Source organism: Solibacillus sp. R5-41 (assembly GCF_002736105.1).
In the GTDB taxonomy this organism is placed as follows: domain Bacteria; phylum Bacillota; class Bacilli; order Bacillales_A; family Planococcaceae; genus Solibacillus.
In genome coordinates this window covers 3,583,493-3,641,163 of sequence record NZ_CP024123.1, presented here as the reverse complement: position 1 = coordinate 3,641,163, position 57,671 = coordinate 3,583,493, and the positions used below count along the sequence as shown (strand labels likewise).

57 protein-coding genes, 1 tRNA gene and 1 riboswitch (2 of these 59 running past the window's edge) are annotated in these 57,671 nt (G+C 37.6%); of the genes, 53 read left to right on the top strand and 5 right to left on the bottom strand.

The window, feature by feature from the left end; all coding sequences use genetic code 11:
• Positions 1-1,226, top strand: partial view of a YhgE/Pip domain-containing protein gene (locus CSE16_RS18000; protein ID WP_099425164.1) — the 3' portion only. The gene continues 964 nt to the left of window position 1, outside the view; 1,226 of the gene's 2,190 nt are visible here — the last part of the coding sequence; its start codon lies beyond the left edge, outside the window; its stop codon occupies positions 1,224-1,226.
• Positions 1,227-1,503: 277 nt separating this feature from the next.
• On the opposite strand, the gene yhfH is transcribed toward CSE16_RS18000, so the two are convergent.
• On the bottom strand, positions 1,504-1,629 hold the full coding sequence (yhfH, locus tag CSE16_RS17995) for a protein YhfH (protein ID WP_099425163.1): 126 nt from the start codon (positions 1,627-1,629) through the stop codon (positions 1,504-1,506).
• Positions 1,630-1,770: 141 nt separating this feature from the next.
• Here yhfH and CSE16_RS17990 point away from each other — a divergent pair, with 141 nt between their 5' ends.
• From CSE16_RS17990 to CSE16_RS17950, 9 genes are all read left to right on the top strand, one after another.
• On the top strand, positions 1,771-2,763 hold the full coding sequence (locus tag CSE16_RS17990; RefSeq protein ID WP_099425162.1) for a lipoate--protein ligase: 993 nt from the start codon (positions 1,771-1,773) through the stop codon (positions 2,761-2,763).
• 228 nt (positions 2,764-2,991) lie between these two features.
• Positions 2,992-3,696 (top strand): response regulator transcription factor, encoded by a 705-nt coding sequence (locus tag CSE16_RS17985; RefSeq protein ID WP_099425161.1) that lies wholly within the window; start codon positions 2,992-2,994, stop codon positions 3,694-3,696.
• Positions 3,696-4,679 carry a sensor histidine kinase gene (locus CSE16_RS17980; protein WP_099425160.1) on the top strand — a complete coding sequence of 328 codons (984 nt, stop codon included), beginning with the start codon at positions 3,696-3,698 and terminating at the stop codon, positions 4,677-4,679. Before CSE16_RS17985 ends, CSE16_RS17980 begins: the two co-directional genes overlap by 1 nt.
• A gap of 11 nt (positions 4,680-4,690) precedes the next feature.
• A complete protein-coding gene (locus CSE16_RS17975; RefSeq protein ID WP_099425159.1) occupies positions 4,691-5,119 on the top strand; it encodes a hypothetical protein in 429 nt (142 codons plus the stop codon).
• A 13-nt stretch (positions 5,120-5,132) separates the two neighbouring features.
• Entirely contained in the window at positions 5,133-5,906 is a 774-nt protein-coding gene (locus CSE16_RS17970; RefSeq protein ID WP_099425158.1) for an ABC transporter ATP-binding protein, read from the top strand.
• Entirely contained in the window at positions 5,878-7,812 is a 1,935-nt protein-coding gene (locus CSE16_RS17965) for an FtsX-like permease family protein (protein WP_099425157.1), read from the top strand. The genes CSE16_RS17970 and CSE16_RS17965 overlap by 29 nt, the downstream gene beginning before the upstream one ends.
• Before the next feature lie 149 nt (positions 7,813-7,961).
• Positions 7,962-9,509: a fatty acid--CoA ligase family protein gene (locus CSE16_RS17960; protein ID WP_099425156.1), complete on the top strand. Its 1,548-nt coding sequence runs from the start codon at positions 7,962-7,964 to the stop codon at positions 9,507-9,509.
• A 186-nt stretch (positions 9,510-9,695) separates the two neighbouring features.
• Positions 9,696-11,669 carry a S9 family peptidase gene (locus CSE16_RS17955; RefSeq protein ID WP_099425155.1) on the top strand — a complete coding sequence of 658 codons (1,974 nt, stop codon included), beginning with the start codon at positions 9,696-9,698 and terminating at the stop codon, positions 11,667-11,669.
• A 251-nt stretch (positions 11,670-11,920) separates the two neighbouring features.
• The gene (locus CSE16_RS17950; RefSeq protein WP_099425154.1) at positions 11,921-12,565 is read left to right on the top strand and encodes a VTT domain-containing protein; all 645 of its coding nucleotides are present in this window, start codon (positions 11,921-11,923) and stop codon (positions 12,563-12,565) included.
• A 253-nt stretch (positions 12,566-12,818) separates the two neighbouring features.
• On the opposite strand, the gene CSE16_RS17945 is transcribed toward CSE16_RS17950, so the two are convergent.
• On the bottom strand, positions 12,819-13,595 hold the full coding sequence (locus tag CSE16_RS17945) for an enoyl-CoA hydratase-related protein (protein WP_099425153.1): 777 nt from the start codon (positions 13,593-13,595) through the stop codon (positions 12,819-12,821).
• A 148-nt stretch (positions 13,596-13,743) separates the two neighbouring features.
• Here CSE16_RS17945 and CSE16_RS17940 point away from each other — a divergent pair, with 148 nt between their 5' ends.
• The 21 genes from CSE16_RS17940 (at position 13,744) to CSE16_RS17840 (ending at position 32,527) form a co-directional block, all read left to right on the top strand.
• Positions 13,744-14,985, top strand: a complete 1,242-nt coding sequence (locus CSE16_RS17940; protein ID WP_099425152.1) for an EAL and HDOD domain-containing protein — start codon at positions 13,744-13,746, stop codon at positions 14,983-14,985.
• 146 nt (positions 14,986-15,131) lie between these two features.
• The gene (locus CSE16_RS17935; RefSeq protein WP_099425151.1) at positions 15,132-15,995 is read left to right on the top strand and encodes a YitT family protein; all 864 of its coding nucleotides are present in this window, start codon (positions 15,132-15,134) and stop codon (positions 15,993-15,995) included.
• A gap of 51 nt (positions 15,996-16,046) precedes the next feature.
• A complete protein-coding gene (locus CSE16_RS17930) occupies positions 16,047-16,364 on the top strand; it encodes a c-type cytochrome (RefSeq protein ID WP_099425150.1) in 318 nt (105 codons plus the stop codon).
• Between the two features lie 134 nt (positions 16,365-16,498).
• On the top strand, positions 16,499-17,437 hold the full coding sequence (gene hprK, locus CSE16_RS17925; protein ID WP_099425149.1) for an HPr(Ser) kinase/phosphatase: 939 nt from the start codon (positions 16,499-16,501) through the stop codon (positions 17,435-17,437).
• A 198-nt stretch (positions 17,438-17,635) separates the two neighbouring features.
• Complete coding sequence (gene lgt, locus CSE16_RS17920; protein ID WP_099425148.1) at positions 17,636-18,457, top strand: prolipoprotein diacylglyceryl transferase; 822 nt, start codon at positions 17,636-17,638, stop codon at positions 18,455-18,457.
• A 59-nt stretch (positions 18,458-18,516) separates the two neighbouring features.
• Positions 18,517-19,158: a pyrophosphatase PpaX gene (gene ppaX, locus CSE16_RS17915; protein ID WP_099425147.1), complete on the top strand. Its 642-nt coding sequence runs from the start codon at positions 18,517-18,519 to the stop codon at positions 19,156-19,158.
• A 2-nt stretch (positions 19,159-19,160) separates the two neighbouring features.
• The gene (locus CSE16_RS17910; RefSeq protein WP_099425146.1) at positions 19,161-19,697 is read left to right on the top strand and encodes an acyltransferase; all 537 of its coding nucleotides are present in this window, start codon (positions 19,161-19,163) and stop codon (positions 19,695-19,697) included.
• Between the two features lie 317 nt (positions 19,698-20,014).
• Positions 20,015-21,181, top strand: a complete 1,167-nt coding sequence (locus CSE16_RS17905) for an ATP phosphoribosyltransferase regulatory subunit (RefSeq protein WP_099425145.1) — start codon at positions 20,015-20,017, stop codon at positions 21,179-21,181.
• Positions 21,178-21,801 (top strand): ATP phosphoribosyltransferase, encoded by a 624-nt coding sequence (hisG, locus tag CSE16_RS17900; protein WP_099425144.1) that lies wholly within the window; start codon positions 21,178-21,180, stop codon positions 21,799-21,801. The genes CSE16_RS17905 and hisG overlap by 4 nt, the downstream gene beginning before the upstream one ends.
• Before the next feature lie 17 nt (positions 21,802-21,818).
• A complete protein-coding gene (gene hisD, locus CSE16_RS17895) occupies positions 21,819-23,096 on the top strand; it encodes a histidinol dehydrogenase (protein ID WP_099425143.1) in 1,278 nt (425 codons plus the stop codon).
• Between the two features lie 3 nt (positions 23,097-23,099).
• Complete coding sequence (hisB, locus tag CSE16_RS17890) at positions 23,100-23,693, top strand: imidazoleglycerol-phosphate dehydratase HisB (protein ID WP_099425142.1); 594 nt, start codon at positions 23,100-23,102, stop codon at positions 23,691-23,693.
• Complete coding sequence (gene hisH / locus CSE16_RS17885) at positions 23,690-24,310, top strand: imidazole glycerol phosphate synthase subunit HisH (RefSeq protein WP_099425141.1); 621 nt, start codon at positions 23,690-23,692, stop codon at positions 24,308-24,310. The genes hisB and hisH overlap by 4 nt, the downstream gene beginning before the upstream one ends.
• A complete protein-coding gene (gene hisF / locus CSE16_RS17880) occupies positions 24,304-25,062 on the top strand; it encodes an imidazole glycerol phosphate synthase subunit HisF (protein ID WP_099425140.1) in 759 nt (252 codons plus the stop codon). The genes hisH and hisF overlap by 7 nt, the downstream gene beginning before the upstream one ends.
• A complete protein-coding gene (hisIE, locus tag CSE16_RS17875; protein WP_099425139.1) occupies positions 25,059-25,679 on the top strand; it encodes a bifunctional phosphoribosyl-AMP cyclohydrolase/phosphoribosyl-ATP diphosphatase HisIE in 621 nt (206 codons plus the stop codon). The genes hisF and hisIE overlap by 4 nt, the downstream gene beginning before the upstream one ends.
• Before the next feature lie 195 nt (positions 25,680-25,874).
• On the top strand, positions 25,875-27,401 hold the full coding sequence (locus CSE16_RS17870; protein WP_099425138.1) for a tetratricopeptide repeat protein: 1,527 nt from the start codon (positions 25,875-25,877) through the stop codon (positions 27,399-27,401).
• 151 nt (positions 27,402-27,552) lie between these two features.
• The gene (gene trxB, locus CSE16_RS17865) at positions 27,553-28,500 is read left to right on the top strand and encodes a thioredoxin-disulfide reductase (RefSeq protein WP_099425137.1); all 948 of its coding nucleotides are present in this window, start codon (positions 27,553-27,555) and stop codon (positions 28,498-28,500) included.
• Between the two features lie 304 nt (positions 28,501-28,804).
• Positions 28,805-29,272: an NUDIX hydrolase gene (locus tag CSE16_RS17860; RefSeq protein ID WP_099425136.1), complete on the top strand. Its 468-nt coding sequence runs from the start codon at positions 28,805-28,807 to the stop codon at positions 29,270-29,272.
• 8 nt (positions 29,273-29,280) lie between these two features.
• The gene (rapZ, locus tag CSE16_RS17855) at positions 29,281-30,174 is read left to right on the top strand and encodes an RNase adapter RapZ (protein ID WP_099425135.1); all 894 of its coding nucleotides are present in this window, start codon (positions 29,281-29,283) and stop codon (positions 30,172-30,174) included.
• Positions 30,175-30,178: 4 nt separating this feature from the next.
• A complete protein-coding gene (yvcK, locus tag CSE16_RS17850) occupies positions 30,179-31,147 on the top strand; it encodes a gluconeogenesis factor YvcK family protein (RefSeq protein WP_099425134.1) in 969 nt (322 codons plus the stop codon).
• A gap of 66 nt (positions 31,148-31,213) precedes the next feature.
• Positions 31,214-32,161 (top strand): DNA-binding protein WhiA, encoded by a 948-nt coding sequence (whiA, locus tag CSE16_RS17845; RefSeq protein ID WP_099425133.1) that lies wholly within the window; start codon positions 31,214-31,216, stop codon positions 32,159-32,161.
• Positions 32,162-32,269: 108 nt separating this feature from the next.
• A complete protein-coding gene (locus CSE16_RS17840) occupies positions 32,270-32,527 on the top strand; it encodes an HPr family phosphocarrier protein (protein WP_099425132.1) in 258 nt (85 codons plus the stop codon).
• A gap of 148 nt (positions 32,528-32,675) precedes the next feature.
• Here the strand turns inward: CSE16_RS17840 and clpP are convergent, their stop codons facing one another.
• Entirely contained in the window at positions 32,676-33,269 is a 594-nt protein-coding gene (clpP, locus tag CSE16_RS17835) for an ATP-dependent Clp endopeptidase proteolytic subunit ClpP (protein ID WP_099425131.1), read from the bottom strand.
• A 259-nt stretch (positions 33,270-33,528) separates the two neighbouring features.
• Here clpP and CSE16_RS17830 point away from each other — a divergent pair.
• The 4 genes from CSE16_RS17830 to CSE16_RS17815 all read left to right on the top strand — a co-directional run bounded on the left by CSE16_RS17830 (position 33,529) and on the right by CSE16_RS17815 (position 36,658).
• Positions 33,529-33,603 (top strand) — tRNA-Arg (locus tag CSE16_RS17830).
• 829 nt (positions 33,604-34,432) lie between these two features.
• The gene (locus CSE16_RS17825) at positions 34,433-35,224 is read left to right on the top strand and encodes a basic amino acid ABC transporter substrate-binding protein (protein ID WP_099425130.1); all 792 of its coding nucleotides are present in this window, start codon (positions 34,433-34,435) and stop codon (positions 35,222-35,224) included.
• Positions 35,225-35,243: 19 nt separating this feature from the next.
• Positions 35,244-35,939, top strand: a complete 696-nt coding sequence (locus CSE16_RS17820) for an amino acid ABC transporter permease (protein ID WP_172954402.1) — start codon at positions 35,244-35,246, stop codon at positions 35,937-35,939.
• A complete protein-coding gene (locus CSE16_RS17815; protein WP_099425128.1) occupies positions 35,936-36,658 on the top strand; it encodes an amino acid ABC transporter ATP-binding protein in 723 nt (240 codons plus the stop codon). Before CSE16_RS17820 ends, CSE16_RS17815 begins: the two co-directional genes overlap by 4 nt.
• A 116-nt stretch (positions 36,659-36,774) precedes the next feature.
• On the opposite strand, the gene CSE16_RS17810 is transcribed toward CSE16_RS17815, so the two are convergent.
• Complete coding sequence (locus tag CSE16_RS17810) at positions 36,775-37,386, bottom strand: spore coat protein (RefSeq protein ID WP_099425127.1); 612 nt, start codon at positions 37,384-37,386, stop codon at positions 36,775-36,777.
• Positions 37,387-37,741: 355 nt separating this feature from the next.
• Between CSE16_RS17810 and CSE16_RS17805 the strand changes: the two genes are divergently transcribed.
• From CSE16_RS17805 to eno, 9 genes are all read left to right on the top strand, one after another.
• Positions 37,742-38,461: a TPM domain-containing protein gene (locus CSE16_RS17805; RefSeq protein ID WP_099425126.1), complete on the top strand. Its 720-nt coding sequence runs from the start codon at positions 37,742-37,744 to the stop codon at positions 38,459-38,461.
• A gap of 114 nt (positions 38,462-38,575) precedes the next feature.
• Positions 38,576-38,767, top strand: a complete 192-nt coding sequence (locus CSE16_RS21480) for a hypothetical protein (RefSeq protein ID WP_157764858.1) — start codon at positions 38,576-38,578, stop codon at positions 38,765-38,767.
• 128 nt (positions 38,768-38,895) lie between these two features.
• Positions 38,896-39,129 carry a glutaredoxin family protein gene (locus CSE16_RS17800; protein ID WP_099425125.1) on the top strand — a complete coding sequence of 78 codons (234 nt, stop codon included), beginning with the start codon at positions 38,896-38,898 and terminating at the stop codon, positions 39,127-39,129.
• Positions 39,130-39,287: 158 nt separating this feature from the next.
• The gene (locus CSE16_RS17795; protein ID WP_253896118.1) at positions 39,288-40,322 is read left to right on the top strand and encodes a sugar-binding transcriptional regulator; all 1,035 of its coding nucleotides are present in this window, start codon (positions 39,288-39,290) and stop codon (positions 40,320-40,322) included.
• Between the two features lie 64 nt (positions 40,323-40,386).
• The gene (gene gap, locus CSE16_RS17790; protein ID WP_099425124.1) at positions 40,387-41,400 is read left to right on the top strand and encodes a type I glyceraldehyde-3-phosphate dehydrogenase; all 1,014 of its coding nucleotides are present in this window, start codon (positions 40,387-40,389) and stop codon (positions 41,398-41,400) included.
• Between the two features lie 489 nt (positions 41,401-41,889).
• On the top strand, positions 41,890-43,074 hold the full coding sequence (gene pgk, locus CSE16_RS17785; RefSeq protein ID WP_099425123.1) for a phosphoglycerate kinase: 1,185 nt from the start codon (positions 41,890-41,892) through the stop codon (positions 43,072-43,074).
• Between the two features lie 303 nt (positions 43,075-43,377).
• A complete protein-coding gene (gene tpiA / locus CSE16_RS17780; RefSeq protein ID WP_099425122.1) occupies positions 43,378-44,139 on the top strand; it encodes a triose-phosphate isomerase in 762 nt (253 codons plus the stop codon).
• Entirely contained in the window at positions 44,132-45,676 is a 1,545-nt protein-coding gene (gene gpmI / locus CSE16_RS17775; RefSeq protein ID WP_099425121.1) for a 2,3-bisphosphoglycerate-independent phosphoglycerate mutase, read from the top strand. Before tpiA ends, gpmI begins: the two co-directional genes overlap by 8 nt.
• Before the next feature lie 80 nt (positions 45,677-45,756).
• Positions 45,757-47,049 (top strand): phosphopyruvate hydratase, encoded by a 1,293-nt coding sequence (eno, locus tag CSE16_RS17770; protein WP_099425120.1) that lies wholly within the window; start codon positions 45,757-45,759, stop codon positions 47,047-47,049.
• Positions 47,050-47,294: 245 nt separating this feature from the next.
• Here eno and CSE16_RS17765 read toward each other — a convergent pair whose 3' ends face one another.
• Positions 47,295-47,948, bottom strand: coding sequence for a response regulator transcription factor (locus tag CSE16_RS17765; protein WP_099425119.1), 654 nt, complete (start codon positions 47,946-47,948; stop codon positions 47,295-47,297).
• 56 nt (positions 47,949-48,004) lie between these two features.
• Positions 48,005-48,088: riboswitch (cyclic di-GMP riboswitch) on the bottom strand.
• Between the two features lie 1,385 nt (positions 48,089-49,473).
• On the opposite strand from CSE16_RS17765, the gene CSE16_RS17760 reads away from it, so the two are divergent.
• From CSE16_RS17760 to rnr, 9 genes are all read left to right on the top strand, one after another.
• On the top strand, positions 49,474-50,088 hold the full coding sequence (locus CSE16_RS17760) for a CalY family protein (protein ID WP_099425118.1): 615 nt from the start codon (positions 49,474-49,476) through the stop codon (positions 50,086-50,088).
• A gap of 334 nt (positions 50,089-50,422) precedes the next feature.
• Positions 50,423-51,256: a hypothetical protein gene (locus CSE16_RS17755; RefSeq protein ID WP_099425117.1), complete on the top strand. Its 834-nt coding sequence runs from the start codon at positions 50,423-50,425 to the stop codon at positions 51,254-51,256.
• A 57-nt stretch (positions 51,257-51,313) separates the two neighbouring features.
• A complete protein-coding gene (gene sipW / locus CSE16_RS17750) occupies positions 51,314-51,925 on the top strand; it encodes a signal peptidase I SipW (RefSeq protein WP_099425116.1) in 612 nt (203 codons plus the stop codon).
• Positions 51,926-51,953: 28 nt separating this feature from the next.
• On the top strand, positions 51,954-52,613 hold the full coding sequence (locus tag CSE16_RS17745; RefSeq protein ID WP_099425115.1) for a M73 family metallopeptidase: 660 nt from the start codon (positions 51,954-51,956) through the stop codon (positions 52,611-52,613).
• Positions 52,614-52,769: 156 nt separating this feature from the next.
• A complete protein-coding gene (locus tag CSE16_RS17740; RefSeq protein WP_253896117.1) occupies positions 52,770-53,354 on the top strand; it encodes a class D sortase in 585 nt (194 codons plus the stop codon).
• A gap of 471 nt (positions 53,355-53,825) precedes the next feature.
• Positions 53,826-54,389: a hypothetical protein gene (locus tag CSE16_RS17735; protein ID WP_099425114.1), complete on the top strand. Its 564-nt coding sequence runs from the start codon at positions 53,826-53,828 to the stop codon at positions 54,387-54,389.
• A gap of 112 nt (positions 54,390-54,501) precedes the next feature.
• Positions 54,502-54,729 carry a preprotein translocase subunit SecG gene (gene secG, locus CSE16_RS17730; RefSeq protein ID WP_057987356.1) on the top strand — a complete coding sequence of 76 codons (228 nt, stop codon included), beginning with the start codon at positions 54,502-54,504 and terminating at the stop codon, positions 54,727-54,729.
• Between the two features lie 168 nt (positions 54,730-54,897).
• Positions 54,898-55,644, top strand: a complete 747-nt coding sequence (locus CSE16_RS17725; protein WP_099425113.1) for an alpha/beta hydrolase — start codon at positions 54,898-54,900, stop codon at positions 55,642-55,644.
• A 39-nt stretch (positions 55,645-55,683) separates the two neighbouring features.
• Positions 55,684-57,671 carry the 5' portion of a ribonuclease R gene (rnr, locus tag CSE16_RS17720; protein ID WP_099425112.1) on the top strand. 421 nt of this gene lie beyond the right edge of the window, so only the first 1,988 of its 2,409 coding nucleotides appear in the window; its start codon is at positions 55,684-55,686; its stop codon lies off the right edge, out of view.

The following is a 57,671-nucleotide window of genomic DNA, read 5'->3' as shown; positions in this document are numbered from 1 at the left end:
GTGGTATTAATCAATTAGAGCAGCAGCTACAAGCGGTTATTCCATCATTACCAGAAGAAAGTCAAGCGGCATTAAAAACGACTTTAGCCCAATTACAAGCAGGTAGTTCGCAAGTGAGTGGTGGATTAAACCAACTTCATACGGGGACAAATGGACTTGATGATAAAATTACAGCACTTAGCGAAGGTGCAGAAAAACTAAATGAGGGTCAAAAGCAACTTGCAGCAGGTGTTGAAGAGCTTACAAACAATTCTTCACAATTGCTTGAAGGGGCAAATTCTTTAGCAGCAGGGAATTCAACTTTAGCGGAAAAATTACAACAGTTAAGCCAAGGTGCTGGCGATGCGTCACAAGGAGCAAATGAACTTGCATCTGGACTTAATACACTCGCAACAGGTTCGAATAAATTAAATGACGGTACATCGTTATTAGTAGAAAAATCGGGCGAATTAGCAGAAGGATCTTCATCTTTAGTGGATGGTACAAAAGATTTAGCAGATGGAACAGCGACGTTAACGGAAAATTTAACAGAAGCAAGTAGTCAGATAGATATTAATCCGACAGAAGATACGTATAATATGGTCGGTTCACCAGTGGAAGTTGAAAAAACAGCGGTTAACCATGTACCAAACTACGGAACAGGGTTTGCTCCTTACTTTATTTCATTGGGTCTATTCGTAGGTGCGCTATTAATCTCAATTGTTTTCCCATTAGTCGAGCCAGCCATTATTCCAAAAAACGGTGCAAGCTGGTTTGTGAGTAAGGTGTCTGTATTAGCGGTCGTAGGGATCATTCAATCAATTATTACGATTGCAATTGTTGTAGGAGTATTAGGTTTAGAAGTTGGAAGCATGCCTCAATTTATTATTACAACGATTTTAACAAGCTTTACGTTTTTAGCTTTAGTTCAAATGCTTGTGTCAATATTGGGGGATCCAGGTCGCTTCATTGCAATCTTAATTTTGATTTTCCAATTAGTAACAAGTGCGGGAACATTCCCACTTGAATTATTGCCAGAGCAACTTCATATTTTCAATACATTTTTACCGATGACGTTCTCAGTTCAAGGCTTTAAATCTGCCATTTCAATGGGTGATAACACATTCTTACAATTTAACTGGGCGATATTAGGTACGTATTTATTAAGTTGTTTAGCAATTACGTTTAGCTACTTTACGTTAATTCATAAAAAGCGTTATTCAAAGCATCAAGTAGAAAGTAAATAATACAAATAGATGGAAATGTCCTGTTGCTATATTGCGGCAGGACGTTTTTTCATTTAAACGGATAGAAAGTCGAAAGTGGCGGTTAGAATTTGAAATTTGATGGATAGAACTACCATACAGGAGATTTATTTTCTGAAATGCTCATGCAGAGTTTCAAAATAAAAAAACCACGAGTTTTGAGCGGGCTCGTGGTTTGAATGTAAGCTGTTATAGGTTCATCTTTATCAAAGATGAAAGTGTTAGCAAATTATAATGTCTAACGATGTATCAACGATTATTAAAGAGAGTTGCATTTTTCACAATTGTTGCTGTAGCACTCGCTTTGTTCTTCAATTTTATCACCGCATTGTACACAAATTTTATCTGGTAAGTTTTTGAAAAATTCGACTACGTTTTCTAACATTGTGGCTCCTCCTTTTTTTAAGTCTGTTATATGACTTGTGTTGATATTAATCATTGTATTATAACAGTTTTATTTCGTCAACACAAAATGCCTAATTTGCGTTAAAATAAATATGGAGAAATTGTGAAGGAGTGAGGAACCATGTATTTTATCGATAACAAAGGAATTACAGATCCACGTATCAACTTAGCAATTGAAGAGTATGTTTTGAAAAATATGGATATTGAAAAAGATGATTACTTATTGTTCTATATTAATCAGCCATCAATCATTATCGGAAAGAATCAAAATACGATTGAAGAGATTAATACAGATTACGTTGAAGCAAATGACGTAATTGTCGTTCGCCGTCTTTCAGGTGGGGGAGCTGTGTACCATGATTTAAATAATTTAAACTTCAGCTTTTTAACAAAAGATGATGGTAACAGCTTTAATAACTATAAAAAGTTTACGCAGCCTGTAGTAGATGCACTTTCAAAATTAGGTGTTAATTCAGAGCTTTCTGGTCGTAACGATATTTTAGCAGAAGGCAAGAAAGTTTCTGGAAATGCACAGTATTCTACGCGTGGTCGTATGTTTAGCCATGGTACATTAATGTTTAATTTAGATATTGATGCGGTAGTAAGCTCATTAAAAGTGAAGCAAGATAAGATTGAATCAAAAGGAATTAAATCCGTTCGTTCTCGAGTTGCGAATATTATTGATTTCCTTCCTGAAAAGATAACAGTGGAACAATTCCGTCTGGAAATTTTAAAATCCATTTTTGATGGTGAAGAAAATATTCAATACTATGAATTAGCAGAAGCAGATTGGGCGGAAATCCATGAAATTTCGAAAAACCGTTATCAGCAATGGGATTGGAACTACGGAAAATCACCACGCTTCAATATTCAAAAATCACAACGTTTCCCGTCAGGCAGCATTGATATCCGATTAGAAGTAAGTAAGGGAATCATTGAAGAAGTAACGATATTCGGAGACTTTTTTGGTGTTGGTGACGTAGAGGAAATCGAACAATTATTAATTGGTACAAAATACGACCGAAATGCAGTTGAAGAAAAACTCGGTAATATCGACATTCCGAACTATTTCGGTGGTATAACAAAAGAGGAATTTTTACAATTAATTTATTAACAAATATCTTCATTCAATGGGTGTACAAACACCCATTGAATGAAGATAAAGTCTCCGACGGATGTCACAGATTTTGAAGGGAGTTAATTGTGCAAGTACAATTCCAAATCTGGACGCAATTTCGCCAAGGCGTAATTGATTAGAAAAAGTACGCTCATGACTTTGAGTGTACTTTTTTTTAGTGTACTATTGAAAGGGAAAGCTTACATTAAAAAGAGAGGTGATTTTATGGAAAAGCACCGAATTTTCGTTGTTGAAGATGATGTGAAAATTGCATCATTATTAGCAGAAACATTAAGGAAATACCAATATGATGTGGCGATTGTGCAAAATTTTGAACAGGTGATTGAAGAATGTTTAGCATTTAATCCACACCTTGTCCTACTCGATATTAATTTACCTACATATGACGGCTATTATTGGTGTCGTAAGTTACGTCAATATACGAAATGCCCGATTTTATTTATTTCAGCCAGGTCTGGAGAAATGGATCAAATTTTCGCACTTGAAAATGGTGGCGATGATTTCATTACAAAGCCGTTCAACTATGAGATTGTACTAGCTAAAATTCGCAGCCACTTACGTCGCACATATGGGGAATACTCAATACGTCAAGAGGAACGGACAATTAAGCAGGGTCAGCTAACACTGTATCTAGAAAGAATGGAATTACAAATAAAAGAGTTAACGGTACCCCTTCAAAAGAAGGAATGTGTTATTTTAGGGCTTTTAATGGGACATGCGCCAAAAGTTGTGAGCCGCGATCAATTATTAGAGGAATTGTGGGATGATCAAGCATTTGTTGATGAAAATACATTAAATGTAAATATGACGCGTGTACGAAAGAAATTATCGGATTACGATATTCTTTCTAGCATTGAAACGGTTCGTGGAGCAGGTTACCGTTTTGTGTTAAATGCGGAGGAAATGTAATGGCAATCAAATTATTTTTGAAAGAACATAGTTCTTACGTATTATTTCAATTATTTATGACGGTTTTTTTAATCTCGTTGTTTTGGCTTGAAGGATTTCGTAGCAAGGAAACCGCAATTTATGCAATTGCTATTAATATGCTGTTAGTTACTTCATTTCTAATTGTGAGATATATGCTAAGACGTCGCTATTTAGCAAAAATTACACAGTTTCCGACAACGGTGGAGGATGCACTTCAAAAAAATGCAAAGACGGCGGAATATGCGTTAACAGAGCGCTATTTACATGAATTATATAAGCTGTATCAGCATGAGGTCCAATCGTTATATGCAACGCAATCGAGACAGTATAAATTTATGAATCAATGGGTGCATCAAATGAAAACGCCTGTATCTGTATTAGAGCTTTTATTGCAACAGGATGAGGAGCTCGATAATAAGAGTGTTCAAGAAGAAGTAGATCGCCTGAAGCGTGGGCTGGAAATGGTATTAATTAATGCGCGATTAGAAAACTTTGAAGAGGATATGCAAATTGTTCAAGTACCTTTAAAGTCGATTGTAACGACGACGATAAATGAAAATAAACGCTTATTTATTGCCAATCGAGTGTTTCCAAATGTCGATGTGGATGAGGATTTATATGTCATGAGTGATTCCAAATGGCTCCGTTTTTTAATTGATCAATTCATTACAAATGCTGTGAAATATACATTTGAACCGAATAAAAAAATTTATATTTCAAGCACGGAGTCGGATCATCAAATTATTTTAACGATTCAAGATGAGGGCATTGGCATACCAAAATCAGATTTATCAAGAGTAACAAAAGCATTCTATACAGGGGAAAATGGTCGTAAAACAGGGGAATCTACTGGAATGGGATTATATATTGCGAAGGAAATTTGCGATAAATTAGGACATCAACTTGTCATTACTTCAGAAGTAGACCAAGGTACAAAAATCGAAGTTGTTTTTAATTCATAGGGGGAAAAGCTATGCAAGGAATTGAAATCAAAAATTGGGTATTAGCGGTTGACGTTGAAAAGACAAAAATGGCATATGAATTTAATAGCTTTCGATGCATGAGCGAAAAATGCCGTAATTTTGTAGCAGCGTGCGGCCACAGTATGGAAGATGTCGTGCTACAATTTGCGGGACAGCTCGGCATTGATTTATCCAAACCAAGTCAGTTAGACAGTCATCTAGTAAATGATAATTCAGCGATTATGTATTGTGGGAAATATCATGTATTAGGAGAAATCAAAATAGGGGAAATGGATGCCTGGGATATTGTGCTGGGAGAACATTGTTTTTCATTGACTGAAGAATTGGAAATGGTGCCAATAACGATGGATGGACCGATAATTGAAATAAGCTTTGAAGTGGTATTGCCCTGGGTACTTACAAACACGAATACACTATAATCGAGGGATGCAAATGTCAATTTTACAAATTAATGAAGTGACGAAAGTGTATGAAGGAAAAGTAACGAAGCGTGCACTCAACCAACTAAGTTTTGAAGTTGAAAAAGGTGAATTTGTCGCAATTATGGGACCATCGGGTAGTGGCAAAACAACATTGCTTAACATGATTTCTATGGTGGATATGCCCACGTCAGGCGAAATTATTTTTGATGGATTGAAACCACAAACGTTTAATAGTGAACAGCTTGCCTATTTTCGTCGCCGGCAGCTTGGTTTTGTCTTTCAAGATTTTAATCTATTGCCGATGCTTTCTGTGGAAGAAAATATCATTTTGCCATTAACACTTGATGAGCAGCCCATTGCAGTGATGGAGGAGCGCTTGCAACGTTTAAGTGAAAAATTGGATTTAAAAGCGATATTGCAAAAACGACCAAATGAAATTTCAGGTGGTCAGGCACAACGAACGGCAATTGCAAGGGCACTAATTCATGAGCCAATGATTATTTTAGCAGATGAGCCGACGGGAAATTTAGATTCAAATGCATCGCGCGAAGTTTTACAGTTGCTAGGAAAAGTAAATAAGGAAAATGAAGCAACTATTTTGATGGTGACACATGACCCGATTGCAGCGAGTTTTTGCGACCGCGTGTTATTTATTAAAGATGGCGAATTTTTCAATGAAATTTATAAAGATGATCGCCAACAAACATTTTTCCAACGGATTTTGAATGTACTGAGTTTATTAGGAGGACACGTCGGTGACTTTTCTTCAATTCGCTTACCGTAACGTTTTCCGTAATTTCCGTAATTACGCGGCATTTTTTATGGCGAGTTTCTTTTCTGTTTTTGTTTTTTTCATTTATTCCATGATTATGTTTCATCCGGAAATTGAAAGAGGTTTTTTAGGGGAAGTTTCCATAGCAGGAATGGTGTTTGCAGAAGTCATATTAGTGTTGTTTTCATGGTTTTTTATTTTCTTCTCGATGCGTGCATTTTTAGAGGCACGTGCAAAGGAATTTGCGATTTTTTTGCATTTAGGCATGAATCGCAATCAGCTGAGTAAATTAATTTTCATTGAAACGATGACGATCGGTATCCTTTCAAGTATTTCAGGGATTCTTTTTGGTTTCGCATTTTCGAAATTCTTTTTCATGATTGTGCGTGAAATATTAAACTTGTCTGAATTGCCATTGTATCTTTCGTGGGAACCGTTTGTGTTAACGTTATTTGTTTATTTAAGTGCATTCACAGTCATTTCAGTCATTAGTATTGTATTCACGCCGAATATTAAAATTATTGATGTGTTAAAAGGACCTAAAAATGACGATTTTTCGGATTCCTATTCAAAAAAACACGCATTATTAGGCGTGTTACTTATTCTGCTTGGCTATTTTTTAGCATTAAATACAACAAAATCATCCATTTTTAGTTACACACTGCTCGTACCAGTTTTTGTAACGGTCGGGACGTATTATTTCTTTACGGATACAACGCTTTACATTATCGATAGCATTAAAAGACGCAAGCAATATTATTGGAAAAAGTCACGGATGCTGGCGATTGCAGAGCAAGTACAACTTGTACGGGGAAATTCACGAATGTTCTTTATCGTGACGCTCGTATCAACAATGGCCTTTTTGACAGTCGGTATACTTTCGGCAATGTCTTCTTACACTTCACAGTACGATAAAATAAATCCACTTGCAATGGTTTATAAAGGGGAAATGGACAATCCGTATGAAGAAGGTCATATTTTATCGTTAATTGAGAGCCTTGAGGAAAATGGCATTAGCTATCAAATGACGAGATTTTCAGTAAAGAGACAAACCTCCTCTTTCACATCAAATCCCGTCGAAGTTTTCCGAGAAACGGATATTAATCACCTATTGTTTTCGTACAAGTATCCGCTCGTCAGCTTAAAAAGCGGAGAAGCGATGTTTATTCCTTATTCAGAAGACTCGATAAAATACTTAAAAAATAAAGTTGTTGAAACAAAGTTGATGGAAAATAATGTAGGATTAACGATTAATAGCGTGTATCCTAAAATGTTTTTCCCTACGGCCATTATTAGCAGCAATTCAATTATTATTAGTGATGAGGATTTTGAATTGTTAACAAAACCGTTTGCTTATTCACCAACTGTTGAACCTGGGTATCATCTTTTTGCTTTTGATATTCCGAAATGGATGGAAACAAAAGAAATTGGTGTAGGCATTCATCAAATGGTCGCGAGAGAATACGTATTAAGTGATGTGTATTCACTCCCATTTTATTATGAAAATATAGGATTAAATTATTCTTATATATTGGCAACATACTCTTTATTTACGCTTGTAGGAATTCTCGTTGTTGCTGTTTTTTTACTTGCTTCAGGAAGCTTTGTGTATTTCAAACTATATGCAAACTTAGATTACAAGAAGAAACAATTTGAAATGTTAAAGCGGATTGGTTTAACGGATCGTGAAATGAAAAAGTTAGTTAACCGTTTTTTAAGCATTCAATTTTTCCTTCCATGGGGGCTAGCTCTTCTGCATAGTGCCTTTGCTTTCCTTGTAATCCAAACGGTATTACATGATGTTATGAACCTTTCCATCGTAAAAGAAGGAGTAATTTCCATTTCATTGATTGCGTGTATTCAAATTGTCTATTTCTTTTTAATACGTTGGCGCTATATTTCACATATCCGATCATAACGAGAAAAGTGCAGGAAGTAGATAAAAGTGTTTATTTTTAATGGGTTAATGTAACGAACGAGGAAATGGTGTTGTTTTATTAATATACTTATTTTATAATGTTAATTAAGTGAATAGTTATTCATTTTACGCAAAAGGGGATGGGTGTATTGAATTTAGTTGAAAAAATTAGACAACAGGCTCTCGAACAACCAGAAAAAACAGCGTATTATTTTTTAGGACAAGGCACTTCTTATGGTGAATTTGAGCAAACGATTGCTCGATTTGCCGCGGCCTTACAAGATTTAGGCGTACAAAAAGGTGATCATATTGCATTTTTACTGGGCAATACACCGCATTATTTAGTTTCGCTCTATGCAACGATGCGAATTGGTGCGACGGCGATACCAATTAATCCAATTTACACGCCGGACGAAATTTCATACATTATTAAAAATGGTGATGTAAAAGTTGTGATTGCGCTAGATATGTTATTACCACTTGTGGAAGCAGGGGTGCAAGGATTCCCACAGGTGACAAACTATATCGTATGTGAAACAACGCCAGATGTAGCAGAGAAATATGCTGCCTTAAGTGATGCAGCAAAGGCAAAAACAAAATTATTTACACAAGTTCTTGCAACGACGTTTGATACGGTGGAACCAGTAGCCGTTGAACCGGATGATACAGCGATTATTTTATACACTTCTGGTACGACGGGTCACCCAAAAGGTGCGATGCTCACACACGAAAATATATATTCGAATGCACGTGATGTTGGCGAATATTTAAAAATGACGTCGGATGATCGCGTCGTTACAACGTTGCCAGTATTTCATGTGTTTGCATTAACGGTTGTAGTAAATGCGCCCTTAATGAAAGGTGCAACGTTATTACTTGCGCCGCGCTTTAGTCCAGCAGAAATTTTTGAACTGACAGCTGATTATAAAGCGACAATTTTTGCAGGCGTACCGACGATGTTCAATTTCTTATATCAATATGATGGTGATGTAAATGCTTTTTCAAGTGTACGTTTAGCTATTTCAGGAGGCGCTTCATTACCAGTGTCATTGCTTCATAATTTTGAAAAGAAATTTAATGTTCGAGTGTCTGAAGGATACGGTTTATCAGAAGCATCACCAGTTACATGCTTTAATCCAACTGATCGCGAGCGAAAAGCAGGGTCGATTGGGACGTCTATTTTAAATGTTGAAAATAAAATTGTTGACGAAAATGGTGAAGAAGTTTCAGTTGGTGAAGTAGGGGAATTGATCGTCCGTGGAGCGAATGTGATGAAGGGCTATTATAAAATGCCTGAAGAAACAGCCGCAGCCATTCGCAATGGATGGCTGTATACAGGCGATTTAGCGAGACGTGATGAGGAGGATTATTTCTATATTGTTGATCGTAAAAAAGATATGATTATTGTCGGTGGTTATAATGTTTATCCACGAGAAGTTGAGGAAGTACTCTATTCGCATCCAGGTATTGTTGAAGCGGCCGTAGTTGGATACCCGGATGCCAATTTTGGTGAAGCTGTACATGCATACGTTGTTTTGAAAAATCCAGAAACAAAAGTGGAGGATATTTTAGAATACTGTGCAAATCATATCGCAAAATATAAAATTCCAACAGTTATCGAAATTATCGAAGAGCTCCCAAAAAATACAACGGGAAAAATTTTGCGCCGTTCATTAAAAGAAATAGTAAAACAATAAAGATTGCCGCAACCCACCATTTGAACTTTTGGACAATGGTGGGTTTTTAATTGTTAAACATACCTTAAAGATTCTAAAGTTATATTTTTGTAATAGTATGAAAATATAAAATAATCATTTCAATAACAAATGTTTAATGGTAAAATGTTTATTACGAAATCCGAAATAATTAAGGGGTGTTTGAGTATGAAAACGTGTTTAACAAAGGAACATTTATATCAAATTCAATCTATTACGAATCCAGTTTTAGCACCAAATGAGCAAGAAGCGGTATTTGTTCGCACGCAAATAAATGAACAAGAGAATAATTACAATGCCCATTTATTCCATATCGATTTAGCATCAAGAGAGATAGTACAGTGGACATTCGGCAATGAAGTGATTGCAGCCCCTGCTTGGTCTCCAGACGGCAAAAAAATTGCCTTCTTATCGAATCGCAATGAAAAAAATCAATTATTTATAATGCATCGTCAAGGTGGCGAGGCACAGGCAATTACAACACTACCAAATGGTATTCAAGACTTTTTATGGAGCCCTTGTGGGGAAAAAATTTGGATTGCTAGTTCAGTAAAAAAAGGTCTTACAATAATGCAAGAAGAGGAAAAAGATGAAAAAAAACTTCTGAAGCCTTACGCAGTAGATAAGTTGAAATATAAAGCGGATAGCGTCGGATTATTACCGCAAGATCGTTTTACGCAAATTGCAGCTGTTAATGTTACGACGAAGGAAATTACATCAATTACCGCAGGGGATTATTCTCATTCAATTCAAGGCATTTCGCAGGATGGTCAATGGTTAGTCATCAGTGTGAATCGTGCTGAAAATACAGATGATGTATTCCGTACACCGCTTTATTTGATGAACGTTGAAACAAAAGAGGAAAAAGTGCTTGTAGATGCAGATGGAAATTATGGTGGCGCTGAGTTTTCAATGGATGATCGCTATATTGCGTATAGAGGGGCAGACCAAGCTTTCTTAAATGCTACTCATGGGCATATTTATGTATATGATCGTGAAACGGGTTTGACACAAAAGCTAACAGAAAGCTTTGATGCACCAGTTGGCGATTATTCAGTTGCCGATACGCAACAAAATGTGGATGCGCCAGCTGTTAAGTGGACTGAAAATAATGATTTGTATTTCCAAGTATCAATTAGTGGTGATGTCCGTCTTTATTATGCAACATTAGACGGAGCTATTTATCCAGCTTCACCAGAAAATGAGCATATTCATGGCTATGCGATTTTTAAAAATGGCAATCGCGCGTTAATAACTGCCTCTAATGCTACGTTCCCAGGTGAGCTATTTGATTTTGATATAACGACAGGCGAGCGGAAGCAGTTAACGAGATTTAATGAAGCCTTTTTAAATGATGTCCAGCTCGCAACCCCAGAAGCTATTTCGTATGAATCAAAAGATGGCACAATCATTCATGGGTGGATGATGAAACCAGCACAATTTGAGGAAGGCACCAAATATCCATTAATTGTTGAAGTTCATGGTGGACCACATACTTTATACGCGAATACATTTTTCCACGAGCTGCAATTATTAGCTGCACAAGGCTATGGTGTACTGTATGTAAACCCTCGAGGTAGTCACGGTTATAGCCAGGCATTTGTTGATGCAGTGCGCGGTGATTATGGTGGCGGAGATTATGAAGATATTATGGCGGGTGTCGATTACGCATTAGCCAATTATTCATGGGTAGATGACAGCCGACTTGGTGTAACGGGTGGTAGCTATGGTGGTTTTATGACGAACTGGATTGTAGGACATACAAATCGATTTAAAGCAGCCGTAACTCAGCGCTCAATTTCAAACTGGATCAGCTTCAATGGTGTATCAGATATTGGCTATTACTTTACAGAGTGGCAAATGCAAGCGGATATGAATGATGTGGAAAAGCTATGGAAGCATTCACCATTAAAATATGCCGCGCAAGTCGAAACACCATTACTTATTTTGCATAGTGAACGTGATTTCCGTTGTCCAATCGAACAGGCAGAGCAATTTTACATTACATTAAAGCGAATGGGGAAAGACGTAGAATTTGTCCGTTTCCCAGAAAGTGACCACAACCTTTCACGAACAGGCACGCCAAACTTACGCCTGGAACGCTTAGAACAAATTATAGGCTGGTTTAAGCGGTATTTATAAGGTTATAAATAGGTGATGTGAAAATTTGAATATAATGCAATTTAGTTGGAGTTGTGCCCGCGGAAAGCGTCCGGACTGAAATGGGAATAAATCCTACGTTTCAGTAACGAACTATACTTTTTATATAAACACATGCAACTAGTAGGCAATAAATTCGTCTTAACTATTGAAATAATGCTGGAATTTTGTCCATCATGAATATGAGTATGTTAAAATGGTAAAGAAAATTTAAGCTGAAAGTGAGAAGTAAGATGTCAATAATTTATGGTTTGATTGATTTTATTTTAAATATTGATGAGCATTTAGTTGAGATTATTCAACAGTTTGGTAATTGGTCTTATGGGATATTATTTGGGATTGTGTTTGTAGAAACGGGTATTGTTATAATGCCGTTTTTACCAGGTGACTCTCTCTTATTCGCAAGTGGTACAATGGCGGCTTTAGGTGCATTTAATTTAACGACGTTATTAATTGTATTTTTTATGGCTGCAGTCATTGGGGATACTGTCAATTATCACATTGGTAAAAAAGTCGGGACCTCGATTCCTGAGAAAAGTTTTATCGGGCGATTTATTAATCGTGAACGCATGGAAATTGCACAAAATTTCTTTAATAAACACGGTGGTAAAACGATAGTAATTGCTCGTTTCATGCCATTCATCCGCACATTTATTCCATTCATAGCAGGTGCGAGCCGCATGAATTATAAATATTTCATTTTATATAATGTGCTAGGTGCATTTTTATGGGTAATGAGCTGTACTTTATTAGGCTATTTCTTTGGAAATATCCCGATTATTAAGGACAATTTCTCAACGGTTTTAATTTTAATTATCGTTATTTCAGTATTGCCAGCCATTATTGGAGCATTCCGTGCGAGAACGAAAAAAAACTAAGTAAAAATTTACTTAGTTTCACTTGTTTCAGCAGAATTCCCCTACATCTATAAGTGGGCGATGAATGCTAAATATTCAATTTTATTCAGTGGGGCCAAACCCTGGCTGAATCAAGTGAATGCCCCGGCGGATGTCACAGATTTTTAAGGGTGCTTTTTGAGCGAGCTCGAAAAAAATCTGGACGCAATTACGCCTTGACGTAATTGATCTAGTGACTTAACAACACATGAAAAAAGTGTTGTTAAGTCACTTTTTATTTTCCTTTAAATTGAGGAGCGCGCTTTTCTGAAAAGGCATTTAATGCTTCAATTCTGTCCTCAGTGGGAATAGTAAGTTCATAGGCTTTACGTTCAATTTGCAGTCCTGTTTGGATATCTGTTTTTATCCCTTGTCTTATTGCAAATTTTGCCTGTTGTATCGCGATTGGAGCATTGCGTAAGATGGAATTCGCAAAGTCAGCTGTTACATCATGTAAGTTCTCTGCTGGTACGACTTTTGTTAGAATACCGTAGTTGAATGCTTCACGTGCATTCATTCTTGCCGCTGTCAAAATAAGCTCCATCGCCTTCGCTTCACCTATGAGACGGGGTAAACGCTGCGTGCCACCAGCACCTGGAATAATGCCAAGGCTCGTTTCGGTTAAGCCTAATGTAATATGATCTGCAGCAATACGGAAATCACAAGCTAGTGCAAGCTCCATTCCTCCACCAAATGCATAGCCATTTAAAACACAAATCGTTGGTTGAGGTAATTGTTCAATTAAAGAAAATACTTCCCCGAAGCGATTTAAATTTCGTTTTACTAATTCATCAGGAAGAGTTTTGCGTTCTTTTAAATCTGCCCCAACAGAAAAGGCCTTTTCACCAGCACCCGTAATGATGACAAGTCGAATATGTGGGTGGATTTGGATTGATTCAATGACCTTTCTCAACTCATCAAGCATTTCGAAATTAAAGGCATTTAGCATCGCAGGGCGGTTTAACGTAATATATGCAACAGACTCTTTTTGCTCGTATTGAATAATATTCACAATTATTACCTCCATATTTTTCTTTTTATTATTAGTATAGTACAATGTTATCAGATGAAATGACAATACTTTGAATATAGGATTTTACTAGTAAAAAAGACTATTTTATTGTGATATACAAATTTATGTTATGAAGTGAGGAAATGATATGGGAGTATTTATTGGAAGACAACCAATTTTTAATGCTCAAGAGCAAGTGGTAGCATATGAGTTGTTATATAGAAATAGTGAAAAAAATTCATTTCCAATGGTCGATCCGGATACAGCAACCGTGGATGTTTTAGTGAACTCATTTTTATCGATTGGGATAGATGAAGTGACAAAAGGCAAGCCCTCATTTGTAAATTTCACAAAAAATTTATTGATGGATACAACGCTTGATTACATAAATCCTTCTCGAGTAGTAATTGAAGTATTGGAAGATGTTCCTATTACGGAAGAATTAGTTCAGCGCATCATTGAATTGCGAAAACGAGGCTTTAAAGTAGCGCTCGATGATTTCGTTATGAATGAAAATGTTCATATTTATAACGAACTATTTGCAAACATTGATTATATAAAAATTGATTTTATATTAACACCATTAGCGAAACGAATGGAAATAGAAAATAATATTAAAACGCATTTCCCATCTATCCAATTATTAGCGGAAAAAGTAGAAACACGCAATGAATATGAAGTGGCAAAACATTCGGGCTATGTTTTATTTCAAGGGTACTTTTTTGAACAGCCACAAGTTATTAAATCGACGGAGATTCCCGCTAATACTCTCCAATATTTCCAAATTATTTCTCTTTTGAGGGATGAAGAGCCGAATATGGATGTATTGGCAGAAAATATTGAGCGTGAAATTTCATTAACTTATAGGTTATTGCAGCTTATTAATAATTCATCAAAACGAACAAAATCAAAAGTTCGCTCTATTAAACAAGCGATTTTGCTATTGGGATTAACAGAACTACGAAAATGGATTTATTTATTAGCTATGCGTGAAATTAATGTAAATATCAAGGATGATGTATTTATTGAGTTAATGCGTGCTTCATTATTTAGAGCAAAAGTATGTGAAAAAATTGCTCGAGTAAATTATAAAGATAACTTCTCAGAGTATTTTTTAATCGGTTTATTTTCATTAATTGATTCGCTATTAAAACGTCCTATGAATAGCGTGTTGAGACAATTACCATTATCAGAAAATATTGTGGAAACAATTAGCGGCGTCGATACAGAAATGCAACCATACTTACAATTTAGTATTGCCCTAAGTAAGCTAGATTGGCCTCGAATCAATGAACTTGCAGAAAAATTAAACATTCCAAGTGAATCCATTCTCCCGATTTATAAAGAAGTAAAAGATTGGGTGGCCGATGCTATTGTATTTAATCCATAAAGCGAGATAGAGAAAGAAGTGACGAACTAAAATCCAATTAGTTGGAAAATCAGATGTAGCTTTTACCTACTTCATCTTAATAAAGTTCTCATTAAGGCAGGAATTTGCTATAATTCTAAGGGATTTGCTGAGAAGTGAGGATATGTATGACAGAATCAAAAGTTAGTTCGCAAAGTTCAAATAAAAATACAGTTTTAGAATATTTATTTGTACTTATTGGTGCTGCTATCATTGCACTTGGATTTAATGTGTTTTTATTTCCAAATCAAGTAGCATCCGGTGGAGTTAGTGGAATTAGTACGATTTTGAATGGTCTATTTGGCTGGAACGCCGGGATTATCCAATATGCATTTAATATTCCATTATTTATTGCTGGAGTACTGATTTTAGGGAAAAAATTTGGTTTGAAATCGTTAGTAGGGACGTTGGCATTGCCTCTTTTTGTAATTATTACAGGTAATTGGGAAGCGTGGACACTCAACCCTTTACTCGGTGCTATTTTTGGTGGCATTGTTGTAGGTTTAGGAATTGGACTCGTATTTAAAGGAAATGCATCAACAGGTGGAACGGATTTACTTGCTCAAATTATTACAAAGTTCACGGGATTAACGTTAGGGACAAGTGTTTTATTCATTGATGGGGTTGTTGCAGTGAGCGCCGCAATCGTGTTTGATTTAGAAAAGGGATTATATGCACTCATCGGTTTATATGTAACAACAAAAACAATCGATATCGTTCAATTAGGCTTTAGCCAATCGAAAATGGTCTACATCATTACGAATTATGAAAAAGAAGTTCGAGACGCAATTTATGAAGAAATTAATCGAGGTATTACGAAAATCCCGGCAATTGGAGGATATACAGGCGAAGCTCGTCCTGTATTAATGGTGGTCGTCTATCAAACAGAGTTCACAAAGCTGAAACAAGTGCTGAAAAACGTTGATCCGAATGCGTTTGTAATCGTTTCGGATGCGTATGAAGTATTAGGTGAAGGTTTCAAAAGTGTATAAGTTTGGTATACTAGAAAATGAAATAATAATTCATTTTTGGAGGGGTTCAGAATGAAAAAAAGTTTACTTACATTAGTATTTGGTTCGGCGCTATTTTTAGCTGCATGTGGTGGGAATGATAAAGACTCATCTACTGGCGAAACTGCACAACCTACTGGTGAAAAAATTGTCATGCAAACTTGTGCTACTTGCCATGGTGGTAAATTGCAAGGTGCAGGTGCTCCAGCATTAGATAAATTAGGTGCAAAATATTCGGAGCAAGAGATTTTAGATATTATTAATAATGGTACTGATAAAGGAATGCCTCCTGGTTTACTCCAAGGTGCTGAAGCCGAAGCAGCAGCAAAATATTTAGCTGGATTAAAATAATACTAAAAAACGGTGGGGTACTTTTGTACTGCATCGTTTTTTATTTGGATATATAAGACAACTTTAATGTAGTAAATGATATAGACATGCTAAAATACTAACTAGATGCAAAGTAGATTGGAGCGTACCTATTTATGATTCAAGTAATTACAAAAGACGTTATGGAAAAGTTTAATTTGCAGCTTGTAAGTGGACAAGAAGGAATTGGACGATACATAACGATGGGTGATATTTCAAGACCTGGACTTGAGATGGCGGGTTACTTTACGCACTATCCTGCAAATCGTGTGCAGCTTTTAGGGAAGACGGAACTATCATTTTTTGAAATGTTACCAGCAGCTGAAAAAAAAGACCGTATGAAGCAACTTTGTTCGCACCAAACACCAGCAATCATTATTTCACGTGATATGAGCGTGCCTCAAGAATTAATTGACGCATCCAATGAAAATCATGTACCCGTTTTTATTACGCCGATAAATACGACAAGATTTTCAAGTCTCCTAACGAACTTTTTGGAAAGTAAGCTTGCACCAACTACGGCTATGCATGGTGTGCTTGTTGATGTATACGGAATTGGTGTATTAATTATCGGCAAGAGCGGTGTCGGGAAAAGTGAAACTGCGTTAGAGCTGATCAAAAAGGGGCATCGACTTGTAGCAGACGACAGTGTAGAAATTCGTCAGGAAGCAGAAAATATGCTCATTGGTAGCCCGCCCCCATTATTAGAGCATTTACTCGAAATTCGAGGCATTGGGATTATTGATATTATGACCCTGTTTGGTGCAAGTGCCATTCGCCCGTATAAAAGAATTACGCTTATTGTAGAATTAGAAAATTGGGATCCTGAGAAGTTTTATGATCGTCTAGGATTAGATGAAGAAAAAATGAAAATCATTGATACGGAAGTAACGAAATTAACCATTCCAGTACAGCCTGGTCGAAATGTTTCGGTAATTATTGAAGTAGCGGCAATGAATTATCGCCTGAAAAAAATGGGGGTGAATGCTGCCGAAGAATTTTCACGTCGATTAGATGATATGATTGCCGCAAATGATGAGATGGATGATTTCTAACTTGATTAACTGGGGTTCAGACCCCGGCTAAAATAGTGGAACTCTGGCTAAAAACGCCGCGTCGTGCGGCAACGCCTGAGTGACCAACATCGTGTTGGTCCAGAGCTTCCGGCGGATGTCACAGATTTTTTCGAGGTATAATTGATTCGAATTTATGCTGAGGTATAAATGAATTTGAAAAGTTGAAGGGAGAATATGATGGTCACACAATTATTAACGATTAACCCTGTTGCATTTCACTTAGGTCCAATACCGGTGAATTGGTACGGGATTCTTATTGGGGTAGGAATTGTCCTCGCTTATTTCCTTGCACAAAGAGAAGCGGTTCGTTTAGGACTGGACGATGAATTTATCGCAGACTTTTTAATTTGGGCAGTACCAATCGGCATTTTGTCGGCGCGTATTTATTATGTCGCAATGAAATGGGATTATTACGGTGCTAATCCAGGTCGTATTATCGAAATTTGGAATGGCGGTATTGCGATTCACGGTGCATTAATTGGTGCATTTATTACAGCTTATTTCTTTACAAAAAAACGGAAAGTAAGCTTTTTACGCTTAGCGGATATTGCCGCACCGAGTATTTTAATCGGTCAAATTATTGGGCGTTGGGGCAATTTTGTTAATCAAGAAGCATATGGTGGCCCCGTTACACGTGAGTTTTTAGAAAACCTTTTCCTACCGAATTGGGTTATTGAGCAAATGTATATTAAAAGTGAAAATACATATGTGCACCCCACTTTTTTATATGAATCGCTATGGAACTTAATTGGTTTTGTCATTTTGATTGTTTCACGTAAATTTAACTGGCGTCGCGGGGAAATGTTCTTCTTCTACTTAATTTGGTATTCATTTGGACGTTTTTTCATCGAAGGTTTACGTACAGATAGCTTATATTTAGTAGGCGATTTACGTTCGGCACAGGTCGTATCCATAATCGGTATTGCGGTTGGTATTATTGCGATTGTTTACCGTCGAATAAATGTTAAACCAGTAGTACGCTATTTAGATAAAAAATAACAATGGAAACCGTTTGCAATTTTGCAAGCGGTTTTTAAAAAGAAAAAAGGAGCAATTCGATGAAAACGAAAGCATTATTATTTGATTTTGATGGAACTTTACTCGACACAAATGACTTAATTATCCAAACATTTATGCAGATTTTTGACGAAAAATTTCCCGGGCAATATACGACACAAGACTGCTTAAAGTTCATCGGTCCGTCATTAAAGCAGACTTTTGACGAACTAACACCTGGTGAAACGGATGAAATGATTGCCAAATATAAAAAGTGGAATGCTGAGCATCACGATCAGCTTGTAAAAGGCTATGATGCTGTATTAGAAACGCTTGAACAATTACATGCTATGGGCATAAAATTAGCTATCGTTTCAACGAAAGGTAGTGAAGGATTAGCTCGTGGGATGAACGTGTTAGGGGCAGGTCATTTATTTGATGTTATTGTAGGATTAGATGATGTCACACATGTAAAGCCTCATCCAGAGCCGATATTACTTGCACTGAAAAAATTAGGTGTAACGAAGGAAGAAGCCATCATGATTGGCGACAATTCACATGATATTGAAGGCGGTAAAAATGCAGGGGTACGAACAGCAGGCGTATCTTGGGCAGCAAAAGGAGAAGCGTTTTTACAGCAATTTAATCCGGATTATATGCTCCATCATATGCGTGATTTATTAGCAATTGTGAAGGAGGTCTAATCATGAGAAGGACTGAGCGCTATCGAGTTCAAGGAGCGAATTCGCTTTGGAACATTTATAAAACAGTGTCCTTTTGGAAGGTGATGAAGTGCTTTATCATTATTCAAATTGGACGTTTCGTGCCTTTTTTGTTGATGAAAAATTGGCTATATCGTAGTTTTTTAGGGATGGGTATAGGTAAGCAAACATCTCTTGCGTTAATGGTCATGCCTGATACGATGTTCCCGGAACGTATTTCAGTCGGTGATAATACAGTTATCGGATTTAATACGACAATTTTAGCACATGAATATTTGATTGAGGAGTACCGTCTCGGCGATGTTGAAATCGGGAGCCGCGTCATGATTGGAGCAAATTCAACGATTTTACCTGGCGTGAAAATTGGAGATGATGCGATCATTTCTGCTGCAACGCTTGTGCATAAAGATGTTCCAGCTGGTAGCATGGTAGGTGGAAACCCAATGCGTATAATTTTCACAGCAGAGCAACAAGCAGAACGAAAAAAACAAGACCAACCAGTTTGGCATAATGAAAAATAGAATTTACTTAAAAAAGCAAAACCTTTTGACTGGTTTTGCTTTTTTATGTTCAGAATAGAAATTGTCTACTGCCCCGCAAGATAACTACATTTCCATTTAAACTAGGCGTACTTTTATAGGATTCAGTAATGTATAATATATCAGAAGATTAAAATAATTAAAATTTTGTGAATACGTTGACTATATGCGAAACTAACAGTAAAATACTTTCATACACTAGTGATTTAACACTCTAATATAGTAAAGTGTATTTGATGGGTTTTTATACCAATTCGTTGGTTTTTGAAGTAAAAGATAAAAGTTTAGGATGTGTCAAAATGTCATCGATAAAAAAGTTTGAAAAACCACTTGGGATGCGCGATACATTTCCCGAAATATATGAAAAATTAGAACTGATTCGTACTACAGGACGTAATCTTTTGAAAGCGCGCGGATACGAATTTATAAAAACGCCAACTGTCGAATATTTCGATACAGTAGGAAAAGCGTCGGCGATTTCCGATGCAACATTATTCAAACTAGTTGATAGTCAGGGCAATACACTCGTCCTGCGCCCAGATATGACAACACCAATTGCACGTGTTACGACTTCGAAATTATTAAAGGAAAAAATTCCACAACGTTTAGCTTATTTTGCAAACGTATTCCGAGCGCAACAGCAAGAAGGTGGACGCCCAGCAGAGTTTGATCAAATGGGTATTGAGTTAATCGGGGATCAGTCGGTCTATGCAGATGCTGAAGTAATTATGACGGCCATTGATTTAATTAAAGCATACGGAATCACTTCATTTAAAGTAACGATTGGGCATGCAGGCGTATTAAGCTGCATTTTACAAGATTATACTGAAAGTGCAAAACAAGCGGAGAGATTAAATGAATTGCTCGTTCAACGCAATTATGTAGGATTTGAAGAAGCCGTACTTGCTTTTGATTTACCGAAAACGAAATCGGATGCGTTGTTAGCCTACATTGAAGAAGCGATTAGTCTTCCATCTATGAAAATGATAGAGCGATATGTACGTAAAAACGACGCACTCGAATATATGCAAAATTTATTACGTATTTTAGAACAAGCAGGATATGAGCAGTACATTGCTTTTGATTTTACACTTTCCAGCCATATGAGCTATTACACTGGCATGTTATTTGAAATATTTGCAGCAGGTAGTGGATTCCCTCTAGGTAACGGCGGAAGATATGATGGACTGCTAGAACATTTCGGCTCAAATGTAGGTGCAACTGGTTTTGGGTTAAGAGTAGACCGACTTTACGAAGTGATGCCAAAAATCGAAGTAGAAAATAATCAAGTACTCGTTCTATTTGCCGTCGACCGATTTGCAGATGCACTTACGCAGGCGAATTTCTTACGTGAACAAGGAAAGCAAGTAACATTCCAAGCATATGAAGGAATTATCGACGTCGACGCATTAAAAATACAATTTGAAGTAGTGAATGAATTTCAAAGTAGGGGGAGTGGGAAATGACAGAGTTAACAATTGCAATGCCAAAAGGGCGAATTTTCGACGAAGCATATGAAATGTTAATTCAAGCAGGCTTTAACCTTCCAGAAGAAGTGGAAATGTCGCGCAAATTAATGATTGAAATACCCGAAGAAAAAATTCGATTTATTTTAGCAAAACCAATGGACGTACCCGTTTATGTGGAACATGGTGTGGCGGATATCGGTATTGCCGGTAAAGACGTATTACTGGAGCAACGTCGTACTGTGCATGAACTTTTAGATTTGAAAATTAGCGAATGTTACATCGCATCTGCAGGTTTACCAAATACGAAATTAAGTGAAATTGCTCCACGCATCGCAACGAAATATCCGAATATCGCAATGAAATATTATAAAGGGATTGGCGAGCAAGTAGAAATTATTGAACTGAATGGTTCAATTGAATTAGCACCGATGATTGGCTTAGCTGACCGCATTGTAGATATCGTTTCAACTGGTAGAACATTAATAGAAAACGGCCTAGTAGAGTATGAACAAATTGCAGAAGTTTCATCACGTTTAATCGCCAATCCAGTGAGCTACCGAATGAAAAGTGAGCGTATTCAAGATTTAGTAACGCGTTTAAAAAAATGTGTGAAATAAAAGGGAAGGGTGGAAGCATGAAAATTACAACACTAACGGGTGTAATTTCTTTAAAACGTCAGCTTGATAGTGGCAATGAGGAGCAATTAAAAACCGTGCGCCAAGTGATCGCGGACGTCCGTACAAAAGGTGATCAGGCGGTCAAGTATTATAGTGAAAAATGGGATGGCTTTGCACCAAAAAACTTGAAAGTGAGTGCCGCTGAAATGAATGAGGCAGTCGCTGGCTTTGATGCACAATTATATAAAGATTTAGAGGAAGCAGCACATAATATTCGTTTTTACCATAAGGAACAAAAACGTGATGGCTACAAGCTACCATTAGCAGATGGGTCTTGGCTTGGACAACGCATCACACCACTTGACGCAGTAGGGCTTTACGTACCAGGTGGCTCAGCAGCATATCCATCCTCGGTTTTAATGAATGTCATTCCTGCACAAGTAGCGGGTGTAAAACGTATTGTCATTACTTCACCTGCAGGCAAAGATGGCAAGCTACCAGCAGCTGTGTTAGTAGCAGCATACATATTAGGTGTGACAGAAATTTATAAAGTTGGTGGCGCACAGGCCATTGCAGCCCTTGCTTATGGTACGGAATCAATTGAACCTGTCGATAAAATTACAGGTCCAGGCAATATTTTTGTTGCATTGGCGAAACGCGAAGTATTTGGTGAGGTCGCGATTGATATGATTGCAGGCCCTTCAGAAATTTGTGTACTGGCAGATGATTCTGCGTATGCCGATGAAATCGCAGCCGACTTACTATCACAAGCAGAGCATGATGCATTAGCGTGCGCGGTACTCATTACGACGAGTGATGATTTAGCTGATGCAGTGGCAGAGCAAGTAGAAATACAATTGCGCAAGCTTCCACGTGAAAGCATAGCTCGTCATTCAATTGAAAAGTTTGGTCATATATATGTAGCTGAATCACTTGCAGAAGCAGTAAGTGCCGTCAATTCATTAGCACCTGAGCATTTAGAAGTCATAACAGATGATGCAGAGAAAGTTTCACAAATGATTACACATGCAGGCGCAATTTTTATCGGACGTTATAGTTCGGAGCCAGTAGGAGATTACTTCGCAGGTACGAACCATGTGTTGCCAACGAATTCAACAGCGCGTTTTGCAAGTGGCTTAAATGTGGAGGATTTTATAAAACGAACAAGTGTTGTTTATTATAGCGAAAAAACATGGGCACAAAATGCACCGAAAATTGCCCGCTTAGCAAGATTAGAAGGACTAGAAGGACATGCGCGTGCAGTAGAGTCACGTGGTTGGGACAAAGGAGAATAAAACATGGCACGTTTTGCTAAAATTGAGCGTAATACAAATGAAACGAAAATTGCAGTGGAACTAAATTTAGATGGTACTGGTCAAGCCGAAATTAAAACAGGCATTGGCTTTATGGATCATATGCTTGATTTATTTATTAAGCATGGTCTATTTGACGGGAAAATCATTGCGAATGGGGACATATGGATTGATGACCACCACACAGCAGAGGATATTGGTATTGTGCTTGGTCAAGTTTTCCGTGAAGCATTAGGGGATAAAAAAGGTATTAAGCGCTATGGCACGGCCTTTGTTCCGATGGATGATGCATTAGCGCAAGTTGTCGTAGATTGTTCAAACCGTCCACATTTTGAGTATCGTATTGAACCGACATTAAATGCGAAGGTGGGCACATTTGATACAGAACTTGTGCATGAGTTTTTATGGAAATTTACATTAGAAGCCCGTATTAATTTACACGTTATTGTACCTTATGGACATAATACACATCATGTTATTGAGGCAATTTTTAAAGCACTAGCACGTGCACTTGATGAGGCGATTCAATTAGATCCACGCGTCAAAGGAGTGCCTTCAACAAAGGGGCTGTTAACGTGAAAATTGGTGTAATAGATTATGGTATGGGCAATTTATTTTCTGTCGAGCAGGCATTAAAGCGTTTAAATGCGGAAGTCATTGTGACGAGTGATAAAGCCCAGCTTAATCAGGCAGACGCTCTTGTATTACCAGGTGTTGGCGCATTTCCAGATGCGATGAAAAGATTACAAGAAACGGACTTAATCGACTATATTAAAGCAACGAAAAAACCGTTTCTAGGCATTTGTCTTGGGATGCAGCTTCTGTTTGAGGCAAGTGATGAAGTGACGCCAACAATTGGCTTAGGCATATTCAAAGGGCGTATTGAGCGGTTTAAAGGGGTATCGCGTATTCCGCATATGGGTTGGAATGATTTAACACTTCAGCAAACACCGAATTGGTTACAAAATAAATCGTTGCCAAAAGATCGATTCGTCTATTTTGTGCATTCATTTTATGCATCGAATATTGCCTTGGAGCAATTAGTTGCAGCGGCACATTATGAAGGTGTAACCGTGCCAGGAATTGTGGCGAGGGATAATTTTACAGGCATGCAGTTTCATCCAGAAAAATCAGGACAATTGGGTATTTTCTTATTACGTGAATGGGCTAATGGAGTGGAGGCAACAGTATGCTAACAAAACGAATTATTCCATGCTTAGATGTGAAAGAAGGACGCGTTGTAAAGGGTGTGCAATTTGAAGGACTTCGTGATGCAGGTGATCCTGTTGAGCTGGCGAAGTTTTATGAAGAGCAAGGTGCCGATGAACTCGTGTTTTTAGATATTTCCGCATCACATGAAGGGCGTAAAACGATGGTGGATGTAGTACGCGAAACAGCGACTAGCTTGGCGATCCCATTTACAGTAGGTGGTGGCATTCGCACGCTGGAAGATATGAAGCGAATTTTACGCGCTGGTGCAGATAAAGTATCGGTCAACACTTCAGCATTAGAACGACCAGCGTTAATTAAAGAAGGCTCGGATTATTTTGGTGCACAATGCATCGTCTGTGCAATTGATGCACGATTTTCAGAAGAAGATGGCACATGGATGGTCTTTACACATGGCGGGCGCAAGAAAACGACTTGGCAGGCCGTAGAGTGGGCTCAGGAAGCGGTTCGTCTTGGGGCTGGAGAAATTTTATTGACGTCAATGAATCAAGACGGTGAAAAAGCGGGTTTTGATTTAGCGTTAACAAAGGCAGTACGCGAAGCAGTTACGGTTCCAGTCATTGCAAGTGGCGGTGCGGGCAATGCTGAACATTTTAGAGCGGTGTTGCAAGATGTGGATACAGATGCGGCTTTAGCGGCCAGTATTTTCCACTACAAAGAAACAAGTGTCGCCGAAGTGAAAAGTTATTTAAAAGAAAAAGGAGTTCCTGTACGATGAACGTAAAATTTAATGAACAAGGCTTAGTTCCTGTCGTTGTCCAGAATGCACAATCAAAAGAAATATTAACAGTAGCTAATATGAATGAAGAATCTTTAGCGAAAACGATTGAAACAGGCGAGACATGGTTTTTTTCTCGTTCACGCGCAGAGCTTTGGCATAAAGGTGCAACGAGCGGAAATACTCAGCAAGTTGTCTCCATTAAAACTGATTGTGACCAAGATGCGCTTGTTGTAGAAGTGATTCCTGCTGGACCAGCTTGTCACAACGGAACAACGTCGTGCTTTACAGAAAGCATCGTTGAAAATTCACGTTCAGGCTCAGTGGGCATTTTACCGAAGCTTGTAGAAATTATTAAGCAACGTGAAAATGATATGCCAGAAGGTGCATACACAACGTATTTATTCGATAAAGGCATCGATAAAATTTGTAAAAAGGTTGGGGAAGAGGCAACAGAGGTTGTCATTGGTGCCAAAAACCGCGACAAAGAAGAAGTGAAGTGGGAATCCGCCGATCTTTTATATCACCTTTTAGTATTGCTTCAAGAGCAAAAAGTTGATATTTACGAAGTGCTAGAAGTTTTACAAAAGCGGCATGAGGGGAACCTCCAAATTTAAGGGATGAAAATCACCGTAAAAGACGTGAAGTTGAATTTATGACATTAGTGCTGAATATGCTATAATAAAACCAATTATTTAAGGAACGTGAAATTGTGCGTTCCTTATTTCTTTGTTTCGTCGGAATACTACGACCATAATAATTGAAAGTAAAAAAGGAACGGAAAAGAACTTTCTAGTTTCGGAGGAATATGATTGGAAAATAAACGATTACAAGCTAAATCAACTAATATCGTGTCATTTATGCCGAATGGCGATTACTATTACAGCAAAGCTTTAAAGGCAATTGACCGTGATGAGATGGATCAAGCATATAAATATATAAAACGCGCGGCAGATTTAAGCCCAGATGATGCGAATGTGTTACTACAATACGGTATTTTAGAAATGGAATTACAAAATTTTGAACATGCATACGAATTGATTCATACAGCGTATAGTAAAGAGCCAAATGAAGCGGAAATTGTTTTTATGCTAGCTGAAATTTCCGGATGCCTTGGCTTGATGCATGATGCAAAAAAATTCGCTGCGCAGTATTTAGAAATGGAACCAGGTGGCTCATACAATGAAGATGCCTTGGAAATATTAGATTTCGTACACTATGTTTCAGATGAAGAACAAGATATAGATGAGCATGATACGGCTAAAATGATTGCACAGGAAAAAGCGAGACGTTTAATGGAGCAAGGGGATTTTCAGCAAGCTATTGAAGTACTTGAAAATGTCATTGAAGAATATCCACAGCTTTGGACTGCTTATAATAATTTAGCGCTGGCATATTTTTATATCGGTGAAGCCGAGCAAGCAAAAGCATTATTACATGAAGTTTTAAGAGAGAATCATGGCAATTTACATGCGCTTTGTAACTTAACGGTGATTGCTTACTATGAAAAGGATGAAGCAGAGCTAAAGGGATTTGTAACGTTACTAAAAAAGATTCAGCCGTATGACTGGGAAAATCGTTACAAACTTGGTGCAACACTAGCGCTAATAGGGCAATATGAGGAAGCCTTTAAATGGTTACGTTCGATGGATAAAAAAGGCTACGAAGGTGATACTGGATTTTATTTTTGGCTCGCACAATCAGCCTTTTTCTCAGGCCAGGAGCAATTTGCACAAGATACATGGAAAATCTTATTGGAATTAGATCCTACAAAAGAGGGATTAGAACCGTGGGCAAATGGTGAAACGGCAAAATACGGAAATACGATTGAGAATAATAGAGAATTCCTTATTCGCCAATTATCAGATGATAATGAATCGGGACGTCTATTCGGCTTGTTTTTATTAAAAAGGTCAGCGCATAAGCAAGAAATTGTCGCGCATCCAACAATTTTGAATGTATCCAATTTTACGGAATTAGAAAAGCTTTCTTTAGCGTATGCATTACAATACGAATTCAATGTAAAAGCAAATGCAGAAAAGACTTTCCTACGATTTATGGAAGTAGCCGAAAAAATTGTCGATGGCAATGAAATGATTTCAACTGAAGTCGCGCAAATTTTAAGTACTTGGTTTGCGATTGGAGAAATTGCTTTTAATGAAGGATATGATTTTAAAAATACGTCAGCTTTAGCGGCAGCAGTCGAATATTCTTACTATGAAGCATTAGAAAAAGATATGACAAAAAAGGCCATGGCCGAAAAATATAGCATCACTTCAGCAACACTTACAAAATACAACGACATACTTTACGATTTCATCCCAACCGAACTTGAATAAGTTCGTTTATTTGAATTTCAAGAATGTATGGCATACGATATAAAAGAAGTATTGTTAAATCGGTAAAAGATTATAAAGAAATCCACAAAAAAGGCAATGTCTCCACGATTTGAGTGGGATGTGTCTTTTAAATCGAAAGAGGAGAATTATCATGACAGAAGAGAAAATTTATGATGTAGTCATAATTGGTGCAGGTCCAGCAGGGATGACTGCCGCAGTGTATACATCTCGCGCAAACCTTTCAACATTAATGATAGAACGTGGTATTCCGGGTGGTCAAATGGCCAATACAGAAGAAGTAGAAAACTACCCAGGATTTGAAACGATTTTAGGCCCTGAGCTTTCTACAAAAATGTTCGAGCATGCGAAAAAATTCGGTGCAGAATATGCATATGGAGATGTTACTGAAATTATTGATGGTGAAGAATACAAAACTATTATTTCAGGTAAAAAACAATATAAAACTCGTACTATCATTGTTTCAACAGGCGCAGAATATAAAAAACTAGGTATTCCAGGTGAAACAGAGCTTGGTGGACGTGGCGTAAGCTATTGTGCAGTTTGTGATGGTGCGTTTTTCAAACAAAAGAACTTAATCGTTATCGGTGGTGGCGATTCAGCGGTAGAAGAGGGTATTTTCTTAACACGTTTTGCCGACAAAGTAACTATTGTACACCGTCGTGATAAATTACGTGCACAAAAAATTATTCAAGATCGCGCATTTGCAAATGAAAAAATTGATTTCATTTGGAATACTACAATTAAAGAAATTCATGAAGTAGATGGTAAAGTAGGTAAAGTAACTTTGGTATCAACAGTAGATGGCGAAGAACAAGAAGTCGTAACAGATGGCGTATTCGTATATGTAGGTATGTTGCCATTAACAAAGCCATTTGGACCATTAAATATTTTAAATGAATTAGGCTATATTGTAACAAATGATAAAATGGAAACAGCTGTACCTGGTATTTATGCAGCAGGAGATGTACGCGAAAAAACACTACGTCAAATCGTAACAGCAACAGGCGATGGCAGTATTGCTGCACAATCAGCGCAACATTTTATTGAAGAGCTGAAAGAAAAATTTAATTTAGTCTAAATTTTAGAAATATTTAATGTGAATGTAATCAAACTGAAATAATATTAGGTTAAACTAAGAGTGTAATTGTTTAACCCCCTGATATTCTAATATTTTTAAGGTTGTTTCCATGTAAAGAAGCGTGGAAGCAACCTCTTTTTGTTGTAGAAGTGGAAAGTAAATAACTCGTTCACCAATAAAATTTAGGAATGGCAATCAACCCCACGTTACATTAAAGAAATAATTGGGTACGCACGTTCTTTTACGTAATGCATTTGACAAGGTATAATATATGTAGGATCAAATGAAGGATTGAGGTGTTAATATGCAACGTATTACAAACTTATTGGCAATTAAAGATGGAAAAGTATTATTACTACAAAAACCAAGAAGAGGATGGTTTGTTGCCCCAGGCGGAAAAATGGAGCAAGGTGAATCCATTTATGAATCAGCAGTACGTGAATTTCAAGAAGAAACGAACTTAACACCAAACTATGTTCATTTAAAAGGCACTTACACAATGGTCATAAAAGATGGCGAAAACGTAGTAGATGAATGGATGCTTTATACATTTGTCGCAAAAGACGTGGAAGGTTCGCCATTCGAAGAAACGCGAGAAGGTATACTCGGTTGGCATTCTATTGACAGTTTAAAAACATTACCAATGGCAGCCGGGGATCGAACAAATTTATTATTCGCGGCATTAAAGGACGGTATGCAATATGGTACATTTGAATATACAAAGGATTTTGAGTTAATTAGCGAAAAAATCCAAAATTCAATGGAACAATAAAAAAGGAGATGAATTTTGTGGGTAATAGTTCAAGCTATACACATGAGCTAGTTATTATTACAGGGATGTCCGGAGCGGGTAAAACAGTAGCTGTACAAAGCTTTGAAGATTTAGGATATTACTGCGTCGATAATTTACCACCAGAATTATTAACAACTTTTTTAGCCTTAATGAAAGATTCTGCAAAAAAAATTACACGTATTGCCGTTGTAATGGATTTAAGAGGACGCGAATTTTTTGAATCCCTTATTGAATCACTTGATACATTGTTAGAAGAAGAGGAAATTTTGCCTCGCATTTTATTTTTAGATGCAGATGATGCAGCACTTGTCCGTCGATATAAAGAAACGCGTCGAGCACATCCACTTGGACCAAAAGGGTTACTACTTGAAGGGATTCAACTTGAACGTCAACTGCTTTCTGAAGTAAAAGAACGTGCACAAATCGTAGTCAATACTTCAAAAATGAAGCCGCGTGAATTACGAGAGCGCATTACGACAGAGTTTTCGAATATGAGTAGTCCAACATTTTCAATTAATTTGATGTCTTTTGGCTTTAAGTATGGGATTCCGATTGATGCTGATTTAGTTTTTGATGTCCGATTTTTAAAAAATCCATATTATGTAGAAGAGCTCCGTCACAAGACAGGATTACAAACAGAAGTTTCCTCCTATGTTTTAGCCACAGAAGAAACGCAACAGCTCATTATGAAACTAACAGATTTATTTTCATTTATGATTCCGCAATACCGTCATGAAGGAAAATCACAGCTAGTCATTGCATTTGGCTGTACAGGTGGTCAGCATCGCTCTGTGACACTAGCGGAATATTTCGGCAAGCTCATCGGTAATAATCATCACGCAGTTATTACGCATAGAGATATCAATCATAGAAAGGATTGATGTAATGAAAAAAAAGAAAACACGTATTGTAGTCATTGGTGGCGGTACAGGGCTATCAACGATATTACGCGGCCTAAAACAACACCCATTTGATATTACTGCGATTGTAACCGTAGCAGATGATGGTGGCTCTTCAGGGCGATTACGCGATGATTACGATATTCCACCGCCAGGAGATGTCCGAAATGTTATTGCGGCATTGTCGGATGTGGAGCCTTTGGTGGAGCAAATGTTTCAATACCGTTTCTCTCAATCAAATGATTTAGGGGGACATTCATTAGGAAATTTAATGCTGACTGCTTTGACGGAAATTACCGGTGATTTTAATCATGCCATTGCTGAGATGAGCAAGGTATTAAATGTACATGGTAAAGTCGTGCCAGCTGCAAATAAAAAAGTAACACTCCATGCGGAATTAAACGACGGTACAAAAATTGTGGGGGAATCTAAAATTCCATCTGGTCATGCACCAATAAAGCGTGTGTATTTAGAGCCGGGTAATGTGAAACCATTGCCCGCTGCGATCCATGCTATAGAGCGTGCACAATATATTTTGATTGGTCCTGGTAGCTTATATACGAGCATTATCCCTAATTTACTTGTGAAAGGAATTGGGGAGGCTGTCGTGCGCGCAAAAGGAGAGAAAATTTATATTTCTAACTTAATGACGCAGCTTGGGGAGACAATTCATTACACAGCATCACAACATATAGAAGCGATTCATGCACATGTGGGGCGACCATTTATTGAGGCTCTGCTTATTAATGAAAAGAAATTACATCCGTCGATCTATGAAAATTATCGGGAAGAAAATGCTGAACCTGTGCAATTCGATGTCGATAAATTAGAGGCCATGGGTATCAAAGTTATTCAAAAAGAGATTGCCATTATTCAAGATGGTGTCGTACGTCATGATGCAAAAAATTTAGCGGATTGGCTCTGCGAATATGCAGGGCAAAATAAAAATCAATAAATATCTAATAACTAAACTTGTAAGCGTTTGAATACATAGTTTGCTAGGAAAGGGGGAAAACAACACATGTCATTTGCATCAGAAATGAAAAAAGAACTCACACAAATTGAAGCGGATGACAATAGTTTAAAGGCAGAAGTGTCCGCCCTTATTCGCATGAATGGATCATTAAGCTTTGCTAATCGCCAGCTCAGTTTAGATGTGCAAACGGAGAACGCCGCGATTGCAAGAAGGCTTTATACCATTGTGAAAAAATTGTACCCATATACCGTAGAATTACTTGTTCGAAAAAAAATGCGTTTGAAAAAGAATAATGTTTATATTTGCCGTATTCGTGATGGGGCCCGTGAATTATTAGCTGATTTAGAAATACTTTCGAATTCTTTTGAACTTAATCATACCATTTCAAATGTGCTAATACAGAAAAATAGTCAGCGGCGTGCTTATTTACGAGGAGCATTTTTAGCAGGAGGATCGGTCAATAATCCAGAAACATCTTCCTATCATTTAGAAGTGTATTCTTTATATATAGAGCATGCAGAAGCATTAGCAGATTTGATGAACTGTTATGATTTAAATGCGAAAACGATTGAACGAAAAAAGGGCTTCGTTACGTATTTAAAAGAAGCTGAAAAAATTTCTGATTTCTTAAATTTAGTAGGTGCACACCAAGCGATGTTAAAGTTCGAGGATGTTCGTATCGTTCGGGATATGCGTAATAGTGTCAATCGTATCGTCAATTGTGAAACCGCTAATTTAAATAAAACAATAGGTGCTGCATTAAGACAAGTAGAAAATATTCGTTATATTGATAATGCAATCGGTTTAGATCAGTTACCTGAAAAATTACGTGAAATTGCAAGATTGCGTGTGGAATATCAAGATGTTACATTAAAAGAACTTGGTGAAATGGTATCTACTGGTATCGTAAGTAAATCTGGTGTGAATCACCGTCTACGAAAAATTGATGAAATCGCCGAAGCTATACGTCGTGGGGAGCATGTAATCAAATAAAATGTGAACGATTTCATAAATCATGTGTTCAATTATTGTTCTTTTTGGATAATTTAGATAAGATGAAGTATATATAGTAAGGAACGGTTGTGAAAGGGAGTATTTCATATGGTAGAAAAGCAAGTTGAAGTAAAACTAAAATCAGGCTTACAGGCTAGGCAAGCAGCATTATTCGTACAAGAGGCGAACCGATATAAATCGGATGTTTTTTTACAAAAAGATCATAAAAAGGTAAATGCAAAATCGATTATGGGCATTATGAGCTTAGCCGTTGGAAAAGGAACCATTGTCACATTAAGAGCAGAAGGCCATGATGAAGAAAAAGCACTAAATGCACTGCAAGTATTAATCGAAAAAGAAGATTAATCATAACTAATTACATGACACAAACAAATGGATTACTCTATTTGTTTGTGTTTTTGTTTGTGGATTGAAAAAACTGCCCACACAATCGTGTAAAATGATTGCGCGGACAGTTTATTCGTGAAATGGCGGAATCGACCGCTTTACTTATTTACTTTTTTAAATCATTACGCTCGTAAATTTTATCGATTAAGCCGTACTCTTTCGCCTGTTCAGCAGTCATGAAGTTATCACGATCTGTATCGCGAGCAAGTGTTTCGTAATCTTGACCTGAATTTTCAGCCATAATACGATTTAATTTTTCACGTAAGAATAAAATACGTTTTGCTGCAATTTCAATTTCAGTTGCTTGACCTTGTGCACCGCCTAAAGGTTGGTGAATCATTACTTCTGAGTTAGGTAATGCAATACGTTTTCCTTTAGCACCTGCAGATAAGAGGAAGGCACCCATTGAAGCAGCCATACCGATACAAATTGTTGAAACGTCCGGCTTGATAAAGTTCATTGTGTCATAGATAGCCATACCTGAAGTAATTGAGCCACCTGGAGAATTAATGTAAAGGTGAATATCCTTATCTGGATCTTCTGCCTCTAGGAATAAAAGCTGTGCAACGATTGAGTTTGATACGTTGTCATCAATCGCACTTCCTAGTAAAATAATACGGTCCTTAAGTAAACGTGAATAAATATCATAAGCACGCTCACCGCGATTTGTTTGTTCAATAACTGTAGGAATTAAATTCATTGTAAAATCCTCCCCTGTTAAAAGCTAAATTCGTATACTTGTGCTGAAATTGGTAAGTATTTCAGCTGTATACTTATAATACACATGTTAGTCAAGGATGGTCAAATATAAAGCTTAATTTTCGTAGTTGAAAAGTATGCCCACCCTTTGTATAATAGGAATATCGTCAAATTCAATGGCACATTGTCATTACCATTTAATATTTTGGTAGCATGCTGCTTTTAAGCGCTATGCGTTTCCTCCTTATTAATTATAGTAAGCCCTCGTGGTGTAATGGATAACACGTAAGATTCCGGTTCTTGCGCTGGGGGTTCGATTCCCTCCGAGGGCGCCATGTTACTTATTAAGATATGTTAAAGATTGTATGTGAAACCCTCTAAATATTGAACTAGCAATATATAAGGAGATTTACTCTACAAAAACCTTTTTTCTGAAAAGCTTAATAAATAGATAGACAATGAAACAACACTACACAAGTATTACACTTTTTGTAAACCAAACATTACAACTCACCCTCCAAAACTTCAGCGGAAAAATCACAAATTCAAATATCTTTATAAAAATAATTGAAATTGCTTGAAAAAACCTTCAATAATTAGTACATTAATAAATGTTGTATTAAATGAGCAAAAAATCGACTTTTTTCGACATCGCACAAACGCTACGTATCGTTTTCTCGTAATTGAGCTATGTAGCCATTCTATTATGCCTTTCATGGGCGCCATTTTACTGTTTTAATATACTTATATATTCCGATTGTGGAGGTAGTGTAATAAACTATCGCCAACAATGGGGGAATGAAGGTTTAATGGGGTAAAATAATCACTGTACCGATTCATTTTATCCCAAACTCATTCTTTTTAAACTTAAAATAAAATTTTGAGCGTAACACATCTAATTGTGTTGCGTTTTTTTTTTTTTGATGTATAAATGGAATAAAGCTGTATAAAATGAATATTCAGCAAGGGCTTTAACTGGAATGGATGAATAATTATTTATAAAATGTAAAAATACTGCTCGTTTAGTTTATAAAAATGCATGAATGTGCAATAATAATCATTATTTTTAAAATTTAGTGTTGTATATTAATTGTGAAATTAATATAATAGGTGAAGCTAATTAAAATCAATTATTAAATAATGAAGCATTAGGAGGAGTATATTATGAAAAAGAATAAATTATTCAAAATAATCGCACCATTTGCAGCCGTAACGATGATTTTAGCGGCATGTGGAGCGGATAAGGATTCTACAGGCGCGTCAACAGATGATGCTGGAAAAATTACAAAAATTGTTGCGGGTACTGAGGCAACGTATGCACCATTTGAATATTTAGATACCAAAGGAAATGTAGTTGGATTAGATGCAGAAATTTTAGCGGCTATCGGTGAGGAAATGGGCATCGAAACAGAAATTGAAAATACAGGCTGGGATGCCATGATGAGCCAAGTTACTACTGGTGGAATTGATATGGGCGCAGCAGCCATTACAATTACAGATGAACGTAAAGAAACGTATGACTTCACAGATCCTTATTATGAAGCTTCATTATTAATTGTGACAAAAGAGGATTCGAAAATTGAAAAGTTAGATGAACTAAAGGATTCGAAAATTGCTGTGCAAATGAATACTACGGGTCATATTGCAGCACAAGAATTACAAGGCAAAGGTAGTAAAAATATTTTAGCGTATGAAAACTTCTCGGTAGCATTAACAGAAGTACTTAATGGTTCAGCGGAGGCTGCAATTGGTGATAATGCAGTTATTTTAGAATACATTAAAAATAACCCAGACTCAGGATTGAAAACAATTGAAGATGATTCATTTGAAGTAGATTACTTTGGATTCATGGTGAAAAAAGGAAATAAAGAATTGTTAGATGTTTTAAATGAAGGTTTAGGAAAGATTAAAGAAAACGGTAAGCTAGCAGAAATTACAGGAACAGAAATTGAGTAACGTTTAGGAGGTGTTTCAGATGGATTTTTTTAGATGGGATATAATCTGGGACTACCGTGAATTATATTTAAGTGGTTTTTTAACGACAATTATTTTAACGCTATGCGGTTATATCGGCGGGGTTATTTTCGGATTGTTACTCGGATTAGGTCAAGTTTCGAATAAAAAGTGGATTTATTGGCCAGCAAAAATTTATATTGACGTATTTCGTGGTACACCAATGCTTGTACAATTACTATTAATTCATTTAGCAGTAATCCCGACAATATTTGGTGAATCAATGAGCTGGTGGGTATCAGGGATTGTAGGGCTAATTTTAAATAGTGCAGCCTACAATGCAGAAATTTTCCGTGCTGGAATTCAGTCTATTGATAAAGGTCAAATGGAAGCAGCTCGTTCACTCGGGTTAACGCATTCTCAAGCGATGCGTAAAGTAATATTACCGCAAGCTTTCCGCCGTATGATTCCACCACTAGGTAATGAATTTATTGCATTATTAAAAGATTCTTCACTTGTGACAGTTATTGCAGGGGCAGAAATTTTATATGTCAGTAAGGTCGTGGCGGGCACATATCAACGTTTCTGGGAGCCATATTTATTTGCAGCATTCCTTTATTTAGTTTTAACCTATACAGCGACGAAGATTATTGCAATGGTTGAAAAGCGTGTCGACATTAATTATAATCCTCGAAAGAAAAGGGGCACGCATAAATGATTAAAGTACAAAATTTACACAAGCATTTTGGCAAGCTCGAAGTATTAAAGGGTATTGATTATGAAGTTCATGAAAAAGAAGTCGTATGTGTCATTGGTCCTTCAGGTTCGGGGAAAAGTACGTTTCTTCGTTGTATGAACTTGCTTGAAGAAGTGACAGATGGTGCTATTTATATTGAAGGTGTAAAAATTAATGACCCGCAAACGAATATTAACGATATTCGCACAGAGGTAGGCATGGTGTTCCAACAGTTCAACCTGTTTCCGCATATGTCAGTAATTGATAATATTATGATGGCACCAATGCAAATTCGTAAAATAAGTAAAGTAGAAGCCGAAAAGCTAGCGTTAGAATTGCTTACTAAAGTAGGGTTACGTGAAAAGGCGGATAATTTCCCGCAGCAGCTATCAGGTGGACAACAGCAGCGTGTCGCGATTGCACGAGCTCTTGCGATGAAGCCGAAAATTATGCTGTTTGATGAGCCGACATCTGCGCTTGATCCAGAGATGGTGAAAGAAGTGCTAGAGGTTATGAAAGATTTAGCAAAAGAAGGAATGACAATGGTTGTCGTGACGCATGAAATGGGCTTTGCACGTGAAGTGGGCGATCGCGTATTATTTATGGATGGTGGCTATATTGTTGAAGAAGGTCACCCAAATGATGTATTTGGTAATCCGCAAAACGAACGTACACAAGCGTTTTTAGGCAAAGTACTGTAATCATTCAGCGATATCTGGATACAATTATGTTAAGGCATAATTGATTATACACCCAAAATTAAAATGTAAAAAAAGCTGCCTTGCTAGAATAAGGCAGCTTTTTTGTTATAGAATTTTTAATTTGGCATATTTTTTGCTTGTTGTGCTTGACCAAACATGTTTAGCATTGTGTTCATATCTGCTTGTGAAAGTTGTGCGACTTGGTAAATACCTTTTTTGTTTTGATAAAGCGAAACTTCGTAAGCCATTTCGATACAGTTAGGGACAGAATCCTGAAGAACGCGACGTACAACCGGATTTGTAGATTCAAGTGCCGCAGCAGTTTTCCCTTTTGCACTATTTTTATGACAGCCAAGCATGAAACCAGAAATAACACCATCACAAATTTCACTAGCAGTTTGAATCGGTTTTTTCGGCTCACCAGGTTTCAATCCATAAGTGAAATCATTGCCCATTTGCATATTGTAGCTTCTTGTCGGATGCTGTGGATCTTTACCAGTTTTGTAAGCCTCCATCGTAATATTGTATTCATCGAGCATAAATGCGTACTGACGGTCCATCATTGTAAGGAGTTCTTGATCCTGTACTTGATCTCTTAACAGTACATATTGATTCAGACCTGAAATCATCGAACCTAATACCTCATGTACGTCGAAAAGCTCGTGGGCACCGTGATTCATCGAAAGCGGCATGGAATTATCTTGAGATTGTGAAGATTGGGTTTCCATAATTAATAACCTCCATAACAAAAATTTTCATACACGGTTATTGTGGCTATTAGTAAAAAAAACATGCATAAAACCATTTGGGAGAAGCGGAAAAAAGTAGAATTTTTCTATGATAAAAAACAACAATGGCAATGTAATAATTACGATATTTGTGATATTAGCCTGCATTGGATTAGTAGCAATGTTCACTATGCCAAAATATAATAATTTAATATGATTCAGCAAAAATCCTCCATTTTATAAATGGGGGATAATTGCCAAATGTGCCCTTCATTCAGTGGGTATTTAAACCTAGCTTGAAGTAAGGGAACTCTGGCTAACAATGCCAAGTCGCTTTCGGAGAGGGGGAGATGACATGAGATTTTTAGTTTTATTCATTATATGTATGTTTGTGATGCCATTTACGATAATGGCGGCAATTCCGAAAAAGCCTGCATATCAATCGTATGTTTATGATCAAGCCAATGTGATTTCAGATGATGTTGAGCAACAATTGATTCAAACAGCAAAGGCATTGGAAAGTTCGACAGGCAATGTGATTGTCATGATGACACTTGATACAATTGTGGATTTAGAGCCTTATGAATTTGGCGAAGAAGTGATACGCGAATGGGGTATTGGGGATGCACAGTTAAATAATGGGATACTTATTTTTGTGACACCGAATGCAGGGGCGGGCATTAATAATAGTTGGATTGTTGTTGGGGACGGCTTAAAAGGAGAGTATCCAGGTGAGTTACTGAGAGGCATGATCGATACGTATATGATGCCTTATATAGAAAAAGGAGATTATACGACTGCAATTGCAAACATTTTAAGTACCTTTTATGTAAAAATGGATGGAGATGTAGGTGGCACAGATTTAGTAAAGCCTGTTAATGAAGATGATGCAGATTTACCAACAGCACTTATTATTTTTATCGTAATTATTTATTTGAGCCTTAGCAAATTTGGTGGCGGCGGTCCGGGTGGGCGTAGAAGAACAGTGAGGCACATATACCGCACAGGAGGTTTCCCAACAAGCGGTTTCGGAAGTGGGAGGCGCTCATCGGGTGGTGGGGATAAAATGGATTAATATGAACATGGCGCGCGAAATATTCCGACAATTCACTATGTTTAATGAAAATACATTGAGTGAGGTTGGATGGGGGGTCCTATGTGAGAGGAAATCTTACGTGGGGCTTTTCTTGTGAGTAATTGTCTTTATGAAAATACGGAGCAATTACGGATTATATGTGTTAACAATATAGGCTGTATTTTGGGTTCTGGTGGACAGAATTTAATAGTTAGTAAGTTAAAAGTGAGGGATAGAACGACCGTTCAGCCGTTGCACCGTCAAATCTGCGCAACTATTACAGTAGACAAAACGGCGATTATGTAAGGAAGGGTATTAAAGTATTTAGAGTCATTTCGTATATCATTTCTTTTCGCTACTTATTTGTTGGATATGAGGCTAAGTTCCTTCATATATCGTTACGCCTATGCCATAATGATAGTGGGGGTGTAATGATGCACGTAAAATTTTTTACAAAACCAAACTGCGAGCTATGCATAGAAGGCTTGCAAACGTTAAAGATTGTCCAAGAAGACATTGCATTTCAAATCGAAATAGTTAATATTGAAGAAAATGATGCTATTCATGAAAAATACATGCTGATGATTCCGGTAATTGAATGGAATGATCGAATTATTCAGTATGGTCGACTTGATTATCCAACATTGTTTGAGGCGCTAAGTGAATGAAACTAGCGCCTAAACGCTAAAATTTGATCAATTTTTATTGCAAAAATTATTAGTTTATTTTATAATGGCATTAGAAATTCATTTTTTTTGCACCAAGTGGGACATAAAATTACAAAGAGGGACATATATAGTCCAATATAGAGTTAGTAGGTGGTTTTTTGGACAATCGTTCTTATTTGGATGCAGGACGAAAGTTAATGCCAGAAATCGAAAAGATTTTTAAAAAGCGATTTCGTGTTTTACAAGCAATTGAGATGTACGGTCCAATTGGCAGAAGAGCTTTAGCTGAGCAGCTGCAATGGACAGAACGAGAAGTGCGCAATGAAACAGATATTTTAAGTGAGCAACAACTAATTGTCATTCAACAAAAGGGCATGATTTGCTCGGCACAAGGGTATGGCATATTAGAGCAACTCAAGGAATTATTCCATGAAATATCGGGTATAACAACGAAGGAGCAGCGACTTGCAAAGCTCTTTAAAATTGAACGTGTTATTATCATTCCCGGCAACGTTGAAGAAGATGCAACGATTAAGTATGTATTAGGTAAAGAAGGCGCAAAAATCATTACGAAACACGCACAAGGAAAATGTAATATTGCGGTTACAGGTGGAAACTCAGTTGCAGCAATTGGCGATTTTTTAACGCCAGTCTCTCCGCTTAATACGGCATGCTTTATTGCGGCACGCGGTGGAATGGGCGATGAAATGAGCTTCCAAGCAAATACAATCGTCGCAAAGTTTGCTCAAAAATGTACCGCAACTTATCGCACCTTATTTTTACCAGAGCATTTAAGTGAGCAAGCATATCAAGCGATGAAAAGTGAGCCTATGATTCAAGAGATGATGGCTTTATATGAAAAAGTCAGTATTGTTGTTCATGGAATTGGCGCAGCGCAAGAGATGGCCATTCGACGTAATAGTTCTCAAATAGAGCAGCAATTATTAGAAGAAAAAGGAGCAGTAGGAGAAGCTTTTGGCTATTATTTCAACGAGACAGGGGAAATTGTTCATCATATTCGAACGATTGGTATCCAGCTCGAACAAGTAAAAAAGGCACAGCATATTATTGCTATTGCGGCTGGTATAAATAAAGCCATCGCGATTCAAGCGTACTTTAAAAATGCCGCACCACAGACAACATTCATTACAGATGAACAAACGGCAAATGAAATCATTTCCAAAATAAAATAAGTTTTTAACGACGTGCTCAAGCACAGACTGTTTAAATAAATATATTTAACTGGAGGAATTACACATGGTATTAAAATTAGCGATTAATGGATTTGGTCGAATCGGACGTTTAGTATTTCGTGAGGCGATGAAACATGAAGAATTTGAAGTAGTTGCAGTCAATGATTTAACAGATGCAGGTCAATTAGCACATTTATTGAAATTTGATTCTGTTCACGGTGTATATGATGCGGATGTAGAAGCAGAAGACAAGGCATTCATTGTAAACGGTAAGCGAATTCAAGTGTGTTCGGAGCCGGATCCAGCGAAGTTACCATGGGGAGAAATGGGTGTAGACGTTGTATTAGAATGTACAGGAAGATGGCGTTCTCTGGAGGAAGTATCGAAACATATCGAGGCCGGTGCGAAAAAGGCGATTTTATCAGCACCTGCTAAAGGAGACATGCCGACATATGTAATGGGAGTAAACCATACAGAATATGACCCGTCACAGGATGTTATTTCAAATGCATCTTGTACGACAAACTGTTTAGCGCCATTTGCAAAAGTACTGGATGAAAAATTCGGGATTAAACGCGGTATGATGACAACGATTCACTCATACACGAATGATCAGCGTATTTTAGACTTCCCGCACTCAGACCCACGTCGTGCACGTGCAGGCGCGGTGTCCATGATTCCAACAACAACAGGAGCAGCAGTAGCTGTTTCGAAAGTATTACCACAGTTAAAAGGAAAATTAGATGGTTTCTCAATGCGTGTCCCAACACCGAACGTATCATGTGTGGACTTAGTAGCAGAGCTCAATACAGATGTGACGCTTGAATCGGTAAATGCCGCATTAAAAGAGGCATCAGAAGGTGAATTAAAAGGGATTTTAGCATACAATGAATTACCACTTGTGTCGATTGATTATAACGGTAATCCAGCATCATCAACGATTGATGGGCTTTCAACAATGGTCATGGAAAATCGTATGGTAAAAGTAGTATCTTGGTATGATAATGAAATCGGCTATTCAACACGTCTAATGGACTTAGCGTTATACATTGTCAAACAAGGGTTAAACGAAAAGTAAGTTGAAATGTGTCATACTTAATTTTAACTTGTTTCAGCAGAAGTCTCCCACATCTATAAGTGGGGGATGTATGCCAGGTATGACCTTCATTCAGGGGGTTCAAACCCCGTCTGAATCAAGTTAAAGTCCTCGGCGAATGCCACAAATTTTTAGAGTTTTTTTCGAGCTAGTCCGAAAAAATCTGAACAAGAATTAGCATAGGTGTAATTGATGTAAGGAAAAAGTGTGACATATTACTTGTTATTCGACATAAAAAGTATAGCCTTTAAAAGAAGCAACCATTATAATATATGAGGGTATAGAGCGGAAGGGATTACCTAGCCGCTCTTTTTAACATGAAATTATTAGAATCTATAATTGAAAGCGTACATCAACAGAAGGTATATTTATTGCAAATTATATAGTCATATTCAAATTTTAATAAAGAGCAAAAATAAATAGTATTTAAATCTGGAAATATCCGATGAAAATTAAAGGAGGATTTACTTTATGTTTTTAAAGAAATCAATGAACGATGTAGAAGTAAAAGGGAAACGCGTATTCGTACGTGTGGATTTCAACGTACCAATGGAGGAAGGTCGCATTACAGATGAAACGCGTATTCGTGCAGCGATCCCAACAATTCAACAACTAGTTGAAAATGGAGCAAAAGTTATTTTAGCTTCTCACCTAGGTCGACCTAAAGGCGAAGTAAAAGAAGATATGCGTCTAACTGCTGTTGGAGTGCGTCTTTCAGAATTAATGAACAAGCCTGTAACAAAGCTAGATGAGTCAATTGGTGAAGCAGTTGAATCGGCAGTAAATAGCATGCAAGAGGGCGACATCGTGCTACTTGAAAATGTTCGTTTCCATAAAGGGGAAGAAAAAAATGACCCTGCTTTAGCAGAAAGCTTTGCAAAATTAGCCGACCTTTATATTAACGATGCATTTGGCGCAGCTCACCGTGCACATGCTTCAACAGAAGGCATTGCGAAATTTGTGCCGGCTGTTTCTGGTTTATTAATGGAAAAAGAGTTAGATGTACTTGGAAAAGCCTTATCAAATCCAGAGCGTCCATTTACGGCAATTATCGGTGGGGCCAAAGTAAAGGATAAAATCGACGTAATCGAGAACTTATTAGATAAAGTGGATCACTTAATTATTGGTGGCGGTCTGTCATTCACATTTGTGAAAGCAATGGGCCACGATATCGGAAAATCTTTATTAGAAGAAGATAAAATTGAATTAGCAAAAAGCTTTATCGAACAAGCAAAAGCAAAAGGTGTCGAGTTACATATGCCAGTCGATGCCGTTTTAGCTAATGAATTTTCAAAAGATGCAGAAACACAAGTTGTCAATATTGATGCCATTCCAGCTGATTGGATGGGCTTAGATATCGGACCAAAAACTGCTGAAAATTATGCAGAAGTTATTCAAAAATCAAATTTAATCATTTGGAACGGACCAATGGGTGTATTTGAAATCGATAAGTTTGCAAATGGTACGAAAACAGTTGCAGATGCGATGGCACAAACAGCGGGCTATACAATTATCGGTGGCGGTGACTCAGCTGCGGCAGTAGAAAAATTCGGCGTAGCATCACAAATGAACCACATTTCAACAGGTGGCGGTGCATCCCTTGAATTAATGGAAGGTAAACAATTACCAGGCATTGTCGCATTAAACGATAAGTAATAAAGCGCATTTAAAGGTTATACAAATCGGATTATTTTTTAAATTTAGGGTTAAAAAGACTTTATAGAAATGCAAGTTGATTGGAATGGAGGGAAGGCGACTCCTGCGGGAATAGCAGCTTAGGAACGAAGGCTAAAACCGTCACGTCTTGTGACAACGCCTTCGTGACCAACATCGTGTTGGCCCGAAATAAGTTAGTTGGAGCTGTGCCCGCGGAAAGCGGCCGTACCGAAATGGAAATCAACCCTTAACTATAGTGGGAAACCCAAGTTCGGCAAATAAAATAGATGGAGGGATTTTTTGATGCGAAAACCAATAGTAGCAGGAAACTGGAAAATGTATAAAACATTTGATGAGGCGGTTGACTTTGTTGAAGCCATTCAGCAAGCGATTCCTTCTCCAGATAAAGTAGATGCAGTCATTTGTGCACCAGCATTATACTTACCAACGTTAGTAGTGGCAGCAGAGGATTCTTCATTAGCAATTGGCGCACAAAACATGCACTTTGAAGATGAAGGGGCATTTACAGGGGAAATTAGTCCAGCCATGCTAGCTAATATTCAGGTAGATTACTGCATTTTAGGCCATTCAGAGCGTCGTGAAATGTTCAATGAAACAGATGAAGCCGTAAACAAAAAAGTACGCGCGGCATTAAATCATAGCATCGTACCAATAATTTGCTGTGGAGAAACACTTGAAGAACGTGAAGCAGGTGCCACTGAGAAAAAAGTAGCGAGCCAAATTACGAAAGCTTTAGATGGTTTTACACCAACAGAAGTGGAGCATATGGTTCTTGCTTATGAGCCAATCTGGGCAATCGGAACTGGCAAAACGGCAACAGCAGATGATGCGAATGCTGTATGCGGTGCAATTCGTACCGTAGTTGAAACATTATACGGTATGGAAACAGCGCAAGCGATTCGTATTCAGTATGGCGGCAGCGTAAAGCCAGAAAATATCGTAGAACTTTTAGGAAAAGAGCATATTGATGGAGCACTTGTCGGCGGTGCAAGCCTACAAGCAGATTCTTATATGAAATTATTGGAGGCGGCAGCAAATGCCTAAGCAACCCGTTGCATTAATTATTTTAGATGGCTTTGCCTTTCGAGAAGAGGTAAAGGGAAATGCCGTAGCACAAGCAAATAAACCAAATTTCGATCGTTTCTGGAACGTTTATCCGCACGCGACATTAACAGCGAGCGGAGAATCAGTAGGACTACCAGACGGACAAATGGGGAACTCTGAAGTAGGGCACTTAAATATTGGTGCTGGCCGTATTGTTTACCAAAACTTAACGCGCATCAATAAATCCATTCGTGAGGGAGACTTTTTCCATAACGAACAGTTTTTATCTGCTGTCGAGCATGCAAAAGCACATGGCTCCAAGCTTCATCTAATGGGCTTACTTTCAGATGGCGGAGTTCATAGTCATTATGAGCACTTGTTTGCCTTGTTAAAATTAGCAAAAGCAAACGGCTTAAGTGAAGTATATGTCCATGGTTTCTTAGATGGTCGTGATGTTGGTCCTGCGACTGCACGTGATTATATTATAGAAACAGAAAAGCAAATGAAGGAAATTGGCATCGGTAAATTTGCTAGTGTTCATGGACGTTATTTCGCTATGGATCGCGACAAACGTTGGGAACGCGTACAGCTAACGTATAAAGCGTTAGTAGATGGCATCGGTCAAACGGCTACTTCTGCATTAGCAGGTGTAGAAACATCATACGAACAAACTGTATATGATGAATTCGTTCAACCATTTGTCATTACACAAGAAGGTACACCTGTTGCGACAGTCGATACAAATGATGCAGTAATTTTCTTTAATTTCCGTCCAGACCGTGCAATTCAGCTTTCAACTGTATTTACGAATGAAAGCTTTGCAAGTTTCGAGCTTTCAAACAAGCAACCATCGAACGTAAAATTCGTCTCATTCACGCACTATAGTGATGAGGTGCATGCAGAGGTGGCGTTCCAATCAAATAACCTCGATAATACAGTAGGTGAAGTTATTTCGAAGGCAGGTAAAACGCAATTGCGCATTGCCGAAACGGAGAAATATCCGCACGTAACGTTCTTTATGAGCGGTGGTCGTGAAGCTAATTTTGATGGGGAAGAGCGTATTTTAATTAATTCGCCAAAAGTAGCGACGTATGACTTACAGCCTGAGATGAGTGCTTATGAAGTGACAGATGCACTGCTTCAAGCAATTGCAGCAGATAAATTTGATGCAATTATATTAAACTTTGCCAATCCAGATATGGTTGGACACTCAGGTATGCTAGAGCCTACAATTAAAGCGATTGAAGTTGTAGATGAATGCTTAGGGAAAGTGGTAGATGCAATTATCGCAAAAGGCGGTAAGGCAATTATTACAGCGGACCACGGAAATTCAGATGAGGTCATAACACTAGATGATCATCCGATGACAGCCCATACGACAAATCCGGTTCCTGTTATTGTGACGAAGCCGGGTGTGGTATTACATCAAGATGGCGTTTTAGCAGACTTAGCACCAACAATGCTACAGTTATTAACAATTGAACAACCTGTTGAAATGACAGGGAAATCATTAATTTTGCCAACAAATCAAGATTAATTATTGATTTTGGCTAATTATATAGCTTGTGCAACTAGGCAGGCAACTTATCAATTTTACTTAAAGAGGAGATTTTTATTATGCCATTCATTACTCAAGTATATGCTCGTGAAGTTTTAGACTCTCGCGGTAACCCGACAGTAGAAGTAGAAGTATTTACAGAATCAGGCGCATTCGGTCGCGCAATCGTGCCATCTGGTGCATCAACTGGTGAATATGAAGCAGTAGAATTACGCGATGGCGACAAAGGCCGTTATTTAGGTAAAGGCGTTGAAAAAGCAGTTGAAAATGTCAACACGCTAATCGCCGAAGAATTAGAAAACCAATATTCAGTATTAGACCAAGTTGTGATCGACCAAGCGTTAATCGCACTTGACGGTACAGAAAACAAAGGTAAATTAGGTGCCAACGCAATCCTTGGTGTATCAATGGCCGTTGCACATGCAGCAGCAGATTACCTTGATGTGCCATTATACCAATACCTTGGTGGCTTCAACTCAAAACAATTACCAGTACCAATGATGAACATCATCAATGGTGGTGAGCACGCAGATAATAACGTAGACGTGCAAGAGTTCATGATTATGCCAGTAGGTGCTGAAAACTTCAAACACGCATTACGCATGGGTACAGAAATTTTCCACCACTTAAAAGCGGTATTAAAAGAAAAAGGTTACAACACTGCTGTTGGGGATGAAGGCGGTTTTGCTCCAAACTTAGGCTCAAACGAAGAAGCGATAACAGTAATTTTAGAAGCAATCGAAAAAGCAGGTTACAAAGCAGGCGAAGAAATTCGCTTAGCAATGGACGTAGCATCTTCAGAGTTATATAACAAAGAAGACGGCAAGTACCATTTAAAAGGTGAAGGCGTAGTTCGTACTTCAGAAGAAATGGTTGCTTGGTACGAAGAATTAACTTCTAAATACCCAATCATCTCAATCGAAGACGGCTTAGACGAAAACGACTGGGCTGGTCACAAATTATTAACTGAGCGCATCGGTAACCGCGTACAATTAGTAGGAGACGATCTATTCGTTACTAACACAGCGAAACTTGCTGAAGGTATCGAACAAGGCGTTGGTAACTCAATTTTAGTTAAAGTGAACCAAATCGGTACATTAACTGAAACGTTCGAAGCGATCGAAATGGCAAAACGCGCTGGCTATACAGCCGTTATCTCGCACCGTTCTGGTGAATCAGAAGACGCGACAATTGCAGACATCGCAGTAGCTACAAACGCTGGTCAAATTAAAACAGGTGCACCATCTCGTACAGACCGCGTTGCAAAATACAACCAATTATTACGCATCGAAGACCAACTAGGTGCAACAGCACGCTACGAAGGTTTAAACTCTTTCTATAATATTAAATAATTTATTCAATTTTAAAAGCACTCAAACACGGAGGAGAAAATCCGTTGTTTGAGTGCTTTTTTTTTGGAGAAGAGGGTTAGCTTGGCTACAGTTACTGTTAATAGACAAAAGGTGTGTGACAATAGTTAGTCCCTATCAAAATAAGCGCTTTTCTTCTCTTCGCAAGCTTAGAGTACGAGAATATTTAAGATTGTTAAAACTATTTCCCAGCATGCAATACTAGTTTAAGTTTTAGGAACGCATTATTAAAACGGCACAACATAATTATATTGTACCAATCCTGTTTCATTCGCATAGAGCGCAACTTGTGTACGATCACTAAGGTCCAATTTCGATAAAATTTGGCTAACATGCTTTTTCACCGTATTTTCTGAAATGAATAGGTTTTTGGCTATTTGTTTATTCGAAAATCCCATCCCAAGTTTTTGCAATACTTCTCTTTCCTTAGAAGTGAGAAGCTCTACAAGGTTGGTATCCATTCGGTGTTTCTTTTGTGTTTGCACGAGCATGTCTATTATGTCCGGGTCATAATATTTCCTTCCTTTTTGAATCAATTGAAAGGCATAAATGAGTTCTTCGGGATGTGAGTTTAGTGAAATATAGCCATCTACATCCATTGCCATTGCGCGTTGAAATGATTCACGATCTTTTGAATAGGTAAGGATCGCAAATTTGGAGGTACATCCTAATTTTCTCGCTTCATTAATCAATTCTAATCCACATTCATTTCCTAAATGGAAATCAACAATAGTCAAATCCGGTCTTTCGCTTTGCATCAAATGAAGTGCTTCTTGAGTACTACTTGCTTCTCCGGAAATTTCCAATTTATCCTCTGATGATAGAATGGAAATTAACCCCCTACGGATGATTGCTTGTTCATCCACCAATAAGATTTTCATCAATAAATTGCCTCCCCACTCAAATTAAAAGAGTGCTTCTTTTTAAAGACTTTCAAATGAAATGAGGCCGGTTGCACCACTGACTTCATACATCCAAGGTGCCCAAATAGAGGATGTATTTCCTAGTCTCCCAAAATAAAATCTTTTCCTGTTCTTATTATTTTGCTTCTTTAGTAATAATGTTAGCTTGGAATTAAATTTAGGTTCGCGAAGAAATGAAAGTCTTTAGATGACGTAATTTTCTGTATATTCATTGTAGAATTTGGTTCGGAAATAAATACTTTGAAAAATGCTTCTTTTAAAATGATTCTAAAAAAAATTTTAAATGAGAAATGTTAAAAATGGGTTAAAAAGTTAAAAAAATAAAATTCTTTTATTTTTTTATTATTATTTTTATTATACTTAATTATTTTTTGATTTTTTGTCAGATTTTAGGGGGTGTAAAGCACTTTCTTTGCAATCTTATTGTTTATTTCGTCGTTTCATATCAATTTGCTACACAACGATAGTGTAAATACGACTGTTGAACCGTTAATAGCTGGAATAGAATGTCCGTAACTACAAAAGACACAACAATTAGTAGTAATTTTGCAGCACCCATTGGACTAAAAGTAGGGTATGTGTTGGCTAAATTTGATTTCGCTACACCACTCTTACAATAAATTGATGTAGGAATAGCACTACGAATTATTAGGATAATTAGATGAGCTAGCCAAAAAAATGAATGCTAATGATCTGCAGTTGGAATGGATGTTGTCCCAGTCATCTTAATTCGATCCGAAGTCCACATAAGAATATGAAATAGTAAAGTCAGCACCCATTTCATTATTCGAACATGATTTAAAAAACCAACGAGTCGCGAATGGAGTATCATTAACCCCTGTCTTTTGAATAGAACAAACGTATGACGAAATATATGCGCTAGATGCCAATGCACATGGGAAGGTAGGTCAATATAAACATCACAAACATTCAATATGAATGGAAATACGACAGTAAATAAAGGTGATATTTACCGGTTTTTGGTTTGTTAGTTAGCGAGGTAATTAAAATTTTTTTTAAAATATTTCAATGGAAAATAACGGTGTATTCATGAAATTGTAAAAAAACTAGACACTAAAAAATGGTGTAAGTCATTGATATATCAACATTTATAAAGGGTATATAACTAATTGGTGTTATATGGAATGGAACGAAAGTATACCATAAGTTTCCCTACGAAAGTAGAAGGTCAAAATGCCAAAAATCACCCAATAGAGGGGAGAGGAATTTTTTGGTTCTGTCTATACTGAACATAGTTCCACTTTCATAGTAAGTTAAGTGAGTTTCTAAAAGGGGAGGGAATTTGGAAGCTTTAAAAAGCTGCCGAACTATGAAAATGGTGCATAGAGTCAAGACTGCCTTATCACAGGTGAAAGAAAACTCATACCCAACATCTAATAAGAAAAACGATTTCTTACAAGACACAGGTAAGAGCAAAGTAAACGCAATTAAAAAAAACTAAAACTTATTGGAGGAAATTAAAATGAATCTTAAAAAGAAGTTAGCAATGGGTATCGCAACTGGAGCATTAGCTGTAAGTATGATCGGTGGAGGAACTTATGCTTATTTCAGTGATACAGAAACAAGTACGAATACTTTCGCTGCAGGTACATTGGATTTATCACTAAACCCTACGGAAATTATTAATGTAGATAATATTAAGCCTGGAGACTGGATGACTCGAATATTTGATTTAAAAAATGATGGAACACTCGACATTGCAAATGTGTTGCTTGAAACAAAATACGCTGTAACGGATGCAAAAGGTGATAATGTAGAAGATTTCGGAAAACATATCCGAGTTAACTTCATGTGGAATCCAGATAAAGATATTTCTGGACCATGGACTGAAGCGGGCAATGTGATTTACAAAACCACTCTTGCAGATTTGCAGGGTATGACACCAGACGCTGTTGCCAATAAAATCTTTATTCCATGGTTTGAAGAACAAGGTGGTTTGAAAACTGGAGATACTGACACACTGGCGGTCCAATTTGAATTTGTTGAAAATGACGCGGATCAAAACCAATTCCAAGGCGATTCTTTGGAATTGACTTGGAACTTTGAAGCTAAACAAGGTGATGGCGTAGCCAAATAAATTCATCAAATAATGGGAGGAGAGCCCTTCTCCTCCCTTATTTTATTTCACCAATCCGCTGGTACTCTTCCTTATATATATTTCTCAACATATAACTTTAACTTGTTTCGGCAGAAGTCCTCCACTTCTATAAGTGGGGGATGAATTCCGAGTATGCCCTTAATTCAGTGGGGGTTCAAACCCCGGCTGAATGTCACAGATTTTTAAAGGAGTTTTCGAGCGTGCTCGAAAAAAATCTGGACGGCAATTATGCCGAGGCGTAATTGATTTTTGTGTTTTGAGGAATATATTTAAGGAAAATCCAATGATTGAAAATTAGAAAGGCGGTATCGGATTGAAAAGCAAACCTAGGCGCAGATATAAGAAACGGAAGCATGATCTTATCCTGTATTTAAAGATTGCACTCATTTGTTACTTAGCCATCTTTGGTGTCGGCTATATGTCGTCGGACACTTCCGCATATCTAAGTAGCCAATCGGAATTTTCTGAGACTATTACTGCTGGTATATGGGGAGTTCCGGAAATCCTTGTTAATGCTTGTGGTGAGGAATACACAATTGATGAGGTATCGGGTGATGGAACTGAGCTTAATGAGGAAGCCAAAGATGATAATTCTCAGAAAGAAAAGGGGAAAGATGCATTATCTGGCGAGGAAATCAATGTCGACCAAGAAATCAAAGTTGATAATCCTATAAAAGAAAGCGAAAAGGAAGTAATAGCAAGTGGAGAAAATGAGATTGACTGTGGAGACAAAGTTGAAAAAGATGTAGCAAGTGAAGTTGTCTGTAAGGACAAAGGTGAAAGCCTTGTAGGGGAAAACCAAAAAGATGCTGCTTCAAGTAAGGGAGATCTTGATGACTGCGTGACTGACGGTGAAGAATCTAATGAGGAAGATGAAAAAGATAAAGATAAAGAAGTAGAAAAAACAGAACCTGACCAAGAAAATGAGAATAAAAATGAATTAGAAGATGGGGACATTGATTCCGAGAAAGAAAACGAGAAGAAAGAAGAGTCGGATAATAGCAAAGTAGATGAGGTACAGAAGCCTAACGACGAAAGTCAAAAACAACCTGATAGCAAGGATGAACCTGTTTCTGAATCGGAGGAAACGAACCAAACAGACCAGGACTCCCCAGGAGATAATGCTTCAGAAATTAGTACCGACTAAAAAAAAGCTGGCGCATTGAACGTTGCTGAAAACAAAAAAATATAAAGGATGATACAAATGAGGTATATAAAGAAATCGAAAAATAGCAAGATCATGAAGTGGGTAAATAATATTGTCTCGGGCATACTAATGTTTTTGCTGATCAGTGTAGCCTCCGTAGTAGTTATTTCAAAAGTATCTGGCGGAGAACCGCAATTTTTCGGTTACCAGTTAAAAACTGTTCTTTCGGGATCCATGGAACCGGGGATTCAAACTGGCTCCATTATAGCTGTCAAGGCTGCTGAAGATAAAACGAACTACAAAAAAGGCGATGTCATCACATTCCAAGAAGCTGAAGGCATTTTAATTACTCACCGAATTACAGAAGTAATCAAAAGTGGGGATTCTGTTCTTTACCGGACAAAAGGCGATAACAACAATGGCGAGGATATGAATCCAGTTATGTCTGAAAATGTGGTGGCGAAGTACACTGGCTTTACAATGCCTTACGTAGGGTACTTCAATAACTTTGCCCAGTCGAAAAATGGTGCATTTTTATTGTTAATACCGGGAATACTACTACTTCTATACTCAGCATTTACAATTTGGAAAGTACTATCTGTAGTCGAATTACCTCAAAGAAAAAAAGCAGAAATAGTGGGAGAAGATGGCGAGAAAAGTCCTTCCTGAATCGATTGCAAGGATATGGAGGTATTACATGAACAAACTGTTTCGATTTTTACCGCTCCTTTTGTTAATTAGCGGAATATGTTTCCTTCCCGTAACGACTGTATTTGCAGACGATGAGAATGGCACGGACAAGAATGAAATAGAGATTAGTATTTCACCAAAAGATACATTATTTAATATTAGCAATATGAAGCCTGGTGACTGGGCGCCTCGGGTAATTACAGTCAAAAACTCCGGAAGTAAGGATTTTGACTACCAAATGCAGTTACGAAACGATGGAGAAGAAAAACTGTTCAATGAGCTGCTACTGGAAATAAAAGCTGGTGACGAGGAATTGTATCAGGGCAAATTGGCTGCATTTAAATCTCTGCCAATAAGAAAGCTGGCAACTGGCAGTGGGGAAGATTTGGATATAACGATTCGTTTTCCAGAGCACCTTGGCAATGAATTTCAAGGACTTTTAACGGCTTTTGATTTCATTTTTACAGCAGAAGGAAAAGACAGCACTGCAGTACAAGCGGTGGCATCAGGACAGATTGCTAGCGGTGGTCCAACGCCAACTGGCAAAATCCTGCCTGCCACGTCGACAAATATATTTAATATAATGTTATTTGGTGCTGTACTTGTGGTAGGTGGCATTGTCATGATGATTATCACATATTACAGACGAATGAAATTAGCTCAATAGACGATAAAGTGACTTTTGAAAAGCTTCCTAGGCATCGTGTATCTTGCCTAGGTTGCTTTTTCGTTTTTTTGCGCAGGCTACTTACTGTAAAGAGGAGATAGGTCAACAGTGCCGTTATTAGAATTTACCGTACGATTTTGCAGGAGGTGTTGAGTTTTGTTAAAAAAAATGGCCTTTATTTTGCTGACGGTTGGACTGATTTTCATAGGTTACGCCGGTATGGAACTAAAGTCCGTACAGCAGTTGGAAAAAGTAGCGCTAGCTCAGGCAAAAGAAGATTTAAAAAAACAAATAATAGAGACATCTCAGCCTGAATCATCCAATCCTGAACTGTCTTTTCAAAACGGTCAAACAATTGGCATTTTGCAAATTCCCCTTATTGAAAAAGAGGTCCCGATTGTGGAAGGGACGGATGAGGATGCTTTAAAGCAAGGTGTTGGTCACTACACAGGCACCTTTTATCCTGGGCAAAAGGATCAAATTTTGTTATCAGGACATAGGGACACCGTATTTACGGGATTGGACAAATTACAAAATGGCGATCCAATCATTGTGAAAATGCAGCATGGAACTTTCACATATACCATAGTAGAGACGGAAATTGTCGATGCAAATGATACAACAGTCATCCGCTCTACAGCACCGGAAGAAATGCTGACTTTATCTACTTGCTATCCATTTCGGTATATTGGAAATGCGCCAAAACGGTATATTGTTTATGCGAAACTAATTGAAAAGTGATGATTGGTACACGAAAAATGTGTGACAGTAAATAATAGGGAAATCTAGTTTGTTCAAATAACACAATTCAATTAAATTTAATAGCACATCTAAGAAGTCTCCCTCTCCAAGCGTATGAAGGGAGAAGGCTTATTAGGTGTCAATGCACGCTATGAATGCTTAAAATTTATCTACAATATTAAATAATTTATTCAATTTTAACAGCACTCAAACACATTATGCTGATATGTTGTTTAAGTGCTTTTGTTTGGGGGAGGGAGCAATCGGGGGGATGAGCGTTTAGAGCCGCGGAGCTCCAACTTTAATGTACAACGTTCCGAAAAGTTATACAAACTGGGTCAAATGAAGTATATGAAGCAAAAAGTTTGCATAAAAATCTACTATGCCTAAAAAAGAAGTTCCAAAATAACTATTACAATTTAATTTAAATTCTATATACTATTAAAAAGGAATAATTTAGGGGGGATTTTATTGGTTAAGCATGTAGAAGAAAAAGTAGGTTTCAAAAATGAGAGCAATCCTATACAGAATGAAGTACCGCAACAAAATCTAAATGAAGATAATAAAAATCCAAAAACTAAAAAAGCCCTTCGAAAACTAAAGAAACGACAGCAGCTCGAGCATAAGAAAAATGCCTTACCTGCACCGAAAAAAGTGCAATATATATATGATACTGCAAGTGAAAGCATCATTATAAAAGGTGAAATTGACGAGTCCAGTGCAAAAAAAGCAGGAGGCAACTATTCAATTCGTTTCAAATTAAGTGGACAAAAAGATTTTTTAGAATTCGGCTATCAGGCAAAAATTCCGATTACAAAAAACTATCAATTTCAATTTGAAGTGCTAGAATCCGCATTATTAGCGAAAGATTGTATTGCCATTCAACTTTATAGTGATGTCGGGCATTATTCTGACATTGTATTTTGTGAGTACGAAAGAAAGCAAGAATCTGTCGAAGAAACGATAGATAATACCGAAGATCCATTGAGCCGATTTAAAAAGTCTCAACAAATAAATCACGCCACAAACAAATAATCTAAAAATTTATACAAAAATTGGTTCTTAACATCAATGTTATATTGTCAGCACACAATGAATTTGATATACTGTTATGTATTGTAACGTCCGTGTCTAGGAGGTGGAGCAAATGCATACAATATTTACAGTATTACTTATTATCGTAGCTTTATCTTTAATCGTTATTGTATTATTACAATCAGGTAAAAGTGCTGGTTTATCAGGTGCCATCTCAGGTGGAGCTGAGCAACTATTCGGTAAACAGAAAGCTCGTGGGATGGATTTAGTATTACACCGCATCACGATTGTTCTTGCTGTTTTATTCTTCGTATTAGCATTAGCTATTACAAAATTCTAATCGAATGAAATCAATCGCCTAACCGAGCGCAAAGCATGGTTGGGCTTTTTCTTTTGTTCAGGAGCAAAAAAACGTATAATAGAATTATCCAGATTAGGAAGACCGCGATTCTGCAGTAATGCACGAATCGTATTTTTCTAAGGAAACATTTCGACAGGAGTATTTGCGATGAAAAAAGCAATGTCTACACCATTTTTATTTGAAGCTGGATCACGAGCAGTTTTATTATTACATGGTTTTACAGGAAGTTCCGCGGATGTACGGATACTTGGCCGTTTTTTAGAGAATAATGGGTATACTTCTCATGCACCTCATTATAAAGGGCATGGCGTACCACCAGAAGAGCTCATAGTCACTAGTCCCGATGATTGGTGGCAAGATGTACTCAATGGATATGATACATTAAAACAAGCAGGCTATGAAGAAATCGCCGTTGCGGGACTATCTTTAGGTGGTGTTTTTTCATTAAAATTAGCACTGCAAAAGCCAGTAAAAGGCGTTATTACAATGTGTTCACCCATGTCGATGCGCACAACACATAAAATGTTTGAAGGTGTCATCGAATATGCACAACAATATAAAAAACAAGAAGGTAAAAATGAACAGAAAATCGAACTAGAAATAGAAGCGCTAAAAAATACAGGGATGGCTTCTTTACCACAGTTGCAGCAACTTATTCAAGAAGTACGACAGTCCATTGACTTATTATATGCACCGATTTTGGTCGTACAATCACGTCAAGATGATGTCATTGATCCGCACTCAGCAAACATAATTTATAGTAGTGTGGAATCCATTCAAAAAGAGTTGAAATGGTTTGAGCAATCAGGTCATGTGATTACACTTGATAAAGAAAGAAATCAGCTCCATGATGATGTTCTTGCGTTTTTAAATTCATTAGATTGGACAGTCTAATGGTTGAATATATATTTTCTGTTCAAAGGAGGGTAAAAAATGACTCAAAACAATGATTTTCAAACGCGAATCCTTTCTTTTATGAAAGAAGAGGGTTATAACCCAATGACAGTTTCTGAAATTGAGGAAGCTTTTGAATTAGAGGAAGCGGATGATTTCCGTGAGCTCGTTAAAACACTAGTTAAAATGGAAGCACAGGGCCATATTGTTCGCTCTCGTTCCAATCGATACGGATTGCCAGAACGTATGAATCTAATGCGCGGTCGCTTTATCGGACACGCGAAAGGATTCGGCTTCGTGGCACCAGAAGAACAAGGCATGGATGATATTTTTATTCCACCATATGAAATTAATGGTGCATTAAATGGCGACACAGTATTAGTCCGTGTATTAAAAGAAACTTCTGGGGATCGCCGTGAAGGAACGATTACAAAAGTAGTTGAACGCAGTAAAACGACCTTTGTCGGTACGTACCAAGCAAATCGTGGCTTTGGCTTTGTCGTGACAGATGATAAAAAACTAAATATGGACATTTTTATCGCCAAGGAAGATGCTTTAGGTGCGGTAGATGGTCATAAAGTCGTTGTAGAAGTTACGCATTGGCCGGATGAAACAAAATCGGCTACTGGGATGATTACGAAAATTTTAGGTCACCGAAATGATCCAGGTGTGGATATTTTATCGATTCTGTATAAATATGACATTCCACCAGAGTTTCCAGAGGAAGTTGTGCAAGCAGCAACGGAAGTGAAGGATGAAATTTCAGAGCAGGATTTAGTTGGTCGTCGTGATTTGCGCAATGAAGTAATCGTAACCATTGATGGCGCGGATGCGAAAGACTTAGATGATGCGGTAACTGTTATTAAAAATGCAGATGGTACGTATAAGCTAGGTGTTCATATTGCAGATGTCAGCTATTATGTGACGCAAGGTTCAGTCCTTGATATAGAAGCGTATGAGCGTGCAACATCCGTGTACTTAACAGACCGTGTTATTCCAATGATTCCACACCGTTTATCGAACGGGATTTGTTCATTAAATCCACAGGTTGATCGCTTAACATTGTCATGCGAAATGACGATTGATGGCAGTGGGCACGTCATTAAGCATGAGATTTTCCAAAGTGTGATTAACACAACAGAACGTATGACATATACCGATGTATACCATATTTTAGAGCATTCAGATGAACATCCGGAGCTAATGGAACGCTATGCGGACTTAGTGCCGATGTTTAGAAACATGGCGGAGCTTGCACAAGTGTTGCGTAATAAGCGAATGACGCGCGGTGCGATTGATTTTGACTTTAAAGAATCGAAAGTCCTTGTATCAGAAGAAGGCTGGCCAACTGAAATCGTTTTACGTGAGCGTACTGTTGCCGAGCGTTTAATTGAAGAATTTATGTTAGCAGCCAATGAAACAATTGCGGAACATTTCCACTGGATGGAGCTACCATTTATTTATCGTATACACGAAGATCCAAAGCCTGAAAAATTACAGCGTTTCTTTGAATTCGTTACGAATTTTGGCTTGGTGATTAAAGGTTCGGGCGCATCAGTCCATCCGAAAGCGTTACAAGAAATTATTTCAGCAATTGAAGGTTTACCAGAAGAGCCTGTCATTTCTACGATGTTACTACGTTCAATGCAGCAGGCAAAGTATTATCCGGAATCACTTGGTCACTTCGGCTTGTCGACGGATTACTATACGCACTTCACTTCTCCAATTCGACGATACCCGGATTTAATCGTTCACCGTTTAATTCGCACGTATTTAATTAATGGCGATACATCGAAGGAAACAGTATTCCAGTGGGGCCAAGCGATGGATGAGATTGCGGATCATACATCGAATCGCGAACGACGTGCAGTAGAGGCAGAACGTGATACAGATGCACTGAAAAAAGCACAGTATATGTCCGATAAAATTGGTGAGGAATTTGAAGGAATTGTTTCTTCCGTTACAAACTTCGGGATTTTCGTGGAATTAGAAAATACAGTAGAAGGTCTCGTGCATATTTCGAATAT

Coding starts and splice junctions, on each gene's coding strand:
- eno (WP_099425120.1), top strand. CDS start 45,757: ATGCCATTCATTACTCAAGTATATGCTCGTGAAGTTTTAGACTCTCGC.
- CSE16_RS17765 (WP_099425119.1), bottom strand. CDS start 47,948: ATGAAAATCTTATTGGTGGATGAACAAGCAATCATCCGTAGGGGGTTA.
- hisIE (WP_099425139.1), top strand. CDS start 25,059: ATGAACGTAAAATTTAATGAACAAGGCTTAGTTCCTGTCGTTGTCCAG.
- hisG (WP_099425144.1), top strand. CDS start 21,178: ATGACAGAGTTAACAATTGCAATGCCAAAAGGGCGAATTTTCGACGAA.
- CSE16_RS17820 (WP_172954402.1), top strand. CDS start 35,244: ATGGATTTTTTTAGATGGGATATAATCTGGGACTACCGTGAATTATAT.
- yhfH (WP_099425163.1), bottom strand. CDS start 1,629: ATGTTAGAAAACGTAGTCGAATTTTTCAAAAACTTACCAGATAAAATT.
- CSE16_RS17970 (WP_099425158.1), top strand. CDS start 5,133: ATGTCAATTTTACAAATTAATGAAGTGACGAAAGTGTATGAAGGAAAA.
- tpiA (WP_099425122.1), top strand. CDS start 43,378: ATGCGAAAACCAATAGTAGCAGGAAACTGGAAAATGTATAAAACATTT.
- CSE16_RS17840 (WP_099425132.1), top strand. CDS start 32,270: ATGGTAGAAAAGCAAGTTGAAGTAAAACTAAAATCAGGCTTACAGGCT.
- lgt (WP_099425148.1), top strand. CDS start 17,636: ATGGTCACACAATTATTAACGATTAACCCTGTTGCATTTCACTTAGGT.
- CSE16_RS17935 (WP_099425151.1), top strand. CDS start 15,132: ATGACAGAATCAAAAGTTAGTTCGCAAAGTTCAAATAAAAATACAGTT.
- CSE16_RS17990 (WP_099425162.1), top strand. CDS start 1,771: ATGTATTTTATCGATAACAAAGGAATTACAGATCCACGTATCAACTTA.
- secG (WP_057987356.1), top strand. CDS start 54,502: ATGCATACAATATTTACAGTATTACTTATTATCGTAGCTTTATCTTTA.
- pgk (WP_099425123.1), top strand. CDS start 41,890: ATGTTTTTAAAGAAATCAATGAACGATGTAGAAGTAAAAGGGAAACGC.
- CSE16_RS17980 (WP_099425160.1), top strand. CDS start 3,696: ATGGCAATCAAATTATTTTTGAAAGAACATAGTTCTTACGTATTATTT.
- CSE16_RS17985 (WP_099425161.1), top strand. CDS start 2,992: ATGGAAAAGCACCGAATTTTCGTTGTTGAAGATGATGTGAAAATTGCA.
- CSE16_RS17905 (WP_099425145.1), top strand. CDS start 20,015: ATGTCATCGATAAAAAAGTTTGAAAAACCACTTGGGATGCGCGATACA.
- yvcK (WP_099425134.1), top strand. CDS start 30,179: ATGAAAAAAAAGAAAACACGTATTGTAGTCATTGGTGGCGGTACAGGG.
- whiA (WP_099425133.1), top strand. CDS start 31,214: ATGTCATTTGCATCAGAAATGAAAAAAGAACTCACACAAATTGAAGCG.
- sipW (WP_099425116.1), top strand. CDS start 51,314: ATGAGGTATATAAAGAAATCGAAAAATAGCAAGATCATGAAGTGGGTA.
- hisB (WP_099425142.1), top strand. CDS start 23,100: ATGGCACGTTTTGCTAAAATTGAGCGTAATACAAATGAAACGAAAATT.
- CSE16_RS17950 (WP_099425154.1), top strand. CDS start 11,921: ATGTCAATAATTTATGGTTTGATTGATTTTATTTTAAATATTGATGAG.
- hisD (WP_099425143.1), top strand. CDS start 21,819: ATGAAAATTACAACACTAACGGGTGTAATTTCTTTAAAACGTCAGCTT.
- CSE16_RS17910 (WP_099425146.1), top strand. CDS start 19,161: ATGAGAAGGACTGAGCGCTATCGAGTTCAAGGAGCGAATTCGCTTTGG.
- CSE16_RS17810 (WP_099425127.1), bottom strand. CDS start 37,386: ATGGAAACCCAATCTTCACAATCTCAAGATAATTCCATGCCGCTTTCG.
- ppaX (WP_099425147.1), top strand. CDS start 18,517: ATGAAAACGAAAGCATTATTATTTGATTTTGATGGAACTTTACTCGAC.
- CSE16_RS17825 (WP_099425130.1), top strand. CDS start 34,433: ATGAAAAAGAATAAATTATTCAAAATAATCGCACCATTTGCAGCCGTA.
- hisF (WP_099425140.1), top strand. CDS start 24,304: ATGCTAACAAAACGAATTATTCCATGCTTAGATGTGAAAGAAGGACGC.
- CSE16_RS17760 (WP_099425118.1), top strand. CDS start 49,474: ATGAATCTTAAAAAGAAGTTAGCAATGGGTATCGCAACTGGAGCATTA.
- rapZ (WP_099425135.1), top strand. CDS start 29,281: ATGAATTTTGTGGGTAATAGTTCAAGCTATACACATGAGCTAGTTATT.
- clpP (WP_099425131.1), bottom strand. CDS start 33,269: ATGAATTTAATTCCTACAGTTATTGAACAAACAAATCGCGGTGAGCGT.
- CSE16_RS17975 (WP_099425159.1), top strand. CDS start 4,691: ATGCAAGGAATTGAAATCAAAAATTGGGTATTAGCGGTTGACGTTGAA.
- gap (WP_099425124.1), top strand. CDS start 40,387: ATGGTATTAAAATTAGCGATTAATGGATTTGGTCGAATCGGACGTTTA.
- hprK (WP_099425149.1), top strand. CDS start 16,499: ATGATTCAAGTAATTACAAAAGACGTTATGGAAAAGTTTAATTTGCAG.
- CSE16_RS17930 (WP_099425150.1), top strand. CDS start 16,047: ATGAAAAAAAGTTTACTTACATTAGTATTTGGTTCGGCGCTATTTTTA.
- CSE16_RS17815 (WP_099425128.1), top strand. CDS start 35,936: ATGATTAAAGTACAAAATTTACACAAGCATTTTGGCAAGCTCGAAGTA.
- CSE16_RS17955 (WP_099425155.1), top strand. CDS start 9,696: ATGAAAACGTGTTTAACAAAGGAACATTTATATCAAATTCAATCTATT.
- CSE16_RS17860 (WP_099425136.1), top strand. CDS start 28,805: ATGCAACGTATTACAAACTTATTGGCAATTAAAGATGGAAAAGTATTA.
- CSE16_RS17745 (WP_099425115.1), top strand. CDS start 51,954: ATGAACAAACTGTTTCGATTTTTACCGCTCCTTTTGTTAATTAGCGGA.
- trxB (WP_099425137.1), top strand. CDS start 27,553: ATGACAGAAGAGAAAATTTATGATGTAGTCATAATTGGTGCAGGTCCA.
- CSE16_RS17725 (WP_099425113.1), top strand. CDS start 54,898: ATGAAAAAAGCAATGTCTACACCATTTTTATTTGAAGCTGGATCACGA.
- CSE16_RS17800 (WP_099425125.1), top strand. CDS start 38,896: ATGCACGTAAAATTTTTTACAAAACCAAACTGCGAGCTATGCATAGAA.
- CSE16_RS17805 (WP_099425126.1), top strand. CDS start 37,742: ATGAGATTTTTAGTTTTATTCATTATATGTATGTTTGTGATGCCATTT.
- CSE16_RS17940 (WP_099425152.1), top strand. CDS start 13,744: ATGGGAGTATTTATTGGAAGACAACCAATTTTTAATGCTCAAGAGCAA.
- gpmI (WP_099425121.1), top strand. CDS start 44,132: ATGCCTAAGCAACCCGTTGCATTAATTATTTTAGATGGCTTTGCCTTT.